The sequence below is a fragment of the Idiomarina aminovorans genome, from assembly GCF_023155095.1.
Taxonomy (GTDB): domain Bacteria; phylum Pseudomonadota; class Gammaproteobacteria; order Enterobacterales; family Alteromonadaceae; genus Idiomarina; species Idiomarina aminovorans.
Genome location: NZ_JAKNDA010000002.1, coordinates 1 through 54832, shown reverse-complemented (window position 1 = coordinate 54832; position 54832 = coordinate 1). Strand labels below are relative to the sequence as shown.

The window sequence follows — 54832 nt, the reverse complement described above, 5'->3', positions numbered from 1 at the left end:
TTCCTTACTCAGCACAAAGTGACCCTTATCTTACCACGCAGGCCTATAATGAATTGAACTGGTCAGTGGTACTAAAAGATTCTACAGGCGCGCCAATTGAGGGGGCTGTAGCGATTTTTCGCTTTATTAAGGACTTAGCGGATGTTGAAAATACACTAACGAACTATGAGGTTGTATCTGATGAAAATGGAGAGATATCAGAACAAATAAACCTAACTTTCTGTAACCCTAATATTCCTTCTGTTCAGCACACCGAATACAGTTTCGGATATAAAAACGTATGGGGGTCGGATGTAGAAGTTGGTGCTTGGCGCTTAGAAATACCGACTAATAAAGGATTCGATGAAAACGGCAATCCCGACATAATAGGCGTGGGAGGAGAAAATGTTACTACGGTAACCTTTGGTCATATTTGCGATCAGGATCTTATATCCAGTAATCCGTCATAATGTTGCTTCGGGCCTCTTATGAGAGGCCCTTATTTAATCAAAGTTAATTTTTAGGGGCATGACGTCGTAACTGAGAAGATATATTGTCATTGAGCTCTAGCCAGCTAAAATCTTTCCCCCAAGTCTTCTGAAAGACTTCGTCACCTTGCGAGTTTTCGACCATCTCTTTTAAGTCAAAGACCTCAGAAAAATTATCTGCATTCACGTCGTACCTCGCCCAGCCTTTATATTCCGCATCAATATACTTTAAATAATTGGACTTAAAATCATTAGCTGCTGCGACAAATTCCTCATTACCATTCAACTTGGCTTCCAGAAAAGTTTTCTCATCGCCAGTGAGTGTGCCTGAAACTTCCAGCTCGCCGGATTGGTTGATAGAAATACCCCAATTTTTGTCCAATAAGGATGGTTGTTCGCCTACCAATTCAGACGCAATTGTACTGTATTGATTAAACATTTTTTCTACTGATTTAGGCACATTTCCGCCAGGCAAATACAAATGAGCAGTTGCCAACGACAGCTCTTTCATGTATCCATTTAAAGTATCTTCTACTGATTTAGTCAATTTATGAGAATCTGAGACTATATTCATCGGTCGACTGTAAATGGGAGATGCATCTTGGGCATCTTCTTTCTGATAAAAGTCCTCAGCCAACTGCTTTACCGCATTTTGAAGTGTGTCTTTACTATTTTCTGATTGAGTAACTTTGGCTGCTGAACTCGATACAACTTGAGACATGGCAGCAGTTTCAGTGGCACCGACTTTCATATCATTTTCCTTTTCTCGTACCTGTACTCGATGTTTATCGGCAGCTCTTTAATTTAACTTAATAGTTTGTTAATAAAAAGATCCTTAATCTAGGGTAGAAGACATAAAAAAACCCAGCCGAAGCTGGGTCTTTTTGTAAGCTCTGAAACCAATTACTTGATTTTAGCTTCTTTGAAGATCACGTGCTTACGAACCACTGGATCGAATTTTTTGATCTCCATTTTTTCTGGCATGGTGCGTTTGTTTTTGTCTGTGGTATAGAAATAACCTGTACCAGCAGATGACACTAAACGAATCTTATCGCGCATAATTTAGTTCCTTAAACCTTAACACCACGGCCGCGGAGATCCGCTAATACCGTATCGATACCGTTTTTATCAATGATACGCATACCTTTAGTAGAAATGCGTAACTTAACCCAACGCTTTTCGCTTTCTACCCAAAAGCGGTGCGATTGAAGGTTCGGCAGGAAGCGACGTCTCGTCGCATTGCGTGCGTGCGAGCGGTTGTTACCGACTACCGGACGCTTACCTGTAACTTGGCATAATTGTGACATGTTTCTACTCCAAAATTGCTGCAAGCTCGCCTGTCGCCCAACGTGACCTTGCCTATAAATCCGAGGGCGCATTTTATACAGCAAACTGCCCTTCTAATCAAGCTAATACGACGGAAATTTGATCATCATCGATCGTTCGGTGCGGATTTTACGTGATTTTTAATCAAACCGCCAGTGCAAAACTACAACAATCCGCGCTCTGCAAAAGAAATTGGATCGCCGGCGCCTATAACGAAATGATCCAGCAACGCGACATCAATTAAAGTCAGTGCCTTTTTCACCCGCTCAGTAACTCGCTGGTCAGCCTGACTGGGCTCTGCAACGCCCGATGGATGATTATGTGCGAGGATAACCGCAGCGGCATTATACTGCATAACCAGTTTAATTACCTCACGCGGATACACCGGCGCCGCGTTAATGGTTCCCTGAAACAATTCCTCATAACGTAACAGTCGGTGCTGGCTGTCCAGCAGCAGAAGAGCAAAGACTTCCCGCCCCTGATGACGCAGCTGCGCGGTTAAATAATCTTTCACCATGGATGGTTCAGTAAAGCCATCAGAACGCTCCAGCTGCCATTTTAGGTAGCGTCGTGACAACTCCATCACTACCTGAAGCTGATTAACCCGCGCTGGGCCAATACCTTTGCACAACAGAAGTTTTTCCGGTGTTGCGGTTAACAGCGCGCCGATACCTCCAAATTCGCTTAACAGGTAACGGGCAAAACTCACCACGTCCTGTTTCTGACTGCCACTGCCCATTAAAATAGCTAATAGTTCGGCATCGCTCAGGTAGCCTGCACCCTGACTTTGCAGTTTTTCTCGTGGTCGCTCCGAAACAGGCCATTCCTTGACGCTCATCGTTTTCTCCCTAAATCTCTGGCTAATTGTCTGGCTAATTCTGACACGAGAAGTATAACGACCATCTACCCTGTTAAAGGGTCTCATGTTATCTTTACAAGAATTAACACAGAGGGGTTCGCATGGCACAGTTGCAGAACAAACACATACTTTTAGGTATTACCGGTGGTATCGCTGCCTATAAGGCACCTGACCTGGTGCGCCGTTTGCGCGAGCAGGGCGCAGAAGTTCGTGTGGTGATGACCGACAGTGCCAAGGCGTTTGTAACCCCACTTAGCTTACAAGCGGTGTCGGGCTTTACGGTCAATGACGACTTACTTGATCCGACAGCAGAAGCCGCCATGGGCCATATTGAACTGGCACGATGGGCCGATCTCATTCTTATTGCGCCTGCAACCGCCAACACCATTGCGCGTATCGCTCACGGTTTTGCCGATGACTTGCTAAGTACGCTGGTTTTAGCCAGTAAAGCGCCACTTGCCATTGCTCCTGCAATGAATCAGCAAATGTGGGCAGCAGCCTCAGTACTGGCAAACATTGAGACTCTGCTAAGCCGCGGTGTTCAAATGATAGGCCCGGAAAGCGGCAAACAGGCCTGTGGCGATGTTGGTTACGGCCGCATGAGTGACCCTACCGAAATTGTTCAGACGTTAATTAAACAGGCACCTGAAACCCAGCAAAAATGGCAGGGTAAAACCTTCGTAATAACGGCGGGCCCAACGCGCGAGGCCATTGATCCGGTTCGCTACATCAGTAATCACAGCTCCGGAAAAATGGGTTATGCCCTGGCAGAAGCCGCAGCGCATGCCGGTGCTAACGTCATTTTAGTATCCGGCCCGACACAGCTACCAGCACCGGCCGGAGTTCAGCGAATAGACGTAGAATCCGCTGAACAAATGCTGGCTGCGGTGCAGCAACAACTACTAACTTGTGATGTGTTTATTGGCTGCGCTGCTGTATCCGACTATCGCATTGCTGAAGTGGCGACGCAAAAAATTAAAAAAGAAAAAAACGATCAGCCACCGCAGCTCAAACTGGTGCAAAACCCGGATATTGTGCAGCACGTTGCCAACGCTAAAAAACCACCCTTTACCGTGGGTTTCGCCGCTGAAACTGAAAATTTGAAAGCCAATGCGCTGCGCAAACTGGAACGGAAGCAGCTACAAATGATTGTTGCCAACGACGTCAGCCAGGCTGGGCTGGGTTTTAACAGCGACAGCAATAACGCTCTAATTTTGAGCAAGGACAGTGAGCAGTCACTTCCGACAATGAGCAAACGTGATATGGCTTTTGCCATTATTGATGCCATAGCCAAACGCTATTTTTGATAATACAGCTCCTGAAGTCAGGGCTGTAAAAAGAAAGTGAGAACTCCATGACGCAAGTCGAAGTAAAAATTTTAGATGACCGTATTGGCCAGTCTATTCCGCTTCCTGAATATGCCACCCAGGGCTCAGCCGGAATGGATTTGCGCGCGTGCCTGGATCGGCCATTGACCATTGAGCCGGGGCAAACACAGCTAATCGGCACAGGAATCGCTATGTATATTGGCGACCCTAACTACGCAGCCACCATTTTACCGCGCTCAGGTTTAGGTCATAAACACGGCCTGGTGCTGGGTAATCTAGTGGGACTTATTGACTCTGATTATCAGGGAGAACTTAAAGTTTCTTGCTGGAATCGCAGCGACAAAGCCTACACTATTGAACCCGGTGACCGCGTAGCACAACTGGTCATTCTGCCTGTTGTTCAGGCAAAGATGTCAATTGTAGATGAGTTTCACGAGAGTGATCGTGGCGAAGGTGGTTTTGGTCATTCTGGTCGTTCGTAATTCTGAACCTCCACAATTACGGCCTCTCAAATAAGGAAAGTTACTAGCATGGCAGAACAAAAACGTAACCGTCGTGAGGAAATATTACAGGCTTTAGCGGCAATGCTGGAAACCAGCCCAGGTCAGCGTATTACGACGGCCAAACTGGCGGCTAACTTAGGTGTTTCTGAAGCCGCTTTATACCGTCACTTTGCTTCAAAAGCACGCATGTTCGAAGGGCTGATTGAGTTTGTTGAAGACACCTTACTCACCCGCATTAATATGATCATGGACGAAGAAAAAGATACGCTCTCCCGTTGCTATGCTATTTTACAGTTATTATTAACCTTTGCGGAGCGTAATCCCGGTATTACACGAGTTATGACCGGTGATGCGTTAATGGGAGAGCACGACCGTTTACGTGGTCGTATGGAAGACTTATTCAATCGTATAGAAAGTTCAATTAAACAAATATTGCGCGAGAAAGCGATGCGCGAACAACAACGCTTTATTGTCGACGAAGCGGTATTAGCAAACCTGCTGCTAAGCTACGTTGATGGTAAAATCAGTCAGTTCGTTCGTTCTAACTTTAAGCGTTTACCCACCGAGCATTTGTCGGCGCAATGGCAGGTGATGGAGCAACAATTAGTCAGTGCGTAAAACGGGTTACTGTGTAAAACAGATTACTCCGTTTTACGCTGACGACTTAATAAATCAATAGCTGCCTGCTGCGGTTTTTTACCTTCGTAAAGAACCGCGTAGATTTGTTCACAAATGGGCATTTCAACGTTGTTGCGTTTAGCCAGTGCAACCACTTCACGAGTATTACGGTAACCTTCAACCGATTGCCCGATGCTTTTCAGAGCTTCCTCAACCCCTTTACCCTGACCTAAAGCCAAACCAAAACGACGATTGCGCGACTGATTGTCAGTACAGGTAAGAATTAAGTCTCCGAGCCCAGCCATACCGGTGAAAGTCTCGCTTTTACCACCGAGAGTCAGACCCAGCCGGGTCAGTTCGGCCAGTCCGCGGGTAATAAGCGCCGTACGCGCGTTAGCCCCAAAACCAATACCATCTGCCATACCGGCACCAATAGCAATCACATTTTTTACCACTCCGCCCAGTTGCACACCAATGAAATCGTTATTGGTATAAACCCGGAAGGAACGGTCACAATGTAACAGCTCGGAAAGTTCATCGACAAAGGCCTGGTTCGTCGATGACATTGAAATTGCCGTTGGCAAACCTTTGGCCATTTCAATAGCAAAAGTGGGCCCGGATAACACCGCTAACAAATGTCCCTCACCCAGAATTTCTTCTGCTACCTCATACAAAAGACGACCGCTATCAGGTTCCAGCCCTTTAGTTGCCCAGGCAACACGAGCATATTCAGCCAATAACGGTTTTGCCTGCTTCAGCATAGATGAAAAGGAATGACTCGGAACCACCATTACGACATTCTTAACATCCCGCAATGCTTCACCAAGATCAGCGGTGACCGTTAACGATTCTGGAAAAGGACAGGCCGGCAAATACTCTTCATTCTCATGCGCAGTTTGCATTACCGCTACTTTGTCGGCATCGCGCGCCCACAGTGTGGTTGGAATGCCTTTGCGGGCAAAGCAAATAGCAAGGGCGGTCCCGTAAGAGCCCGCCCCTAATACTGTCACCTGAGGTGTTTGCATTATTGTATTCGCTTACGCGTCTGCCGTTTGTTGACCTTGAGCTTGTTCAGCTTGCTGCTGCATGTGACGCTGGAAAATCGCATCAAAGTTAACAGGAGCCAGGTTCAACTGTGGGAATGTTGCACGGTTAACCAGGTTAGACACACACTCGCGAGCGTATGGGAACAAAATGTTCGGGCAGAAAGAACCCAGCATGTGAGCCAGCTGACCTTCCTGAACTTCTTCACCAATGGTGAAAATACCGGCTTGGTGTACTTCACAAAGAAAAGCAACGTCGTCTTCAACTTTGTTGGTTGCAGTTAATGTTAGTACAACTTCGTAAACACCGTCTTCAATTTTTTCGTGTTTAACATTCAAATCCAATTTCAATTCTGGCTTCCATTCCTTACGGAAAATAGCCGGAGAACTTGGCGTTTCAAATGAAATATCTTTGGCGTAAATGCGCTGAATTGCGAATTGTACTTGCTGTTGTTCGTTCTCTGCGGCAGCGCCGTTTGCTTGCTGTTCATCAGCCATGATTTTACTTCCTATTTATTTTAAGTTTTAGACGAATTTTTTATTTTTTCTGCGAAACCGGCAATTTGGCACTGCGCCATGTGTTCATACCACCTTGCAGCACACCCACTTGACTAAAGCCTTCAGCTGCTAGCTGACTGACTGCCGATTTTGCCGTCATTCCTGTTGCACAGACTACCACAATGGGGGCTTCTTTAAACTTTTCAACAGCTGAAAGTTCTTTTTCTTTAATTTTTTCCATCGGTAATGATATTGAGCCATGGATGTGCCCTTTCTTAAATTCATCCTTACTGCGAATATCAACAAAGACCCCATTACCGCGATTGACCCAAACCGTAGCCTCTTGCGGTTCTAAGTCTTTACTCGGCGACATAGCCGAGCGAACAGAGGTCACAATCAATGCGACTAACAGAACGACCCAGATACCGCTCATCATGGGATTACTTCTGACAAATTCCAATATTTCTTGCATAAGACCTACCAGTAGTCGTGGCTAACAGAAAAGAATTGCGGGTCAAGAGTATACCTGTACAAATCGCAGTTTCCAGAAAAATCTTGAGTGGATGCGTAAGCCACGGAAATCGAGTAGAATGTTGGTTAATTTCGTCACTGAAAATATCGAGCAATGAGGCCCATTATGACTCCTACGATAAAACCTTTAGTACTGTTGATTCTGGACGGCTGGGGTTACCGCGAAGATGCGCCGGATAACGCGATTACAAAAGCTAACACACCGGTAATGGATCGCTTATGGGAACACTACCCACATTGCTTAGTTGATGGTTCTGGTGCTGCCGTTGGTTTACCGGATGGGCAAATGGGCAACTCCGAGGTGGGTCATGTTAATTTAGGCGCAGGCCGAATTGTCTATCAGGACTTTACCCGCATTAGCAAAGCCATTTCTGACCGCAGTTTTTACAGCAATCCGGTACTTTGTAAGGCTTTGAACAAAGCAAAAACGGCCGAAGGTGCCGTTCATATTATGGGCTTACTGTCTCCGGGCGGGGTTCACAGTCACGAAAACCATCTCATGGCAATGGTCGAGATGGCCGCAGAGCAAGGCGCAGAGGACATTTATCTGCACGCACTTCTGGATGGTCGTGATACACCGCCAAAATCAGCACTTGCTTCTATTGAACGTTTTGAAGCGTTATTTGCACGTTTGAGAAAAGGTCGCTTTGCGACACTAAGCGGTCGTTTCTTCGCTATGGACAGGGACAAGCGCTGGGAACGCATAGAACAATCTTACAAAGCCATTTATCACGGACTTTCTGGCATTGCTTCACCAAATGCAACAGACGCTCTGGAAGACGCGTACGAGCGCGGTGAAACCGACGAGTTTGTCACACCGGTCATTATCGGCTCACCTGCGCCGGTTGCTGACGGCGATTCAGTCTTCTTTATGAACTTCCGTGCTGACCGCGCCCGCGAAATGACTCAAGCTTTTACCGATGACGAGTTTGATGGCTTTGATCGCGGTTTACGCTCAAACATCAGCGAGTTTGTTATGCTGACCCAATACGCCGACACACTAAAGGCACCCAGCGCCTTTCCACCTGAGCCATTAAATAATGTGCTGGGTGACTGGCTGGCTAAACATGACAAAACTCAGTTGCGCATTTCTGAAACGGAAAAATACGCGCATGTCACTTTTTTCTTTAGCGGTGGCCGCGAACAGGAATTTGAAGGCGAGAAACGGATGCTGATTCCTTCGCCCAAAGTAAAAACCTACGATTTACAACCAGAAATGAGCTCAGAGCAACTCACCGATGAATTGGTTGAAGCTATTGAGTCTCAAGCTTTTGACGTTGTTGTTTGCAACTACCCTAATGGCGATATGGTTGGTCACACAGGGAACTTAGACGCTGCCATGAAAGCCTGTGAAGCCGTTGACCATAGTGTCGGACGTGTCGTTTCAGCTCTGGAAGCCGTTGGTGGTGAATGTTTAATAACAGCAGATCATGGCAATGCTGAGCAGATGAGTGATGCCACAACCGGCCAGGCACACACTGCGCATACCAACGAACTGGTGCCGTTTATTTATGTTGGTCGCCCCGCCAAAGCTCAAAATGGTCGCCTGTCAGATGTCGCACCGACCATACTGCACCTTATTGGTATGGAGCAGCCTGACGAAATGACCGGCACTTCGCTTATGACGCTAAAGCAGGATTAATCATGCCACGAAAGGCGTTCTTCTTAATTTTAGTCGGGCTGACTATTGCCAGCCCGACTTTAGCGCAAGATTATAGCGAGGACGATAAAGCCTCAACCGAAGCCGAAATTCAAGCGGTTAACGAAGAGCTTGCGGAGCGTATTAAAGCTATAGAAGAACGCAGTAGCACACTGAATTCAACCGAACGGCAACTGCGGGATCTGGAAATCAAAACAGCAGAAATCGCCGGCTCATTACGCCACACTCAAACCGAACTTAAGAAAATTAATCAACAAATTACGGATTCTCAGCAACGCCGTAAAGAGCTTCAGCAGAAACAAAAGCAACAAGTGGCTTTGCTGGAAGACCAACTGGTTTCCGCTTATATGAACGGAAACCACGATTTCCTTAAAATGCTGTTAAATCAGCAAGATCCGGCGCAATTTGAAAGAATGCTGAGTTATTACCAATATTTGAACACCGCAAGAGTCGAGGAAATTAAAGTCATACGGCACACGCAAGCAGAAATTACCGCCTTGGCTGAAAAGCTGAAACAACAGCAAAACCAATTAGCAAGCCTAAAGCAGCGACAGCAAAAGCAACGTGCTCAACTTGAACAGCAACAGCACCAACAAAAAGATAAGTTAGCAGAGCTACAGCAGCAACAACGCAAAGATCGTTCCCGGGTTAATGAATTGGAGCAAAGCCGCGAACAACTGGAGCAGGTGTTAAGTGCCATTGAAAACGCATTAGCCCAGCAAAAAGATGTTCGGCTGGTTGGCCTGCAAGCGGTAAAAAAACAACTTAACTGGCCCAGCAGCGGCGACGTCAAACGCTTATTTGGAAAACGCCGGGAAGGCCCGGTTAACTGGAAAGGCGTGTTAATAGAAGGCAGTAACGGGCAACCGGTTCGTTCTATCGCAAATGGCCGAGTGGTTTATGCTGACTGGTTACGAGGGTTTGGTTTAGTCATTGTTGTTGATCACGGCGAGAGCTATATGAGCCTCTATGGCCACAATCAAACCTTAACTAAGGCGGTTGGTGAAAAAGTCCGTAAGGATGAAGAAATTGCGCTAATGGGCCAATCCGGTTCTCGTAATAAACCCGCTCTGTATTTTGAAATACGCCATCAGGGGCGTCCACAAAATCCAAGCAACTGGATACATTAATGTTAAGGTTTCTTACGACTCTGGGGTTACTGGTTTTTCTGGCGAGCCCGGTTTACGCCAATAAAGTCGCTATTGTCATTGACGATATGGGTAATAGTAAAAGTGATTTAAGAGCGGCTCTTTTACCCGGTAATCTCAGTTTTGCAGTCCTTCCTTACACACCTTACGCCCGTGCTTTTGCTTTGCGCGCTCATCATCAGAAAAAACAAGTGCTGTTGCATATGCCAATGGAAGCTATTGAGAATAGCCGTCCGGGGCCCGGGGTAGTAACTGCCGATATGACCAGCACTCAAATTAAGTTGCGACTGGTTAACGCGCTCGATTCCATTCCCTATGTGGCTGGAGTGAACAATCATATGGGGAGTAAGTTGACTCAGCTGGCGGTTCCTATGCAGGCAATTATGGAAACTTTAGCCTCTCGTCAACTTTTCTTTATTGACAGCCGAACCTCAGAATTTAGTGTGGCTGAACAGATTGCCGGAGAGTTTGGCGTGAAAAGCTCGCGCCGCCACGTATTTCTGGATAACGAAGTTAATGAGCGCTACCTACAACAGCAGTTTAGTCAATTGCTGGGAATGGCCAGAAAAAACGGCCAGGCTATTGGTATTGCGCATCCCTACCCGGAAACCTTGAACTTTTTGCAACAACACCTGCCCCAATTAGAGAAGCAAGGAATTGAACTGGTGTTTGTATCCGAATTAACAAAATTCACTAACCAGAATGGGTATCTTCTTCCAGTGACGTCAGCAAAATAATTGCCTGGTCGCGAGTATCACCACAAACATCCTTATCTGCTGAAAATTCACCACACACTTGCGGGCGCTCTGGCTTACCGAACAGGCGACACAAATTATCATCGTCAAGTTGGACACAACGCACACCCGCCGGTTTGCCATTTGGCATACCGGGGATGGGAGAACTAATTGAGGGGGCTATGCAGCAAGCACCGCAACCAATGCGGCACTTCATTTAGGTCATTGCGTGACGAAGTTTTTTCATCGCGTTTTGTTCAAGTTGGCGAACACGCTCTGCCGACACTTCATATTTTGCGGCTAAGTCATGCAGCGTGGTTTTATCTTCCGCTAACCAACGAGCCTGGACGATATCCTGACTGCGTTCGTCCAGATGACCCATAGCACCCAGAAGCTTCTGCTGCGTATGGCTCTCGTAGTCTTCAGCTTCAATTTCTGCCGCCAGGTCTGAACGCTTGTCTTCTAAATACATTGCCGGCGAATAGGCACTGCCTTCTTTTGAATCATCATCGTCTGAACTCAACTCAAACGCCTGATCATGAGCACTCATGCGAGATTCCATTTCCTGCACTTCTTTGGTGCTGACACCCAGTTCGCTAGCGACGGTTTCAACTTCTTTCTGGCTGAACCAACCTAAACGTTTTTTCATTTTACGCAAATTAAAGAACAACTTACGTTGTGCTTTGGTGGTCGCCACTTTAACAACGCGCCAGTTACGCAGCACGTATTCATGAATTTCTGCTTTAATCCAGTGAACGGCAAATGATACCAGGCGCACACCAAATGATGGGTCAAAGCGTTTAACGGCCTTCATTAAGCCAATATTGCCTTCCTGAATTAAATCAGCTTGTGGCAAACCATAACCAGAGTAACTACGGGCTACGTGCACCACAAAGCGGAGATGCGACATGATGAGCTCTTTCGCAGCATCAAGGTCACTGTTCTCATAAAGCCTTGTTGTCAACACCTTTTCTTTTTCGGCGGTGAGCATGGGAATACGGTTGGCTGACTGAATATAGCCGTCCAGTCCTCCCCCTTGGGGAACCGATAATGCCATAGTGTTTAATTCAGTGCTCATTTAACAACCTCTACTTAAAATACCGACTTAAATTACTGCTTTTCAGCCAGCTTTTAAGACCCTTTTTGAGTCTAAAAGTTCTATTATGATCGTTGTTGATCAGGTAATTTAGTATAACTAAGCCTATAGCTTTCGCAACCCTATTTTATTCAGGTTCAATGCTCTGTATGTGACGTCTTACAGCCAAATAAGAACCGGCTAAACCTAACCCAACAGCAACCAACCATACAATCAATAATTCGCCTAAGGTCAGACCGTTTAGTTGAAACGGCGTTTCGTAGAGTTCCGTCAATTCTACTACGGCGCTTTCGACCCACCAGATCAACAACGCTGTTGCCAAAAAGGCTACCAATCCACCAATAATTCCGTACCATACCCCAGTGTATAGAAACGGCCGCTGAATAAAGGCGTTAGTAGCCCCAACCAGCTTCATCACCATAATTTCGTCACGCTTAGAAAGAATATTTAATCGAATTGTATTGCCAACAATAAGCACTACTGACAAGCAAAGCACCACAGCCAGAGCACCCAAAATGTCTTCAATTAAATTGAGAATACCCTGTAGGCGATTAAGCCAGTCTAAGTCCATTTTTGCGTAAGCTACTTCACGCTGCTTTTCCAGCCGGTTGAGTAATTCTTCGGCACGTTGAGGTGAGCGATGCGATTCCGCCGGAATTACGACCAAAACATCGGGCAATGGGTTTGACGACAAATAATCCAGCGTTTCGCCAAAACCAGACTGCGTTTTAAATTCTTTTAACCCCTGCTCTTTCGGAATTAACGTTACGGACTTAACGCCCTCTGAGAGTTCGGTCTGGGTTTTTAGTGTGTCAATTTCAGATTGCTGCAAGTCCTTTCTTAAAAACAAGGTCACTTCGGAGGCTTGCTGCCAGTTATCGGCAATAGTGCTGGTATTTTTTACCAGAACATAAAGCGATGACGGTAAAGTCAGGCTCAGTCCCAGCACCGCCATGGTCATAAACGAAGCAAACGGGTTACGCCACAACTCGCCTAAGCTGGCTATTGCCTGCTGAGCGTGATGCACCGGCACCATAATTAAACGGCGCCACCAGGGCAAGCGCCCGCGACTACTGGCACCTTTCTCGATGCTGCGATTACGGAACAATAAACTCATAGTTCACCGTCCTCCAGACCATCATTAATCATACGTCCGTCTTTTAAGGTTAAGGTGCGGTAACGCAGGCGTGCAATCAGCCCTAAATCATGAGTTGCTATTAATACCGCAACACCCACTTTATTAAATTCTTCAAATAAGCGAATAATTTCCATCGATAATTTAGGATCCAGATTACCGGTAGGCTCATCCGCCAGCAGCAAAGGCGGCTTTGTGACAATGGCGCGGGCAATACCGACACGTTGCTGTTCGCCGCCGGACAGCATATACGGATAATGTTTTGCTTTGTCCGCTATACCGACTTTTTCCAGTGCCGCAACCACCCGTTTGCGGGCTTCTTGCACGCTGTAACCTTCTATAATTAAAGGCAACGCCACGTTATCAAAAATGGTTTTATCCATCAGCAAACGGTGATCTTGAAAAATCATACCAATGTCACGGCGTACATAAGGCACTTGCGCAGGTTTAATTTTGCGCAGGTCGTGCCCGTTAATCAGTACCCGGCCTGCGGTTGGCCTTTCCATTAAGCTAATCAGTTTAAGCAAAGTACTTTTACCCGCACCGGAATGGCCGGTTAAAAATGCCATTTCGCCCGGCTGCACATGAAAGTCCACGTGGCTTAACGCCTGATGGCCTCCCCGGTAAGTTTTACTGACTTGCTCAAAGCGGATCATGATTAGCTCGCTGTGGTTTGTTCTGATTCCTCTACGTTACGGTCAAATAGCGCCGCTATAAAGTCTTTTGCTACAAATGGACGTAAATCTTCTAAACTTTCACCAACACCAATATAACGAATCGGAATAGCGAATTGATCCGCTACCGCAAATATCACACCGCCTTTTGCCGTACCATCCAGTTTGGTCATCACAATACCCGATACCCCTACCGCTTCGGTAAAGAGTTTTGCCTGACTCATCGCATTTTGACCGGTGCCGGCATCCAGGGTCAGCATCACTTCATGCGGTGCTTCCGGATCGAGTTTTTTCATTACGCGAACCAGCTTTTTCAACTCTTCCATTAAGTTCGCTTTATTTTGTAAGCGGCCGGCGGTATCGGCAATCAGTACGTCGACGTCTCGCGCCTTCGCTGCCTGCAAGGCGTCATACAATACAGAGGCGCTGTCAGCCCCGGTATGCTGAGCAATAACCGGAATATCATTACGTTCGCCCCACACCTGCAATTGCTCAACCGCCGCAGCACGGAAAGTATCCCCCGCCGCCAGCATCACCGATTTACCTTCGGCTTTAAACTGCTTGGCAAGCTTGCCAATGGTGGTGGTTTTGCCCACACCGTTCACACCGGTCATTAAAATGACATAGGGCGAGTCGGACTCGGGTATTTCCAGACGCTTGTCGACCGGTTTCAGAATCTCGGCTAACTGCTCCTGCAGCAATTCGTACAACGCTTCTGCGTCTTTTAACTGCTTACGGTCAGCCTGCTTTGTCAGGTTATCGATAATTTTGGTGGTGGTTGCCACCCCCAGGTCAGCCATTAACAACTGTGTTTCCAGTTCTTCGAACAGGTCGTCATCAATTTTCTTACCGCGAAATACGCCAATAAGACCGGAGCCAATAGAGCCGGAAGTTCTGCGTAAGCCCTGGGTTAGTCGTGCCCAGAAACCTTTCTTTTCGCCTTTCTCTTTTGGTGCGGCTTCTGGTTCTGGCTTAGATTCTGGCGTTTCTTCGACTATGGGCTCAGGCTCGGCAACCGGTTCAGGTTGAGCCGCTTCTTTCGCTTCGGGAGCGTATTTTGCCGCATGTGATTCTGCTGTCACTTGCGCACAGTCATCTGCGGCACTGGGTAATTCTTCGCGCCTCTCAGTTGGTTCAGGTGCCAGCTCAGTCTGATGTTCGGGTTCCGGCTTAACTTCCGACTCCGGCTTCGTTTCTGATTCAGACTCTGGCTGCTCCTGTTCTTCTACTACCGCATCTTCTTTCTTTTCTTTGGCTTCAGGTGCCTTCTCATTACGCTTCTTCTTAAACAGCGAAAACATCGACATATTGGTTTCCTTGGAACTGACACGCAGGAATCGTTAAACTATAGGCTTTAGTTTACCATGCCGTTAACAAACTGACGACGGTCTGAATAAAGGAAGCCACAGAGTGAGAAAAAAACGCCAGACAAGCGCCAGCGGCGACTATCGAATTATTGGCGGACAATGGCGGGGCCGACGTTTACCGGTTGCTGACAGCCCGGGCTTACGTCCTACCACCGACCGGGTTCGCGAAACCCTTTTCAACTGGCTGCAATGGGATATCAGCGACGCCCGGGTACTGGATTTATTTGCCGGCAGCGGCAGCTTAGGCTTTGAAGCGGCATCGCGCGGTGCGGCTCGGGTGACTCTGGTGGAAGCAGTAAACTCCGTTAGCCAACAACTGCAAAATAATGTGACGCTGTTAAAGACCGAGGTTGTTGAAGTTATCACGTACGAAGCTTTAGGCTGGCTCGAAACACAATCAGCAACACCCTATGACATGGTTTTTATCGACCCGCCATTTCGTCAAGGGCTGGCCGATAGAACGTTACAACTGCTGGATCAAGGAAATTGGCTGGCAGCAGACAACACCGTTTATCTGGAAACCGAAAAAGAATGGCCGTTAAAATTACCAGCAAACTGGCGTGTCACTAAAGAAAAGACACACGGACAAGTTTGCTTTCGCTTACTGACTAAGGACATAGCATGAAAGTTATTATTATTGCCGGCAAAGTTGTTTTTGCCCTTATATGGCTAGGCCTTTTTGCTCTGCTTGCCGGTGCAAACGGCGAGCTAAGCACTCAATCCATTGGTTTGCTCAGCCTGTTATTAGCCATTGTGATTATCACGCATTTGCTGTTACTCGGCATTTTTGTTGCCACCATGAAAGAGTTATACCCTTGGCGCAAAGGCGACAGTTGGCAAATTCTGGCGTTCGGTATTTTTGCCTGGCTGTCTATTCTTCAGCGTCCAAAGCCAGACCAAGATTCGACACCCCCTCGTCTTTAAGCATCATTTTAAGCTGACTGACTAATGCACGGTTAACCGCAGGCTGTTGCTCAAGGAAATTGATCATGGCCTGCTGAATGGCAATTTCGTACTCCATCAGCTCATGGTTCTGAACGTGCTCTTTTAACTCTTCAGTGCCCACTGCCTCGGCGTCATTAAGTTCAATAAACTTCGCCACACTGGCCTGGGATATTTTAGCCACGTCAAGGAAGTTGGCGGCATTATCGTCCAACAAGCCCTGCAATAGGGTACTCAGAGCGGTACAGGCATCCATTGCAGGATAAACACCTAACATGTCATGCCCATGCTCACTGGGCGTTTGCTCATCAACCTTCTCCTGCCAACGAGAAAAGTTTACCTTGGTTTTTTTAGGGTTCGCGATCCAGTCCCAGCAAGCGTTTAAGGTACCGTGCAAGGGCTTGCTGTCACCAAAGCCGGTTAACTGGTGAAAGAAGTCGTAGTTCGGAACCATGCGTTCACACAAGTATAACGCCATCACAATTTGTTGTTCTTGCGGCAGTTGGCGTATGCGCTGAAAGGTATCGAGTTGACTCACGTTCTGGCTCCAGACAGTGTATGCTTATCACTGTGTCGTTTTATTTATTGAGGGCCGTATTATGCCGAAGTTATCGCTTACCTGCTATGCCGATGTTGTACAGGCGCAACAGAGAATCAATAGCTATATCGTTAAAACACCAGTGTTAACCAACCCTCAGTTAAACCAACAGCTCGGCTGCAAATTATTTTTCAAGTGTGAAAATCTGCAACGCACCGGGGCCTTTAAGTTCCGGGGCGCCACTAACGCCTTATTGAAACTCTCCACGGAACAACGCCGCCACGGTGTTATTACCGTCTCGTCAGGTAACCATGGTGCAGCCTTAGCGCATGCCGGTAAAGCCCTCGGCGTTACCGTTAAGGTCGGCGTTCCTACTAACGCGCCAGCCGTAAAACGACAAAATATAGAAGCCGGCGGTGCCAATATTACCGATATAGAGCCCGGCATGGCAGCGCGCGAAGCCATTGTTAGCAAGTGGCAGTCAGAAGGCGAAAGCCATTTTATTCCTCCTTATGATCATGCCGATATTATTACCGGGCAGGGGACAGCAACACTTGAGCTGCTGGAACAGACTGACGGGCTGGATGCAGTGATCACCCCTTTAGGCGGCGGCGGTTTATTATCGGGCGCTTGCCTTGCCTGTGAGGAGACCGATATACAAGTTTTCGGCGCGGAGCCGGAACTGGCTAACGATACCTGGTTATCACTAAAAGCAGGGAAACGACAACCTGCTTTGCCCGCTAAAAGTCTTTGCGATGGCTTGCTCACACAAATTGGCGAACGGCCCTTTGCTATTATTCAAAAGCGTATTAGTGAAATTTTGATGCTAAGAGATGAGGATACTTTAAAAGCCATGCAGCTCATTTGGCATCATCTGAAAATTATCGTGGAGCCTTCATCGGCTATTGCCTTAGCCGCCGTAATACAAAATAAAACGTTGTTTGAAGGCAAACGAGTGGGTCTGGTTTTAAGTGGAGGTAATGTTGCAGCGCAGCCGCAAAGCGAGAAGCTGCGCAGGTCGTTCGCTTAGGTCGCGAAAATATGGCTGTCATCGTTAAAGGTTTTGAATTCTAACGCATTACCGCAATAATCGTAGAAAAACATGGTGCCCTGCTCACCCGGTTTACCTTTGAAGCGAATGTAAGGTTCTATCACAAACTCAATACCAGCCGCTTTTACGCGCTCAGCCAGCGCTTCCCAGTCATCACGTAGCAGTACAACTCCGAAATGCGGAACCGGAACTGAATGACCGTCGACACCACTGTGGTTTTTTAAGCCAGCGACATCGGGTGCTACATGCGTGACAAACTGGTGACCAAAAAAATTCCAGTCTATCCATTCATCACTGCTGCGCCCTTGAGTAAGCCCAAGTACCTTCCCATAAAACGCCCGGGCATTATCCAGTGAGCTGACCGGAATAGCTAAATGAAAAGGCCGTATTTTGGTGGTATCTGACATACTGCTAAATTGCCTTATTTACTAATGACAGCTGCTGGTGACAGCTTCAATGACTCAGTTTTGCCGTTATGTTTTGTGTTGCTTTGGTTTGCGACGAACGACGCCACATTCTGACACCAATAGCGAACACCAACAGTGCCCAGTTAAGCGGCGGAATAAAACCAGCGGTTAAAACCGCTAACAAATTCCACAGTGGTTGCTTCTGATGCCGACCCACTAAAGTATAAAACAATAGAGCGGCTACGAGTCCTTGGAGTACCATGAGGCTCAATAGCATAAGTCTTTCCTTCTCGTTTTTTATGCAACGCTTTTGCGTTTTTATTTTTGTTTTCGATCAGTTTTTACTGACTTGTCTAACTTTACTCAATTATGACGAAAGTGTAAAACTTTGTATAAGCTATTGAAATAGAGAGCAAAAAGCCGGCTCAATGGCCGGCTTTTTATATTAAGCGTCATGCTCTTAATCGTTAGTAACGATTAAAACGCGTTCAACGCCTTGTCTAAGTCAGCTTTCAGATCATTCAGATCTTCTATACCAACAGACACCCGTACAAAGTTATCCAGAATGCCTAACTTCTCACGATTTTCTTTTGGAACCGAGGCATGCGTCATAATAGCCGGATGTTCAATCAGTGATTCAACGCCACCTAAGCTTTCGGCCAGCGCAAACACTTCTACCGATTCCAGGAATTTGCGTGCTGCTTCCAAATCACCTTTCAGCAAAATAGAAATCATGCCACCGAAACCCTGCATCTGCTTTTTCGCCAAATCATGCTGAGGGTGGCTTTCAAGCCCGGGATAAATAACTTTTTCTACTTTCGGGTGTTGTTCAAGCCACTTGGCTAATTCCATTGCCGCTTCGTTGTGATGACGCATACGCAATGCCAGCGTCTTCACGCCGCGCAGCGCAAGATACGAGTCAAACGGACCGGCAATGGCACCAGCGGAGTTCTGTAAAAACAACATGCGCTCAACCAAGTCGTCGTTGTCGCCAACAACCGCAATACCACCAACCATATCGGAATGGCCGTTTAAGTATTTGGTCGCTGAATGCATGACCATATCCGCGCCCATTTCCAGCGGACGCTGGTTAAATGGCGTAGCAAAAGTGTTATCCACTACAACAATAATATCCGGGTTCTTTTTCTTCGCCAATTTTACAATGGCTTCAATGTCGACCAGCTTCAGCATTGGGTTGCTGGGTGTTTCTACCCAAATCATGCGGGTATTGTCTTTGATGTTGGCTTCAACTTCGTTTAAATCCGCCAAATCTACATAAGAAAACTGCAAACCCGCTGAACGCCCACGAACTTTATCGAACAAACGGAAGCTGCCGCCGTAAAGGTCGTCCATAGCAACGATGTGATCGCCGCTGTCTAACAATTCAAGAATGGTCGAGGTTGCCGCCATACCGGAAGCGAAAGCCAAACCTTGCTTACCGCCTTCCAGAGACGCAATAGAACGTTCCCAGGCGAAACGAGTCGGGTTGTGTGAACGCGAATATTCAAACCCTTTGTGCTGACCCGGACTTTCCTGAGCATAAGTAGAGCTGGTAAAAATGGGAGGCATTACCGCACCGGTAACTGGCTCCGGCGACTGCCCGCCATGAATAGCGCGCGTCGCGAATTTCATTGTTTTTTCATTTGCCATTATTAAGGTTCCTTAATTTACAACAAGCGTTACAGCAAGTTTTGAGAACGCATCCAGTCGTCGTTAAACAGCTTGGATAAATACCGGTTACCGGTGTCACACGCCAGAGTAACTACACGTTTTGGCTCGGTTTGTTGTTGGCAATAGCGCAACGCCGCGGCAATTAAGTAGCCACTGGATGAACCGACCATAAGGCCTTCTTTTTCCAGTACCTGACGTGCGGTTTGCATACCTTCTTTATCAGGAATGGCGAACGCGGTATTGGCCAGTTTGAGATCGCAAATCGTCGGGATAAAATCTTCACCAATGCCTTCAGCAAGCCAACTGCCGGCTTCTATTTCTTCGTTGCGGTTAACCAGCGGCTCTAAAATAGAACCCGCCGGATCGGCTAAAACCAAATCCATGTTACTATTTTGTTCACGTAAATAACGGCCAACACCGGTTAAGGTGCCACCTGAACCAACACCACAAACGAATGCATCCATTTTGCCATCCATTTGTTCCCACATTTCAGGGCCCGTAGTTTTGTAGTGGGCGTCTACGTTTGCCGGGTTTTCAAATTGATTTACGTAGTAGTAGCCATTTTCTTCTGCCATACGTGCCGCCATATCCTGATAATACTCAGGGTGACCTTTTTGCACATCAGAGCGAGTTTGTACGACTTCTGCACCCATCGCGCGCAGGTTGTTAACTTTTTCCTGACTCATTTTGTCCGGCATAACAATTTTGAGCGGATAGCCTTTACCCGCTGCCACAAGCGCCAGACCTAATCCTGTATTACCGGCAGTAGCCTCAATAATGGTATCGCCCGGCTTTAATTTACCCTGCTTCTCGGCTTGCTCAACCATTTCCACCGCAATACGATCTTTGATAGAACCACCCGGGTTCTGCAATTCGAGCTTAAAATACAACTCGCACGGGCCGGTATCCATATTAGTAACTTTCAACATGGGAGTATTACCGACCATTTCTATTACATTATTAAAAACTTTCATATTGGCTCGCTTTGTTGTCGAGTGTCTGGTTCAATATCGGAGCATTATCCCTTGACTGAGCCCGTTAAACAACCTTGGGCTAAGGAACCGGATAATAGTGATTATAACTCACCCCCAGAAGAGGCTGTTATGCTGGATTTACGCAGTGATACCGTAACCCTTCCCAGCGCTGCTATGCGCACCGCTATAGCCAATGCCAACGTTGGTGATGATGTCTATGGTGAAGACCCTTCCATTAACGCGCTGGAGAAGCGAGTCGCTGAATTACTCGGCAAAGAAGACGCCTTACTATGCAGCTCCGGTACCCAAAGTAATTTGCTGGGACTAATGAGCCACTGTCGTAACAGCGAAGAGTACATTGTCGGTCAGGAATATCACACTTATCGCTACGAGGCTGGCGGCGCAGCGGTTTTGGGTAGCATTGTACCACAAACCATTGAAGTAGAAGCTGACGGTAGTTTGTCCCTGGACACCATTAAAAAACGGATAAAACCGAACGACCCGCACTTTCCCATTACACGTTTGTTGGCCTTTGAAAATACTCATGCCGGGCAATTAATTGATCAAGCCTATTTCGATAAAGCGCGTACTCTGGCCGATCAGAATGGTTTATCAATGCACTTAGACGGCGCCCGTTTACCGAATGCCGCGGTTGCCAGCGGTCGCAGCATGGCAGAACTTGCAGCACCTTTTGACAGTGTGTCTTTGTGTTGTTCAAAAGGCCTCGGCGCACCTATTGGTTCGTTATTAGCCGGCTCAAAAGAGCTCATTGCGCGAGCCCGGCGTTGGCGCAAAATGGTTGGCGGCGGTATGCGTCAGGCTGGGTTTGTAGCCGTTGCTATTGATTACGCCTTAACGCATCAGTTTGAGCGCATTCAGGAAGACCATGAGAACGCGGCGTGGTTGGCTGAGCAACTTTCAGAATTGCTTGCTGGTACTGACGCTGGTGTTCGCTATTCGGGCACCAATATGACCTTTATTGAGTTGCCCGATTCGTTATCCGCCGATAACTTACGAGAACTTATGGCAGAACATGACATTAAACTGCCCGGCGGACAAAAGCTGCGGCTGGTGTGCCATTTGGATGTTACCCGCGAGCAATTGAAGCGTTTTATTACGCTGTTTAAACAATGGCTCAATGCCTTTGCCTGATGCAATAGCATCAGGCTTTTTTGGCGACTTTATCTTTTCGCCCTTTGATTTCCATGGCCTGAGCCCGTTGTTTCAGAATCTTCTTTTCCGATGTGACAAAACGCTTTAGGAGTTGCCTGATTAGGGGCTGGTATCCCAGATTATAATGCTCTGCAATAGTCTTCAAATCATCAATGAGCTCTTCTTCCATACGAATAGATATAGGACGCAGACGTGCGGATTGATTTATTGCATCTTCAATTGCCCGATCAAATTCCACACGCTCTACATGAGCTTCTTCTTGGCCGAGTTCACCGCTATCCCAATTTTCATCTTGCTCAATTGCAGTTTTGATCGCTTCTTTGTTCATACGACTCTCCAGCACAATTTCTCCGTTGAACTGTAACGTAATACATCTGTATATACAAAATAATCACAAGCTTTGCACTTGATCAATCAGTCGGTCCAGAGCTCGGTAATTGAGAGCTTCAGCCAAATGCTGCTGTTTTATCGTGTCGCTGTCGGCTAAGTCCGCTATGGTTCGGGCTAAACGAAGGGTTCGATGGTAGGCCCGGTGCGACAGCTTCATTTTTTCGGCGGCTTTGGCTAAAAAAGCTTCCGTTTTTTCTGAAAGCTCACATATTTGTTTTAACGCTTTGGGTTTTATTTCGCTGTTCAGGCAACCCTGCCGCTTAATTTGGCACTGCCGGGCTTTTTCAACTAAACTTTTTGCTTGTGCGGAGTTCATTGTCTGAGTTTTATGTTTAGTGGCACCTTTTAAACTCATGGATTCGCTTTCTCTTGGCACCATTACCTGAATATCAATGCGATCAAGCAATGGTCCCGACAGCTTGTTTAAGTATTTGAGGATTTGGTCAGGCGTGGAGCGGCAATTGGCTAAGGAACCGTCAAACTGGCCACAGGGGGAAGGATTTAGCGCGCAAACCAGTTGAAAATTAGCCGGGAATTTCACCTGGTAAGCGGCTCGACTTATCGTTATTTCACCGCTCTCCAGAGGCTCCCTTAAACAATCTAAAGTATGACGAGAAAATTCGCTCACCTCATCAAGGAATAAAATGCTTCGGGTTGCTAAGCTCACTTCTCCCGGCTTAGGTGGAGAACCTCCCCCGACCAAAGCCGCAGAAGAACAGGTGTGGTGCGGAGCTCTTATAGCTCTTTGGGTCAGTATGTCAGTACCATGATAGTTAAAAGACACCGACTTAACCGCTGCAATTTCCATAGCTTCCTGCTCGGTCAATGGCGGTAGTATGCCGTTCAGACGCTGGGCTAACATCGTTTTGCCGGTTCCCGGTGGCCCAACGAACAACAGATGGTGCTTCCCAGCAGCCGATAAAAGCAGAGCCCGTTTCGCCTGCTCCTGCCCTACCACGTCGGCTAAATCACCATCGTCATTGGGAATTTGCTGCGCCCAATCTATCGGCTTTGATTCCCGCAGTGGCTGGTGATCATGCAAATGTTCATAAACACTCACTAAGTCTGCCGCCAGCCAGCTTTTTTGTTCACGAACTAACCCCGCTTCCTGCTGGTTAGCTATAGGCACAAACGCCTGACGCCTTTTGTTACGACAAGCAAGCAACGCCGGAATCAAACCACTTACAGCACGCAATTCACCGGTTAGTGCCAGTTCCCCATAAAACTCTGCCTGCTCCAAAATAGTATCGGATATTTGCCCCGACGCAGCCAGTATCCCCACTGCTATGGCTAAATCATAACGGGCTCCGGTTTTGGGGATGTCTGCCGGTGCCAAGTTCACCGTAATACGCGTGGCCGGCGGGTATTCAAACCCTGCATTCATTAACGCTGTTTTAACCCTGTCACGCGCCTCCTTAACGGTTGTAGCTGGCATACCCACCATAGTAAAGCCTGGCATTCCCCTTGCCAGATCCACTTCAACACGAATTTCCGGCGCATGAATGCCTATCAATGCCCGTGTGTATACTCGCGCTAACGCCATCTGTCTCTCCATGACTGAACAACAGCATAACTATAATGAGAAAACCGACTTACGTATGTAGGACAGTGTTTAAAACGCCTTAAGAGATCCTCCCGCTAGAACTGTTAGCCAAAGTTTGTTGAGTCGTCCTTGGTTTCATCAATTTAATCTTGGGTTCTCCCCCGTTAGAAAAACCCGCTACGACTCCAGGCTATAGTTAAGCGCAAACTTCTCAGTAATTGAATTTTCTATTGATAGGCTAGCTCGTGCATATTGAGTTCTGCGTGAACAAGAGTCGTAAAACAAATGAGCTAAAACAGAGTAAAGCTCAGTTGGTACGCCTTTTTAGGGAATAGCTCTAATATTCTACCCTTTTACCAAGACATCAGGTTAAACATCCGCAAATTTTTAATTGAGATGGGTTCACACATAAACAGGGAATCCCCCCAAAATGGGGCAAAGCAAAAACAAACTAAAAAATATTAAAAATCAGAACTTTACAGTCATTCAGAAAAAATAATCACCCAGATGATAGCGAATTCTGGGCAAGTTTTAAAAAGAACTTGAAACCGCAGATAACCAATTGAAGATCGCAACAAGTGGTAGGTTACTTGGTCCCATTTTACTTAGGTTTGCTTTTTCGTTGATTGAAAAATAAACTGCAAGAGAATTTAACTCTTCTGATAGAGTGTCATGCTGCCTACAGACTCCTTTAAACTTTTAATGGAAATGGAAACGCAAAAGTAATAATAGAAAAGGACTTTTTATGAGCATTATTGTGGCGCTTGAGGCAGATAAGCGAAAGGTAACGTCTATTGAGGACGTATCTAGTGGACTTGCTTGTAATTGCATCTGCCCAGCCTGTCATACGGTTCTGGTTGCCAGAAAAGGTCCCGAAAAACGGCACCATTTTGCCCATTATAAAGCCGATGAAGATATCCACTGTCGGGAAACTGCGCTTCATTTGGCTGCCAAACAATTTTTCCTCAACAATGATTGTACATATCTGCCTGGTGTTGAGTGTGAATCCAGTACCTTGAAAACGATATTAAATGAACCCCGTACGTTTGAATATGCGTTTTTCAGCCATATGAGAAGTATCCAGACCGTTGAAGAAGAAGTCTGGCTAAATGAGCATGTTTACCGGCCAGACATACGATGTGAAGTTGATGTTGCCGGTGTATGGGAGCCACTGCTCATCGAAATAGCCGTGACGCATAAAGTTGATGATGACAAAGCAATAAAAATCAAGGCAAGTGGCTATTCTGCTATCGAAATTGATTTAGCCAGCTTGTTAAAGCAACCGAAGGTAAGTGTTGATGAACTTAAACAAGCTTTATGTCACCCCGAACGTATCAAATGGCTAAATAAGAGTTCACGCCTATTGAGCCACCTGCAGTCGATTGTCCAGAGTGAAAACACCGCGTTAGTCGCTGAGCGCAACGAGACAATACGAGAATGGCATCTGCAGATCTCGAGTCAACTATTATCGAGCGAGAAAATTCATTTACCACGGTACCAGTTTCCCACGCATATATTGGCTAAAACCATCAAATTAAAAGATGGTAAGGACTATCCAGTAGATAAACCAGGAGCGCCGACCATTGGCGGAGCTTTCGAGTTGCAAGGAATCAGTGAGATAACGGATAGTCGATTTGATCTGATACTTAGCTACAAAGGGGCGACTTATAAACTTCCTATTGCGTTGCAGGTTGGCGGGAGTCCAGTAGGAGATTTAGGTAAGTCATACCTCACTCTTAATGAAGTATCGTTGCCCGATCCGCGTGTATTTGTGGCGAGGTTGCGCTGGGGTCGTTCTGACCGAGCTGAAAAATACATTAAGAAAGTACTGAGCGCGCAAGAAGCTATGCGAGCGACGAAGGGCGCACAAATAAAACGCGATATAACGAATAAACTGAAACAATTTGGGCAATTACGGATGAACCCGCACATGGCAAAATGTCCGAACTTGGCTGCTATTGAGAAACACTATGAACAATTCATTGAGGAGTTAGGTTGGTTGAATATTGATGCGCTTCGGTACACCTGCGACATAAATGATGGCTGGATCTTTGGTTGTCCACAACGGTACTGGCAAGTTATCTCCTTACGAAGCATTTGTTACTTGAATAGTAATGGTATTGGCGTACCATTTTTGAGTAAACAGTTAAAGCGCAACTTCGGTATTGATGTAATAGAGCCAGTACGAAGCCTTCAATTTATGGATACGGGTAAAGCGGTGCCAAACGGGTGGGGGATTCTCAATTCTTATTTACAATTCCTGGACAGCTGCAACATACTGAAGCGCGGATATAAAGAATTTGAAAAGACCATTATTCATGGCTCCAATTACCAAGATAAAGTATTTGAGCTGAAGCACGAAAAGCGACGTCACTCCGCAAGGTGGTAATCCCTTTTAATTCGGATAGCAATGATACGGCCCACTCTTTTCTGGCTGCAAAAGTTCAAGACCTTCTATCAGTTTTTAGCCTATTATTGCAGAATTTATCAGCAAGCCATTCAAATTCTTGGAATATCGTATCGCGTTTAACTTGTCGTCTAAGATCGTAAATGAATGGCTTGAGGGCGTTCCAATCGCTAATCACAGTTGAGTAGCTCATTCGCTTATACGGCTTTTAAATCGAATGCGTTTTCCCTCATGCCTGTCGCTATAAACTCATAGTTATTTAAAACTGCAAGAATAGCATTTCTCTCACCAGTACCCTTATGTTGGGAGTGAGCGTATGTGGTTAGTTCATTGTCAGAATTTAATCGGGTGACTGTAGACCGAGATTCTGATAAATGCCCATCATTCTTTTGATGGATAACTAAGTCGATGGTAGCTTGTCTGCGGCTGGTTCTTGCGTGGTTTATTACGGCTATCAAGGCTATGATAACCGATATAGTTAAAACTATCGTTTTGGCATCCATTACCAAATCCTTTTCTTAAATGTCTTCCCATCCGTCTCGTAGGATCATAATGCGCTCCAGTTTTTCTCTGTATAACTAATTATTAGTCTGCAATAGTAAAAGCTGTTTTACAACAAAAAAGTCCAACTTTGCTAATGGATAATCATCATTAGCAAGCCCCCCGACTCATCAGTCGCACCGCCCTACTCTCATGCCGACCATAGTAAAGCCTGGCATTCCCCTTGCCAGATCCACTTCAACCCGAATTTCCGGCGCATGAATGCCTATCAATGCCTGGGTGTAAACTCGCGCTAACGCCATCTGTCTCTCCATGACTGAACAACGGCGTAACTATAATTCGTTGACGGAACTCTGTCTGTAAGCAAATAACACGAAGCTCTGACCGAAATCATTACTCCCGTAACTTGATTTTACCCCCGCTTCTGTCATCATCTTCACCTTATTAAGAAAAAGCCGAAGAACCAAAGGTCACCCAAGTCATGTTCCACCAGCTGAATAAACAGTGTCAGAAAAGTCGGTATATAGCACCCTTGCTATTGCTGGTTTTTGCGCTGTGTTGGGGACAAAATTTTGGTTGGTTAGAGGGCTGTCCTAAGCATCAGCAAGCTTCAGCGGCGGAGCAGAGCACTGACAGTCACGTTGGCACAAATACAAAACACGAAAGTGCCAAGGCAGACTGCGACAAAACCACGCATTTGTTGCAGCAGTTCCAGCCGGATATCACCTACGCAGCACTGTCTTTCTTCGTTCTTCTGGTTTTGGCTCTGCCAGCAGTTGTTCACAAACATCTGCCACCGCTACCGCTTTTCTTTTCCTGTAAAAGGCGACCCCACGCCCTATTTTGTTGCTTTCTGGAGTAGCGCTTCCAACAGATTTTCATCGTTGGAATACTAACTTCAGGAGTCATCTATGAATAAAATTTTTCCGTTATGGCTAATGTCACTCATAGCTGCGTTATTACTCTATAGCGCGCAGGCATTAGCAGAAACACCGTCTACCGGTTGGCTGAGTCATAAAGACCATCCGCCGGTGGAAGTGAAACTGGAACTCACCGGTCACTATAAAGCAGAGCGAAACCTCGTACCCGCTTTGCTGCATGTTGAGCTGGAGGAGGGCTGGAAGACTTACTGGCGCTCGCCCGGCGAGGGTGGCATACCGCCGACCTTTGACTGGTCTGATTCGTCCAATATCAGGGAGATAGAATGGCACTGGCCAGTGCCTTCGCGCTACAGTATTCAGGGCATTGATACGGTCGGGTATCAGGGGTCTTTGACCTTTCCGTTAATGATAAAGCTGAGCCCTGATACCCGGCAGGGGCATATCAGCGGTTCGCTGACCATGTCGTCCTGTACCACTATTTGCGTGCTGACGGATTACCCCATTGATTTACGCATTAATCTGGACACTTTGACCGTCGACAGTGACCGCGCCTTCGCTTTTAATCAGGCGATGGGTAAAGTGCCTCGAGAACATGACCGCAATGATGTGAAGCAGGCGATTTGGTCAGACGCAAACCAACGTATTCAACTCATCATAGAACGCGACAGCGGCTGGCAGGACCCGCAGTTGTTTGTCCACAGTAGCGATGAAACTCTGGCAGATGCCACCTTTTCGTCGCCCGGCATTCAAGTAGAAGGAAACACGCTGACTGCGTATATCGAAGTGAGCCATTGGCTGAAATTGCCAGACTTAAAGGGTTCTGAACTCACCGCGACTGTCGGTGACGACAACTTCGCTGCAGAATATAAGGTTAAATTAGTCTCAGGCACCGTCTCCACTCTTACTGAAAGCGCACCACCGCTGTGGATCATTCTGTTGATGGCTTTAATTGGCGGGTTAATCCTGAACATTATGCCCTGTGTGTTACCAGTATTAGGCTTAAAAGTGCAAAGCTTAATGCTCTCGGGAGCACAACAACCCAGCGTGGTGCGTAAGCAGTTTTTTGCCTCGTCACTGGGTATTATCAGCTCGTTTCTGGTGATTGCGCTGGGGCTAATAGTGCTTCGCTGGTCGGGCGGCTCAGTCGGTTGGGGGATTCAATTCCAAAATCCCTACTTCATTGCTGCGCTGGTGGCTCTTACCTGGCTGTTCGCACTGAACTTAATGGGTGCCTTTGAATTTAAGCTGCCGTCTTCCCTGAATACCAGCGCCGCGACTACCGGCGATAACAGCTATAAAGGCCATTTTCTACAAGGCATGCTGGCAACAGTACTGGCAACACCCTGTACAGCGCCTTTCTTAGGCACCGCTGTCGCCTTTGCATTGGCCGCAGAGTCATCGGTTATTTTGCTGATTTTTGCGGCGTTAGGTGTTGGCATGGCGCTACCATGGCTGCTTATAGCGGTATTCCCAAAAAGCTCAAAATTACTGCCCAAACCCGGTCGCTGGATGCAGTGGGTAAAACCGATATTTGCCATTATGATGCTGGCCACCTCGGTTTGGCTAACCACTCTACTGAAAAACTTTATCAGCAACGAGGCATTCCTTGTGCTGACGGTCGGATTATCGGTTCTCACCTTAGCGATTATTGGCAAAGTGCATGGCCGCAAGGCTCTGTTCTTATCCATAGGCGGCTTTTTGATTTTGGCTGCGGTGGTGGGTGCTGCGCTGCTCCTCACGGCTGACCGTTGGGTTAATAAACTCCCTCAGGATCATCAGTGGCAGCCGCTCACACAAGAGCGTATTGATGCAGCCGTAGCCAATGGTGAAACCGTGTTTGTGGATGTCACAGCGGACTGGTGTGTTACCTGTCAGGCTAATAAAATTGGCGTATTGCTGCAGGATCCGGTATTTACTGCCCTGGGTCAGGAAAATGTAACACGCCTGCGCGGCGACTGGACCAAGGCCAACGAAAACATCACTCTATACCTGAAAGCCAACAACACCTTTGGTGTGCCATTTAACAAAGTTTATGGACCCGGCGCTCCCGATGGCATCGTCCTGCCCGTGGTGCTCAGCAAAGAAAAGGTCATAAACGCGCTGGAGGATGCTCGTGAGCAATAGCAAACCAAAAACCTCATGGGCAAAGCGTCTACGAACAGCGGCGCTTTATATTGTGTTGTTCTCAGCAGTTGCGTTCGTGGTTGATGCCTTCCGTAATAGTGATGTGCCGGAGTCTGTTCCGGCCGGGCTTGCTTCTCTAACCGACATTAACGGCGAACAATACAACTTGCGCGAGATGAGCAAGAACGGCCCCGTCGTACTCTATTTCTGGGCCACCTGGTGCCCCATCTGTCCGGCAGTATCGCCCACCGTGGATTATATCGGTAACTACTATCCCACCGTTAGTGTCGCGCTGCGTTCCGGTGATAACGAGAAACTCGCTAGCTACGCGCAGGCAAAAGGGTATGAGTTCCCCATTGTTAACGACAGCCTTAACCGCGTCTCTAATGCCTGGCAGGTGTCTGCTACGCCAACCATCATCATTATTGAAAACGGTGACATTGTATCGGCGACCACCGGCGTAACGACCCCCCCCGGTTTATTTATCCGCCTTTGGTTTCACCAGTTTTTTGAAATAACCAATTTTTAAGTAGGAAAGTCGTATGAATTTTATCTATAAAACATTTTTCATCGTTGCTGTTATGTTTAGCAGCAACGCTTCAGCACAAAATTTAAACCAGCAACAAGAACAAGAATTGGAAAAAGTCGAGCAGTTATTACGTGAAAATCCACAGCTTATTTCTAATATTCACCAAGGCTTGCATCGCTTTTTAGAGCAGCAGGGTCAACAAAAAAATGCCTTCGCTAATAATAAGGAATGGCTTTATGAGTCGGCGGTAAACCCTGTTATAGGTGATATCGATGCCCCTCATAAAATCATTGTGTTTACCGACTATAACTGCCCGTATTGCAAAAGGTTAGAGCCGGGTCTGCACAAATTGATTGAGGAGTACCCGTCTATTCAGGTGGTGAATATTTTTGTGCCGTTACGGCAGCAACAGGTCGACGGTCTAAAAACCAACTCAGCGCTTTATGCACTGAACCTGTGGCGCAATGACTCTAACACCTTCTTTGAAACGCATAATCTGATGATGAAAAAATCCGGAATGCACACAGCTAAATCGCTGCAAAGCGTTGCACAAGTTACTGGCACAGAGGCTTTTTTATCACCATCCAGCGAAAGCGAAGCAATTATTCGCAAAAATATGTCAGCATTTCGCGACTTAGGCTTTCGCGGCACACCGACCATTATCATTGGTCAGCAGGTAACGCCTGGTTACATCCCTTATGACAAGCTGGAGGCTATTGCTACCAAGCAATTTGAACTGGATTAATCGATGTTCGTTCAGACTCAAGCTGACACAACCTCTCAAAAGTAAAGAGTGACCTCCCCAGGTTTTGCTCTGCTATGATTCATGTGCATATTTAATGCGCATGGATTATGCGCTTGTTTTTTATTAACAGGTGATAAAATGGCAATCTATAACACCACTTCTGCTTCAAAAAAGCCGACAAACGTCAGCATTAACGCTGAGCTTTTAGCTAAAGCAAAGTCACTTAATATCAATTTATCGGCGACACTTGAGTCAGCCTTAAAAGAACAAATTCGTTTGCAGGCGCAAGCGCAGTGGTTGAAAGAGAATTCTGACGCAATGGAAGCTTACAACCAGTTTGTTGAGCGTAACGGGACATTCAGCGACAGCGTGTCGTAAATTCTAATGACAGGGATAGAATTACAGCGGCTATCGACCTGCTATTTTTTGAAATATAACGATAGTTACAAGTTGCCACGTTAAATAGCGACTTCAACACTATAATTTGATAAGGTCTTCAACGTGTACTAACATTTGTGAGTACACCAGTAAAAGAGAACCGTCATGGAAACCAGAATTCAGTTTCGTATCGATGAACAAACAAAGCACTTAGCGCAGCAGCAGGCGCAGAGTGAAGGCCGAACCTTGAGTGATGCGTGTCGGCAGCTGGCAGAGCAGCTGGCAGCGGAGCGTCGGAAACAGCTATTGCACGACAACTGGCTTACGGAGCAAGTGAATCATGCTTTCCAGAAATTGGAGTCAGGCCAGTCTGAGTTCATGGGTAACGACCAGGCAAAAAGCCGTATGGAAAAATTTAAAGCTCAATTTCGAAAATAAGGCGCACAAATGATTTATTGGGAAGAGGATGCCCTGAAAGACAGAGAAAGGATTTTCGAGTTTCTTCACAATTTTAACCCGGTAGTAGCTGAACAAACCGACGCGTTCATACAAAGCAACGCCGAAACACTACTTGGGCAACCTTATATTGGTGTTAAACGTGAAAATATGAAGGGAAGGCTTTTAATCCTCCCCGATGTTTCAATGCTTGTCCCTTACTCCATTGATGGAGTTAACATACGAGTTTTGCGCGTAATGCATGAGAAGCAGCAATTTCCCTTTGCATAGGTTTTGCGTTAGTCTCTTTTATTCACGCTTTTTCATCAACAAGCTGTTCGTCGTTTTCTTTAAGATATTCCATCACCTCGCTTTGTAGCGAAGTTAAATATTCTGAATTTAATATTTCCGTCGCCACTTTTTGGTGACTTTCAGCGGATCTTAAGCCCCCTAAAGCATAACTGTCATATTGCGCATCTTTAGTCGCTTGCTCAAATAGCTCGTTAAATACTGAACTCGGTTTTTTCTCACTGTAAGAGCTATCAAAATCTATTTTCAATTGAAGTTGGCTTAAAGATCTATGCAGTGCAATATCATTACGATAGCGATCATAATTCTCTTGTGTTTCTTCTTTGAATGTTATTAAACTCTCAGCAAGATTCATATACTCTTCAACGGTTATATCTTGGGCATTTTCAGGGTCAACCGACAGTAACCCTTTGAACTTCTCAGCCTGTTCATCGGTAAGTTTGTCGGTATCAACAGGCGCTTCTGAAGGCTTAACGTCTTTTGCTTCCGGCCGTTTTACAGGCTCTGCGGGCACTTTCTGCGTAGGCTGTTTGATGGTAAAAGAAAAGTCGCTGATGGTTAAAGGTTTCATAAACACCTCCTGTGTTAATTCCTTATATCGGCGAATTATTGGTCAACTTTAACAACCTAACGGAGGGACCTTAGGGGCAACACAACCAACCAGTGTAAAATCAGACGCTTATTGTGGCTCTTTCGCAAATTTCCACCGCTGCACCGGCGGTGAAACCATAACCGGCTTTATGTATTTCTACACTTTCACTAATAGCCAGGGTGGATATTTCACTTCCTCATCGAGTTCAGTAGCAGCTCCGTATGGAACGTCCTCTGATTCAATTTACATTAAATAAAGCCCATAGGCCTCGCGTATTATTAAGCGAGGCCTTTTAATATATTCACAATGGTTTGGGTAGTTTCTATACTGTCTGTCATATTATGATTCCTTGCGAACTCAAGATGCCCCGTCCATCGCTCCAATTGATCAATCGGTTTATCCCGGTCAAGTTTTTTCCCTTCAGGAGACATTTGTGAAGGATCCAAATGAAAAGCCATAACAGCGGCCTCAGATGAGCTAATTATGCCCTTAGACTCAAGGTGATGCGCCAGGTCGGCCATTTCATTAGGAGACATAGCACGGGCATTAAATTTCCCCTTAAGTTCGTCATACACTTCGCTCAATTTGGAGCCTTCAGCGCTTAATTCCACCTCACTGTTAGCGTCAGTAGCGGTATTCCCCTGCTGGTTATCTTTAGCAAGCAATTTATCCGAAGTTAATGACGATAGAAAATGTTCAGTCCTTGATACAATCATAAATCCCCCAACGCTTTTGTTGTCAAAGTTACTATGCTTTATAAATTAACAAGCAAGTTACGCACCAAGTTTTATTCGAGCTTAAGAGTGCGGAATACAAAGCACATTCATTTTTTCTAAACTTCGAAGGGGGAAGTTATTGATGCTGGCAATAAAAAAAGCGGTGGTTTGCCGTTTTTAAGGCAAATGTTTGCCGCCCTGAAAGCACATGGAAATGACTTTAAATAGAGTCATTACCAATAGTTCTCCGAAGTCACATTACCGGGTTTGCGCCGGGTGTTCTTAGCCAACCCTAACTCTGCTAATGCAGCGCGTGACTCTTTTATCATGTCGGGGTTACCACAGAGCATGACTTGTGCGTTGGTATCTAGCGGGGTATCAAGTGCATCGCTCAGTTGACCTGAGTTAATCAATTCAGGTATGCGTGCAGAGAATGCGCCGGGAATAGCTTCTCGGGTAATCACCGGCTGATAACCGAGTTGTCCGGGGTACTCTTGTTGCCACTGCTCAATTTGCCCCTGATAAACCAAATCTTCTGCCCGTCGAACGCCGTGCACGAGGTTTATGCGTTTAAACCGCTGCCAGGGCTTTTCCGTTCTCAGCATGGAAATAAAGGGGCCAATGCCGGTTCCGGTGGAAAGCATCCACAGGCTGTCGCCGTCCGGCACTTCATCCAGTGTAAAAAAGCCACCGGCAGGTTGGGTTATGTCGACATTGTCGCCGGGCTTTAACTGAGCTAACCGCGTACTGACTTCGCCGTCTTCTACTTCGGCGATCACAAAGTCCAGTACGGCTTCGCCCGGCGCGCTTGCCAGTGAGTAGGCACGCAGCAGTTGTTCGCCGCCAATGTTCAAGCCTAAACGCACAAACTGCCCGGCTTTAAAATCAAACGGCTCTGCTACTACCCTCAAACTGAAAACGCCAGAACTCCAACGGTAATTCTCGACCACTTTTCCACTAATCCATTGGATCATACGGCTGACTCAGTCCTTGTTTTCGTTTTTAGTCGCTTCCAGTTCTTGTTCTAACAGTTCAACGCGTTCGCGCAGGCGTAACAGCATTTGCTGCTGAACATCCAGTTCTTCGCGGGTGACTAAATCCAGTTTAGACAGTTGCGACTGCAGGGTTTGTTTAACACGCTGCTCCATATTGCCGGCCAGTTCTTTGACGCCGGCGGGCATGTTGTCGTTAATTTGGCGAGCGATGTTTTCAATCGTTTTGTTGTCCATAAGTCTCTCTTTGTGTAAATCGTTGCTAATTCATTTAGCTTAGCAGGAGATTCAGGTAAAATCCGAGCTTCTTATCGGCTTTTTCACGAATCAGGAACTCTGCGGCGCCCATGCTGAACGATCGCCAGAACCAGGCTGTACATTACATCCAAGGTCCGTTATTGGTGCTGGCCGGTGCCGGTAGTGGTAAAACCCGTGTAATAACCGAAAAAATTGCTTACCTGATCCGCCAGCAAATTTACACCGCCCGGCAAATTGGCGCGGTAACTTTTACCAATAAAGCCGCCAAAGAGATGAAAGAGCGTATCGCGCAAACCTTGCCTAAAGCTCAGTTGCGCGGTTTAACCGTCTGTACCTTTCATACTCTGGGGCTGAATATTATCCGGCGCGAACTCAGCACGCTGGGCTTTAAACCCGGCTTTTCGCTGTTTGATGACCAGGATACTTATGCCCTACTAAACGCCCTCACTGAAGATGTATTTGAGGGCGACAAAGCATTGATTCAAGCCTGCCAGCGCCAAATTGGCCACTGGAAAAATGCCATGCTGTCACCAGACCAGGCGTTGCAAAAAGCCGGTAACGAGCAGGAGAATGCCTTCGCGCAAGTGTATCAGCAATACCAGAATAATTTGAGTGCTTGTAATGCGGTCGATTTTGATGACCTGATCCGCCTGCCGACCTTATTGCTGGCGACCAATGACAACGCTCGCGCCCGCTGGCAGAAAAAGTTTCAGTACTTACTCGTGGATGAGTATCAGGATACCAACACCAGTCAGTACCAACTGGTTAAATTGCTGGTGGGTGAGCGTGCCCGCTTTACCGTGGTTGGTGACGACGACCAGTCCATTTACTCCTGGCGCGGCGCGCAGCCAAAGAATCTGGCGCTGTTGAAGCAGGACTTCCCGCAGCTTGAAGTGGTGAAACTGGAGCAAAACTATCGTTCACACGGGCGTATTCTGAAAGCGGCGAACATTCTTATTGAAAACAATCCGCACATATTTGAGAAAAAGCTGTTCTCTGAAATGCAGTACGGCCAGCCAATAAGCGTTATTTTTGGTCGTAACGAAGAGCATGAAGCGGAGCGTGTGATTGCCGAAATTGTCAAACAGCGGTTCCTGCGCAAAACGCCCTACCACCACTTTGCTATTTTATACCGGGGCAACCATCAGTCACGGCTGTTTGAAAAAGCGCTGATGAACAACCGCATTCCGTATAAAATTACCGGTGGTCAGTCGTTTTTTGCCCGCGCCGAAGTGAAAGACATTATGGCGTACCTGCGCTTACTGGTAAACCCGACTGACGACACAGCCTTTTTGCGCATTATTAATACCCCACGGCGCGGTATTGGCCCGCAAACCGTTGAACGCATTGGCCGTTTGTCTCAAGAACTGGGTTGTAGCTTATTTGAAGCTTGTCAGTCACCCCATTTAAAAACCCAGCTAAGCACCGGCGTGTTCCAGCATGTAGATGTTTTTAGAGACATGATAGACACTCTGGCTCGCCGCGCCGACCATCAGGAAGATGCCAGCGACGCAGTAAGGCAACTGTTGAGCGACATTGGCTACGAAGACTGGCTATTTGAGCAAAGCCCCAGCGCCAAAGCTGCCGAAATGCGGATTAAAAACGTGTACGAACTGCACCGCTGGGTATCGGATATGCTTAAAGGCGATGCCGAGCATGAGCCTATGGTACTGGATCAGGTGGTCAGCCGCTTGTCGTTGCGCGATATGATGTCGCGCAATGAGGACGATGAACAATTTGAACAGGTACAATTAATGACTCTGCACGCCTCCAAAGGTCTGGAGTTTCCGCAGGTATTTTTAGTGGGTATGGAAGAAGGCCTGCTGCCGCACCAAAGCAGTATTGATGAAAACAATATTGAGGAAGAGCGCCGCCTGGCTTACGTTGGCATTACACGCGCACAGCATAAGTTAGTGTTCACTATGGCGAAAGAACGCCGCCAGTTTGGTGAAAAGCTGGAGCCGCAACCCAGTCGTTTTTTGCTGGAGCTGCCGCAGGACGATTTAGAGTGGGAACATCGCAAGCAGAAGTCTGATGAAGAGCAGGAAGAACAGAGAAGTCAGGGGCTGGAAATGCTTAAAAATGCTCTCAAGTAGAGGTTGTCATTAAGCGCACACGAAGCTGCTGTCGTCGTCTTTAGCTATACGGTTTTCATAATTCTGGTCAATAAAGCTGCCCTGACCAATAGCAACGCCTTGTTTTTCTACTTCATTTTTTTGTGTTTCGGTTTCAAGACCATCGGCGTAAACTTCAATCTTAAGCTCATGACACAAGGTGACAATATGCTTTAACATAGCCTGAGCGCGGTTATTACTGCTGAGCCGGGCAATATAATGGTGATCGAGCTTTAATACGGTAAACGGAAAGTTATAAAGGAACTGCAACGGCCCGGAACCACGACCAAAGTTATCAATTACCAACGTAAAACCAAACTCCGACAAGCGCCTTAAGCTGGCCAGTACCCGTCTGCCGTCTTTGACCAAATCGGTTTCATCAAATTCCAGTGCGATATTCTCAGGCTTAGCACCATTTTCCATAACGATATTTACCAACTCGTTTAAGTGGCTGGCCTTTAATAAATGACGCACCGATAAGTTAAGGTGTAACTGCGTATCGGCATTAACGTTATTATCGATTAGCCAGCGGCTGGCGGTGCGTAAAACAAATCTATCCAGCTTAACGATAAGGCCGGTACGCTCTGCCAGGGGCAAAAGCTCCTTACTATCAAAATTGTAACGAGAAATTTCCCACACAAGCTTTGCTTCTACCGCTTTTACGTCGCCGGTCGTTAAGTTTACTATCGGCTGGTAGCTGACGGCAAAGTCTCTATCCACCTTAGCATGACGCAAAACAGTTTCTTTACGAACGCTATCAACCAGGCTTTCGTGCATGCTGTCATCAAATAATACATAGCGACCACGACCCATGCCTTTCGCCTGATACATGGCCGCATCTGCGTCACGTAGCAAGCGATCAGCCGAATCGGTCTCTTCCAGACACTCTGCTATACCAATACTGGCGCCGGAGTAGTGTTCCTGACCGTTAAGTTGAAAAGGCTCACTCATTTGCTCAATCATTCTCTTGGCAACGTCTTTGGCGTCATCAATACTGGTTATGGTATCCAACAAAATAACGAATTCATCACCCCCCAAACGTGCCACCATGTCGTTGTCACGAACGCAGTTGCCAATGCGCTTACTGACTTCCAGCAAGAACTCGTCGCCGGCTGAATGGCCCAGGGTGTCGTTAATATTCTTAAAGCGGTCAAGGTCGACAAACAGCACCGCGAAATGATGCTCAGTATGTCGCCGCTTGTGTACTACCGCCTGCTGTAATCGCTCATTGAATAAAATGCGATTGGGCAGTCCGGTTAAATTATCGTGGTGCGCAGCGTGAAATAAATTCGATTCGGTTTTCTTCCGCCGCTCTATTTCTGAAACCAGCTCTTCGGTGCGTTCTGCAACCTTTTTCTCAAGGAACTGGTTCACGCGCTGAATTTCTTCGGCTGAGCGTTTTCTGTCAATAGCCACAGCGACATGTTGTGAAACAAAGTTAAGCAACTCTAAATCGTCACTATGATACAGAAAATCATCGTCATAGGTTTGGACAGCAATAACACCAAACACCTGACCATTCATCATTAACGGGCTGCCCAGCCATTGTTTAGCCAGTTTCATACCACCGTAACCCAGCTCAATTTGGTTTTTCTTGAGCAATTTCTGTCGTACCGGAGCATCTATAAAAACAGGTTCACGCATTTTAATGACATATTCAGTTAAGCCTTTACCTACTCTTCTGCGCTCGGCTTTGGCACCCGTTTCATCCACATGATACGGGAAGTGTATAAATTTTTTGTCATCGGATAATAATGCAACGAAAAAATTATCTGCGTGAATCAGTTTACCGATTTGCCGGTGCAACTGTCGGTAAAACGTATTCATATTATCGGAGGTATTGGTTAATTCGGAAATAGAAAACAGCACCGAGGTTTGCTGCTCGGCTCTTTCCCGTACCGTAATTTCGCTCATCAAGCTTTCATTAGCATGGCGCAATTCTGAGGTCTGATGCTCTATTTCACTTTGCATCAGGTCACGTTGGTTTAAGCGCTCCAGCGCGTTCACCACGTGTTGCGATACGAAAGTTAGCAAGTCTTCATCGGAGCTGTCATAACGAACCTCAGCGCTGTAGCTCTGAACAACCATAACGCCGATAGTGACATCTCCGCGTATTAGCGGTACCCCCAGCCAGTCCTGATGCTCAGCTCCTAAACCTTCTATTTCATTATTGTTAATGAGCCGTTGGTACACATCAGGCGGGCATAAAAGCGACTGACCTTTTTTTAAAACATAGCCCGTTAAACCTTTTTTAAGTTGCTCGATGGGAATGCTTTCGAATAAGGTGTCCTGATCTATTTCATCGACAAAATAGACAAAATCGACAAGTTCTGCTTGTGGTTCGTAAAGGCAAATATAGAAATTGCGGGCGTACATCAGCTCACCGATGATAGCGTGCAGTGACTGATAAAAAACATTCATTTCGCGCGCAGAAGCCGCCAGTTCCGATATCCGGAACAGCGCTTTTTGTACAACCTCAGCCGACCGGTATTTTTGGGTCAACCCCTTTAAACGGGTAATGACCTTTTGCAAGCGTTCATTTTCAGTTTCTAATTCCTGAAGCCGCTGCTTGCTTACCTTACGGTCTGTCATTCAGCTTTGCCTTTAAACACCGACACCTCTTGCCGCCAAATACATTTATTAACACTTGTTGATTTTGGTAACAGCTGTAAAGTATAGGCTGGTGTCAAAAAATAGAAAAGATCTGGTTAAAAAATAATTAGCGAAGAAGGCTTTAACAGTGAATTAACGTCAATTGACACGAAAAAGGCTACCGATTCGGTAGCCTTTTGTGATGATTCTTAAAACAAAACCGGTTTTAGATATCGGCAGTCATATAATCAATAGCAGCTTGAATTTCTTCTTCTGAACAGTCACTACAGGTTCCCATAGGAGGCATTGCATTGTAGCCTTCAACCGCGTGTTTTAATACGGTTTCCATGCCCTGATCTAAACGCGGTTGCCAGTCAGATGCATTATTGATTTTAGGCGCGCCCATAACACCGCTGGTATGGCAGGCAGTGCAATATTTATCATAAACTTGCTGGCCTGAACGCGGTCCGCTGCTTTGTTCAGTTGCACTACTTTCACCAGCGACATAGTGTTTACCGGCAGGCTTAATACGCTCGGCTATCGCTTCGCGTGACATATCATCCTGCACGGATGCGGCACTAATACTTAGCGCAAACAGCATTGAAACTGTACCTAAAACGCTCTTAACGAAAAATGAACTCATAGCTTTCACTGGTCTCTCCTACAAATGGCTGGTGTTCTTGCACGCCCAGTTCGTGAATGAGATTATACCCACAAATGCGCAAAGGATAAACACTTGGCTGAAATTGCTCGCAAAATAGCTTTGCTGGATCTGGATGCCTTCTTTGCTTCGGCTGAAGAATTGCGCGATCCCAGCCTTAAAACGCGCCCATTTGCCGTTGGTGGCGGTGGCGAACGAGGCGTTGTCGCAACCGCAAATTATCTGGCTCGCCAATACGGTGTCAAAAGTGCGATGCCGGGCAGCCATGCGCGGCGTTTATGCCCCCAGTTAACTTTTGTCCGACCTGACGGTAACTACTACCGGGAACTGTCAAACAAGGTTCTGGATATTCTGCATCAACTGACCGCACGCATTGAGCCCGCCTCTATCGATGAGTTTTATCTTGATCTCACCCATTTGCAAACATTTAAAGGCAGTGCCACTTTGGCAATGAACTTTGTCAGGGAACAGATTAAAACCCTTGGAATAACCGGGTCTGCCGGCATTTCTAATCAAAAAATGGTAGCCAAAATTGCCAGTGAAGAGCGAAAGCCTAATGGGCAATTCGTCGTTCACCCAGACGAAGTTCTTGCCTATATTGCGGCTTTAAACCTAAAACAAATTCCGGGCGTTGGTCCTAAAAGCCAGCAAGTGCTGACTAACCACGGGCTTACTACCGGTAAAGACATTCAACATATTGAACTGCAGCCGTTGCAGGCCATTCTTGGTGATAAAGCCGGATACGTTTTATTTGAGCGCTGTCATGGCCGGGATCGCCGCGAGGTTGTCACTGAACGGATTAGAAAAAGTGTTGGGGTTGAACAGACGTTAAACACTGATATGAGGCTTGAATCAACCGCGCAAGCTTATGTTCAGGACAACTTACTACCCAAACTACGTCAGCGCATGAAGATTTCCCATTGGCGGGAGCAACCCATTCGCAGTCAAACACTGAAACTGAAGTTTTCAGACTTTACCCAAACAACGGTATCGCGCAGTGCGCAATTTATTTCGCCCAGCCTGTTTTATCAGCTATTAGGTGAAGCCTGGCAGCGTGGCAAAGGAAAAGGGGTTAGGCTGTTGGGGATCAGTGCAACTTTACCTGACCCCAACGAGCAATTACAGCTGGAACTTGAGCTGGATTAGTCTGCTTTCACCCTAATAGTAATTTTTTTAGAAATCACTGCCGGATCATGTGGTATGTGACTTTTATCACCTAAAATCAGTTGCAGGGTATGTTCACCCGGCTCTAATGTCACCGTTGTTTCTGTCTGACCGCCACCAAAATGGATGATATCGCCGCCCATGGGCTTATCCATAGCAGGTAGTTCGTCCATATCAACCATCAAATGATGGTGTCCTGTATGTTTTACATCGACCCCAGCTGGTGCTACACCCATACCGCTCAGTCCAAACTTCACTTTGAAAGTTGTATCAACCACCTCACCATTTTGCGGAGAGATAATATAAGCCTGAGCTTCCTGTGATGCTTCGGTACGTTCTGCTGCCTGCGCCGTGGCCAGAACAGGGCCACCTAACATTGCTAAGGCGCCAATCATCCATGCTTTATTCATAGGTTTCTCCAATATTGATAGGTATCAGTTGAGTTTAAACTGTATCACTAATTGTTCCAAGCGCTCAAACGCCGTATTCAACTCGCGGCACGCCTGCTTGGTATTATTTAGATTGCTGACACTTTGATCGTTCATATTGCTAATATCCATAATGTCACGATCCAGCGTTTGGATCACTGACGTTTGTTGTTCCGTTGCTGAAGCCACCGAATGATTGACATCGTCAATCGTCACAATAATAGCGTTAATCTCCGACATATGCTCAGCCGATTCCTCTGCACTTAATACGCACGTGTTACTAATTTCCTGGCTTTCTTGCATGACCTCAACAACACTTTGGGTGCCTGCCCGAACCCGCTCTATCATCGATTCAACTTCAGCCGCCGAAGAGGAAGTTCGTTGTGCCAGATTGCGTACTTCATCAGCAACCACCGCAAAACCACGCCCAGCTTCACCTGCCCGTGCGGCTTCAATGGCGGCATTAAGTGCCAGCAAATTAGTCTGTTCGGTAATGCCTTTAATCACCTCTATAATTTTACCGATATTTTGCGTGTCGTCATCCAGCGTGTGAATGGCTTCGCCGGAAGCATTCATGCGCTCCGACAAATGCTGAATTTGTTTTCTGTTGTGTTGTAAAGAATCGCGTGCAGATGACGCCTTAGCCGTTCCCGAACTTGCCTGTTCCGAAGCTTTAGCGGCACTTTCGGCAATTTCACCGGCACTGGCGCCCAACTGATTAACAGCAGTTGCTACTGAACTGGCTTTACCCGCCTGTTCGTTACCAATATCCATAGAGTTATCGTTTGCCTTGACCATACTACGAATATTACTTTCCACTTGTTGCGCTGCCGCATTCACTTCAAGCAACGCTTGTTGGATTTTCTCAATGAACTCGTTCATACGGCGTGAAACCAGACCAAATTCATCGTCCGACTCGACCGGAAGCCGTTGAGTTAAGTCGCCTTCACCACGGGCCATATCGGTAACCGCTTCATTCAGGCGCCGCAATGGCTTGAGCAACAACCGCAACAACCAGGTCAGCGATACAACAACGGCAATAATGCCAATGATCAGATAAATAACGGCGGTCCAGGCAAAAGTGGAGACATTACTGTAGGCCTGCTCGCGATCAATAACCACCCCTAAATACCAGTCAACCCCCTGAATCCCCTTTATTTTATGAAAGGAGACTAAGCGCTCTGTTTCATCAATACGGTATTCAGAAAAGTCAGAGCTTAACGACACTGGCTGACCCGCATAGTCATTAACGGATTTTTCAATCCAGCTGTCATTGGGATGCGCCAGAATATTGCGGTCGCCACTGACCAGAAAGGCAAAGCCCAAACCCATAAAATCGATGTCGTTAACAATATTTGAAATTTCATCGAGCATCATATCGCCGCCCGCAACCCCAACCAGATTACCGTTTCTGCGCATTGGCACCACCGCCGTAATCGTCAGCTCGTTGGTGGTCACGTCAATATACGGCACGGTATAAGTGGGTTGTCCTTCCTCAACCGCCAGTTGGTACCAGGGACGACTGCGGGCATCGTAATCATCAGGCAAATCAATGGTCGGGTCATCCAGCAAAAAGGTTCCGTCAATTAAACCATAGTAGACATTTTTAAACTCACCGGCAGCCTTAGCCTGCTGCACGCGTTCCAGCGCCCGACGGGTCGAATCCTCAACGCTGTAGGCATCGGCGGTTGCCTGCACTATGCTCATGCGGTCATTGAACCACTGCGAAATATTGCTAGACACAGAGTCCGATAACGCCTGCATCTGATGCTGCAAGTTGCTTCGGGTCTGAGTCGACATTTGCAGAAAGTTGGTCAGCGTAAAAATACCCAGTACCAGCACCAGTATTAATGACGCAACCATAATGACTTTTTGCGTAAACTTTAATTTTTTCAACATGTTAGAAAATTCTCTTATTATCGTTCTTTTATGAGCGTTCTTTTGTAATCATTACCTTTATCAAATTATCCCACTTGAATATCCGTTTCCGGAAAACGTACGTGCCGTTTTCGCGGTGTTGCCAAAAAGTAGGCTAAGGTTAAAGGCCCAACACGGCCGGCAAACATCAGAAAAATCAACACAAAGTGACTAGCCGGTGTCATGTCTGCCGTAATTCCCCGCGATAATCCAACCGTTGCCGACGCCGACAAAACTTCAAAGGTTATATCTATAAACGGCAGAGGATTCAAAATCATTAGGACAAATATCCCCAGAAACATCAAAGTCAGTGTCACTAAGGTTACCGCCAACGCTTTCATAACCAACTCTTGCGGTACCGTACGGCTTAACAAGGTGACATGTTCGCGACGGCGAAGAAAGGCGTAAGTTGCCACCAACAAGACAATAAAGGTGCCCAACTTTATACCTCCGGCGGTGCTCATTGAACCACCACCAATTAACATTAACAGCATGGTATAAACGGCACTGGCGTCAGTCATTGCTCCAATATCTACGGTATTAAAGCCTGCGGAGCGAGGGGTAACCGCCTGAAACCAGGCCGCCAGAGCTTGATCACCAAAACTTAAGCTGGCGAATGTTGCCGGGTTATTCATTTCCAGCAGCCAGATAATAGCGACGGATACAACATTAATGATTAAGGTTGCCCATAAAATGGACCGGGTATAAACCGAGAATTTATACCAACGGCGTTGTTCGTACATGTTGGTAATAACCGAAAAACCCAGCCCGCCAATAACGAACAAAATACTGACAATAAGATTTACTGGTATACTGTCCGCGTAATCCACAATACCATTAGGCGATAACACAAAGCCGGCACTGTTAAACGCAGAAATAGCATAGAAAATGCTTTCGGCAAAGGCATCGACAAAACCTTTTTCCTGCCACCAGGTTAATGTCAAACCTACTACAGCAATAGCTTCGACAACCAAAGCCAGATATACCACCGCCTTTGCAGTACGCCCAATGCTGGCTAAACTGGTTTGCTGCATTGCCTCTTTGGCGAGAACCTGATGCTGAACGCCTACATGCCCACCTAAAGAAATCGCAACCAACACGGCAAAGGTCATAAAACCCAGCCCCCCGGCCTGAATAAGTAAAGCCAGAACTCCCATTCCAAATGGCGTGTAAGTGGCGCCGGTTTCAACCACAACCAGTCCGGTCACAGTCACAGCCGAGGTCGCCGTAAACAGACTTTCCAGCCAGGTTATCGATTGTTCGGTTGCAAACGGCAGTTTTAACAACAGGGTTCCCAATAAAATCAGGCAGGCAAAGCCACCTGATAAGATAATTGGAGGGCTGGCACGAAACGCTTTACGTCTTTTTCGTTCCGGACGACGGTATAACCAGGCTAATGAGGCAAGCCACTGTTTCATGGGGACTCTTTTAGCTTAGGTGCAACCGATTTAAGTGCTTTCAAACTGCCCGCCATGACCAATGTTTCGTTACCTTGCAAAGTCACCGACAAAGCCGGCTTCACCGTCACGTCATCGCGGCGCTTAAGTAATAAAACATGAAAGAACTCGCTGTCATCCGGCATAATATAGTCTAAGGTTTTGCCCTTAAGATATTGACCAATACTAATTTCAACGCAGAACCAGTTATGCCCCAGCGACATGTATTCATTAACCACCGGGTAGTTCAGTGATTGTGCTACTCGGATGCCCATTTCTTCCTCGGGGTGAACAATACGGTTAACCCCAAGTTTGGACAAAATTTGATGATGGGATTTCGAGATAGCCTTTGCCCATATCTCTTTTACACCAATAGTTTTCAGGTGCAAAACACACAGTAAACTGGCCTGCAGGTCTTCGCCAATAGCCACCAAAACCACTTCGCAGTTGCTTAAATCCAGTTCCTCCAGCGCTTTCTCATCGGTCACATCGGCAATAGCAGAATGGGTCAACTCATCAGCCATTGCCTCCACAGCTTTCTCATTTGAGTCAATACCAATAACCCGGTGACCCATGTCGAGCAGTTCTTTTGAGGTTCGGGCGCCAAAGCGCCCCAGACCTATGACACCAAATTCCGCCATATCAGCCCCCTATTGTGCTTTTGCCGGTGCCAGGAACAAGGCATTCATCAGCAAGGTATTTAAACCGTCCATATACGCCCGGTAAGTTGGCTCCTGGGTAAAACTAATGAGCATCCCTTTGCCGCTTGGCTGCCACATTAACAGCGGCTTGTACGGTAATTGCTGAGCAATATCGTCCCATAAAAAGCCGCTGGCTAACACTGTGTCCGCGTCAGCAAACCAGGCAATGTTGCGACCATGATCAATATCAATCGGCGTAAATACATCATTGCCGTTATAAATACTGACAACCTGCGGTTTAACGCCGGCACTTAACCAATGGTTCGTGTCAACTTCGGCATTCAACAGCGCACCCGGCACCCAGTCTGGATCAGCGCCGTGTGGTTTAATTTCCGTTAAGAACTGTTCCCTGCTATCAATGACTTTACCGTCAATTTTGAGCTCTTCCGCTGGCTCAGTAACCCCTTTCTCCGGCACTTTTCGCTCCAGTTTAGTATTCAATAAGCCCGCATCAACAGCCCAGGCAGACGCACTGCCTAACGTCAGTAAAACACCACCATCGGCTACCCATTGTTCTAACTTAGCAACCACTTTCTCAGTAAATACATCGGCATATCGGCCCTCAGGCAAAATCAGTACATCAAGACCGTCCAAATCAGAACGAAGCAACTGCATGGTGCGAATAGCCGTCACCGGATAGCCCATTTGACGCTCAATAACAAAGCGCGTATGCCCGGCATTATAAGCACTGACCGGCTGGTCCCAGGCTATCGCTATGTTCGGCGCTTCCAGTTTGCTGACGTTGTGCGAACCAAAGTTCGGGCCTTCGGTCATCCAACTTGTATCCACCCCTTCAACCGTGGCACCTGATTCCTGTGCCAGCTGTTGCAGCTTCGCTTGCAAACCGCCCGGGTTGTCAGCACGAGTCAGAATAAGCGAACCACTGGGGAACTTACCCGCACTTTCGTGGGTAAAGGCTAATTCGCTTTGACGAACCTCCAGTCCTTCACGCAAGGCTGCGGTTAAAAAACGCCCCGCATTCATATCGCCCCAGCGCACCAAAAAGGCGACTTTCGCATCAGGATTAACCAGCTTACCCGGATCAATGCGGCCTTCAGCGACAAACGCAGTGTTTACATCGGGCAGATCGTCACACGCATGGCTATCAACATTAAACATCAGAGGTAATGACCAGCCCGTGACATCATAAATTTGATCGGGCAGGTTGTTTTTACGGCGCTGCTCTTGGTCAGCCAGAAAGTCATCCGCCATGTCCACTTGCTTGTCCATTAAGGTACGGAGCATGCGCTGAGCCGGTTGCGCCATATCAATAATATAGGCGCCGGCTTCATAATCGGTTCCGCAAACATCGAAAGCTTGTTCAGCCTGTTGTACTTCTGCACCCTGTTCAACCAACAAAGACGCCAGTTTACGTGCAGCAGCCGGGTCATCTTTTGCCGGCAGAATTAACGCGCGGACATCACCGTTCTCGCCTGCTTCTATTGCTGATTTTCGATACTTCCAAAACTTTTGCAATAACGCTTCGCGGCGTTCCGAAACTGTCTGAATGGTTGAAAGTGACGCAATGAAATGCTGTTGAACACCATCGGCGTAGGTCAATACATCGCCGTCTTTGCGATCAAATAAATGCCCGCGCGCCGAGGCCATTTCGTAGGTCATCGCAACCGAACCCTGATACAGCGGCCAGCTGGCACCATACCCCGGGTAAAAGGCATCGAAAATTTCACGGGTGAAGTAATCAAAACCTTTTTCATCAAACCACTGACCGTTATTTTTACCTATCCAGCTCAAGCTTTCTCGCTGTGCTTCTGTGATCAAGGGGTTGTAAGGACGCGCTTCCGGCGTGAAGTAATAGGTAGAGTCACCACCCATTTCATGCAAATCAACAAATACCAGTGGGTAGTATTTTAACAGAGCCTCAATTTGACCACTTATTTCAGGTTGGGTCAGCGCAATCCAGTCACGGTTCATGTCGAACAGATAATGGTTCGTGCGTCCGCTGGGCCAGGGTTCATTATGTTCAGCACTGCGGCGATCGCCCGAATGCTCCAGCCCGACACTCATGTAATAACGATCGACAAAACGCGCGCGGCCATCAGGGTTTTGCAGGGGGTCAATAAAGACCATGGTGTTATCCAACCAACGCTGCGTCTGCTCGCGCTGGTCATGCAGTAAATGATAAGCGGTCATCATCGCCGCTTCGGGCGACGAAATTTCATTTCCGTGAACCCCATAGGACAACCAAATACTTCCGGGCAATTCGTCGATTAACGGCTCGGCGTCATCGCTGTCAGTTTTTCGTGGGTCAGCTAAGGCCTGCATTCCCTGCACAAAACCATCAAAGTCAGCGATGTTTTCTTGACTGGAAATAACGGCATAGTAAAGCGTACGCCCCTCCCAGCTTTCGCCGTACTCTAAAAGCTTCACCTGCTTAGGGTACGCCGCTTCCAGAGCTTCAAAATAGCGACTCATATCCGCCGGGCTGGTTATTTTGGTGCCGAGTGGGTACCCAAGCACCTGCTCTACCGTCACTTCGGAGTCACTGTAACGGGCTTCGGGGAGTAAGGAGCTTTCCCCAGAAAGCTGCTGTGCGTGAGTGGGCATTGCTAACCACGAGGCGGCTATCAGCGTCGCTAATTTGAGACTGCGCATCTTCATTCCTGTTGTTTTATGCACTGCAAAACAATGCTTAAGGTTTCTTTTTCTGTCTGCCTAATGTAAAAGCTTGCACAAGGGAAGTGAAGCTCAATTTAGGCACTATGAATAAAAAGACCCAATTAATCTCGCTAGCGGTGGCTATAGCCACGACACTCATACTCGCTGGCTGCGAAATTACGCCCCATAAAGTTCAGCGGGTGGTGACATCGGGTGTCCTCAGTGGCAATGACCCGGCAGCGGCCATTGAGTCGCTGGCGAAGGAACGATTACGCAGCTACCGTAATAATCCGCACCAGCTTATTACCGACATTGAGGATTTGCGCAAAGCCTTGCGGGACCTTCGCACGGTTGCTGAGGCTATTTGGGGAGAAGAAGAGAATACCGTTCCCAGCGAGAAAAAGTATGTTAAGTACAGTGACGATTTTCACGCTAAAGCGGTTATCGACTTTGAACAGGGTTTGCTGACCGTTGCCACTTTGCATGACAGCGACGACCCGGCCCAAACCCGACAACAGTTACAGGCTGCTATTGTGCGCACACTGTTAACCCCCGCCGACCTCACCGCGGTTGATATATTTACCGCGAATGAGCCCAAAGGCTCAGGAAAACCCTTTTTACGCGGGCAAGTTGTTGACCACGACAAGGTTGTGGTTGAATACGAATGGCGGGCAAACCGCTTTGCTGAGTACTTAGTTGAGACTAAGCTGCGCAAACGCCGCGCCAAAGAAAACGACGTTTATGAAGTGCAAATTGCACTGGTGGACGACCATAAAGAACTGCGCAAGCACCAGTATTCAGACTATGTCATTGCAGCAGCAAAGCGCTACGACCTGGAGCCGGAACTGATTTACGCCATTATCGAAACAGAAAGCAGCTTTAACCCCTACGCCGTCAGCCATGCTAATGCTTACGGCTTGATGCAGGTGGTGGCAGCCACTGCCGGTCGCGATGTCTTCGAGCGTATTCGTAAAATTCCCGGGCAGCCAACTTCTCAACAGTTGTTTAACCCGGCACAGAACATTGATATTGGCAGTGCCTACTTATATATTCTCAACACCCAGTATCTGAAAGGTGTACGGAATGCAAATAGCCGTGAGTACGCTATTGTTTCGGCCTACAACGGTGGTGCCGGTAATGTACTCAAAACCTTTTCCTCTAACCGCAACAGGGCTGTAGAGATAATAAACCGGCGCCAGCCCGGTACAGTCTACCGGGACTTAACGTCATCAAAGCATCCTCTGCCTGAAAGTCGCCGATATTTGGAAAAGGTAATGTACTTTAAGCAGGATTACTGACAAGACTCACATTAACATGCCGATGGCGCTAAACCCTGCGCCCAGAAAACGCTATACCACCAAAAGTCTATTGATACCTCTTTAGGGATTCTGCCTGAGTCAAAAAAGTTTTCACTAACTCTCTTGCAGTTATCATTAACCAGCTACTCGGTCTGTCAGTCGCAAAAATAGAGACTACCTAATTATAGGTAACCTTAAAAAATAATAGGTACGACTCAGGAAAATCAAAGGCTAAAAGAGCGCTATATTTAATAACCGACCAATTCTGTAAATTTATTTATAAAGAGAAAGGTGAAAGAATACGGACTACTTAATTGAATCATTTTGACTGGCGTCAAAGAGGTAGTTATGAGTACAGTTACCTGGGATAAAGAGTTAATAGAAAAATACAACATTAATGGTCCTCGTTATACGTCTTATCCCACAGCGTTGATGCTTTCCGACCAGTTTTCTGAGAGTCGCATAGAAGCCGCACTAAAAAGTGCGGACGACGGACTGTGTTTATACTTGCACTTACCCTTCTGCCACAAGCTTTGCTACTACTGCGGTTGTAATAAAGTCGTTACCCGACATCAGCATAAAGCCGACAAGTATCTGGATTATCTTGCTGCAGAAATGGCGATGTACCAGCTTATGGTCAAGGACAAAAAAATCCGCCAGATTCATTTAGGCGGTGGTACCCCAACTTTTTTGACCGAGCAGCAGTTAACCCGCTTAATGGAACTCGTTCATCAGCACTTCACCTTCGCCGATGACCCGGAAGTCAGTATCGAAATTGACCCACGCAGCTGCAGCGATGAAAAGCTAAAGCATTTGCGCGATTTAGGTTTCAACCGTGTCAGTTATGGCGTGCAGGACTTTGATCAAAAAGTACAAATTACCATTAACCGCGTACAGGATATCGAGCTCATCGCGCACCAGCTGAAACTGAGTAAAGAGCTGGGTTTTGACTCAATCAACTTAGACTTAATTTACGGCCTGCCGTATCAACGCCCGGAAACCTTCAGAAAGTCGATTGAGCAAGTCATTGAAATGGACCCGGACCGCATTTCTGTATTCAGCTATGCACATTTACCCCAGCGCTTTGCCGGACAAAAAAAGATACCGGAAGAATCCATCCCCCAGCCTTCGGTTAAACTGAGCTTACTTGAACAAGCCATTACTCAGCTTAGCGAAGCCGGTTATCAGTTTATTGGCATGGATCACTTTGCGAAAAAAGACGATGGCTTAGCTGTAGCCCAACGCGAAGGTCGCCTGCAGCGTAATTTCCAGGGCTACACCACCGACGGTCAGGATGCGCTACTGGGCCTTGGCGTTTCCTCTATTAGCCAGGTAAACGGCGTGCTTTGGCAACACGAAAAAGACCTGCCCGACTACTACAAAATGATTGATAGCGGCCAAAAACCCATTATCAAAGGCATGGCATTAACCGACGAAGATAAACTGCGCGCCGCTTTAATATCTCAAGTCATTTGCCACTTCGAACTCGATATAGAAGACTTTAAAGCCCAATGGCATATCAACGATTTCTGGTCTCATTTCGCCGAAGCCATACCGCTACTGAAGCCATTCATTGAAGACGGCTTAGTCGACGTTTCCGACAAAAAGCTGCGCGTCACCGATTTAGGTCGCCTCTGGGTTCGCAGCATCTGCGCCTGCTTCGACGAATACCTCGATCACGGCCAAAACCGCTACTCCAAAGTCGTTTAGCTGGGATTGGGCGGTAACCCGATCTTCATACGCTTGTCAGATTAATTAGGAGGTTGTATGAAAGATTGCCGCCGAGAGAGGTTTATCTATAAGGTTAAGCTGACAGGAAGCCAATTTTAACCAAACTACTCAAGCCCATTTGGAGGGCTTGAGTATCAGAAGTGATCTTATAATTTAGTAGTACTTTTAACTTTTTCTGCAGGGAGACTTTTTAAGTGTGCTAGCAAATCATCGATTTCCTCAGTGGAAAACCCTAACTTTACTGACATACCTAAACGGCCATCCTGAGTTGGCAATAAATTAAATTCATTTACGCCCATCAACCGTTCAAACACTACAAACTGTTTGTCATTAGTTAAATCTATTACTTCGACTGTGGTGCCAGTATTAATAACTCCTATTGGACCTTCATCGGTGCTTAGCCAGTCTATTGACCAAAAGTAATGCTGCGTGTTCTTCGTTCCGAGCTTCGTGTAAAGAGACTCGTACTTGACCATTCCGCTGCATTTATTCACATAGTCATTTTGGCGTTTGCAGTTGTACATGTGCTGCTCGTTTTTGCCTTCACGACTCACATTTAAAACCGTTGATTTGCCTGTTTCAAGATCAAAAAACAAGTAGTCATCATCTTCCGTTAAACCAATTGAGCTAGTTATCTCACTGAAATCAAAAAGACCACCTTCATTATCAGCTTCTTTTAGTTTCTCCAATAAAATAATATTAGTGGTACCAATATCTCCGCGTTGCATTGCAGCAGCAACATACCCTTTAGGAAGACCAATCGGTCTAGCTTTATCATTAATAGGTATCTCAATAAGGCCATTACTTCTCGGCATTATGAAGCCGGTAGACGTTGGGATAACACGCTCCCCAGTAATCGTTTCTCCAGTCACCGTTTTCATCACCATACGATCACCACTTTTAGTGATTTTTGCAAACGTCAACGGCTCTTCCGTTGAGCCTACCCGCATAGTTTTTGCGACATACTCTTCATTACCCACTTCAATAATATATGAGAATTTCCCCGATTTATTATCAAAGCCAGCAATTACAAGAGTACCTTCCATGTCTAGGTATGATTGTCCATCAATGAACAATTCTTTGTTTTCAATACTAAAATTAGCCGTTCTACCATTAGCAATAAGCTTTTCATAGCTTGCGCTTAACTCCGCTGGACTAATAGTTTCTATCGTTACTGTCGGCTCAGCTTGCTTTACCTGCTGCTGTTTTTTAACGCCCGCAATACGTTCAATAAATGCATTTCTGGCTTTCATAACCGCCGAACGCTGCTCAGCAGTAGGTTCATACTTTGGCGCAGCAGATTTAGGTGTACTCAAACAGCCACTAAGAACTACGGGAATTACAAGAGGTAAAAGGTATTTCGATACGTTCACTGTTAAACTCTCAACATCATTGAAACAAAAAACCCGGATCATACACATACCGCGTTTTATTTCAATATGGTTTAATAGCACTCAAGTTGATTTAATTACTTGAGGAAAAAGCACCATGAAAAAACTATTAATCACGACAGCTGCATTATCTTTCGCTTTAGTCGGCTGCCAGACAACTTACACAGAACCTCCTAAGCTTGAACATAACAAAAGCGATGTTTACGTGTGGGACGATTCTAAGTCTACAGCTTTAAACTGGGCGAATATTGGAGTTCAGCCACATGGGATTATGGATGCAGAAAAAGCAGAGGATGCACAGGATATAATTTCTGAAGCCGAACAAAATGCCTGGACTTTGTTATCTTTCGCTTCCGGTGGTATCGCCCAAGGCTTTGGTATGAGTGCTTTTTTTGGTGTTATTGATGAAGCCCAGCACTGGAACCCTACTTTTATATTCTTAGTTGAGCCAAAAGAGCTTAATGCTGAATCGGCACTTACAGAAATTAGTAAGCAGCTAGCCCCTGCGCTTGAGAAGTCCGGTTATTATAAGTATGAAGGGATTTCATACTCGACTCACAGTAGAGGATCTTCAAACGCATACATTTTGGCCTCCGGAGATTCTTGTCAATACAGTTTGGATTCAAAAAAAGCTGAAGAGTGGGTGTTAGATGCCCCTGAAGACTTTAACGGCTGTATCATGGCGTCTAAGGTTCAAATATTAAATCGTATCCAGCTCCCGTCAGGTAAATTGTATGATGTAGTGATTTTAGAGCTTTATCAATACTCCAGATGGGCTTTAACTTTTGCGAATCACTTTGATGGCCCTGTTGTGTTCCCTGTTAATTACAGAATAAATCTTGACGGGAAAGACTGTAAGCGTAACTGCAATCACACCTACTCAGCCATAGTTTAAAGCCATAAGCTACCACGAAGTTTAATCAACAAGGTGATAGCATCATGAGCCGGGCATACCGAACTCGTGAGCAATGGCGAGAGCTCATTGCTGAATTTGAACAAAGCAAGCTGAGTCAGAAAGACTTTTGTGAGCCACGCGGCATAAGTTCTGACTACTTCAGTCAACGTCGAGCAGAGCTTAGACGCGAAGCTGAAGATTGTGATACAAGCTTTGCTCAAGCGGTGCCTCAGTCGGCGACCGCGCAGCAAACCCTGCAGCTTCGTCTTGGCCAAACCGAATTGGTGTTGCCGTTGTCGGTATCACCGCACTGGGTCGCGCAATTGGTCAAAGAGCTCAGCGCATGAAGATGTTCGTTGAGCCACCGGCAATCTACTTACACAAAGCGCCGGTCGACTTTCGGAAAAGCATTAATGGCTTAAGTGCCATTGTAGAGAGTGAAATGGCGCTATCACCGTTCAGCGGTGCGCTGTTTATCTTTTGCAATCGGCAACGCGATAAGCTCAAGGTTCTGTATTGGGATAAAACAGGCTTTTGCCTGTGGTATAAGCGTCTTGAAAAGGCCAGGTTCAAGTGGCCGAAAAAAATGCCGGGTAGCACCATTACCCTTACTGAGCAGCAATGGGCATGGCTTTTGGATGGCCTGGATATTACCCTCATGAAAGGCCATCAACCGCTGCATTTTAGCTCGATAATGTGATCGTTTTTATCCATATAGGGATCAAGTATAAACCACGAGTTATCGATCACCAATTGGTCTAATAAACCCTTTATCTACTGCGGCTTAGCGCGGATTTATGCGGTATAATGTCCGCATGAAAAAGATTGATGAAAACACACTTCCGGACGATGTTGAATCCCTCAAAGCTATGTTGCTTGAGCAACAGGCTGAAGCTACTCGCCTGCAACAAGAAAGTGAGCGCTGGAAGCGTGACTTCTATCAGTTATTCGAAAAATGGCAGCTTGAGCTGAAGAAGCGTTTTGCGGCCAGCGCTGAAGGTCTGCCGGGTCAAGGCGACCTGTTCAACGAAGTTGAAGACATCCTCAATCCTGATGAGGAAGAGGTCGCTGCCGGGCAACACATTGCCTATACCCGTAAACTACCGCGCCGTGCCCGACTCGATGCATCACTGCCGCGTAAAGAAGTCATTCACGATATCAGCGATGAAGATAAAACCTGCGAATGCTGTGGCACGGACATGCATCGCATGGGCGAGGATGTCAGCGAGAAGCTCGACTTCATCCCGGCTAAGATACAGGTGATCCGCGACGTACGCCCGAAGTACAGTTGCCGTACTTGCGAGCAGCGAGGTACCGAAACCAGGATAAAGCAGGCACCGGTGCC

61 protein-coding genes and 1 pseudogene (1 of these 62 cut by a window edge) are annotated in these 54832 nt (G+C 46.7%); 27 read left to right on the top strand and 35 right to left on the bottom strand.

Features of this window, described 5'->3' with window-relative positions:
• Positions 1-449 carry the 3' portion of a hypothetical protein gene (locus tag L8G48_RS04345; RefSeq protein WP_248263394.1) on the top strand. Its footprint begins 673 nt before the window's first position, so only the last 449 of its 1122 coding nucleotides appear in the window; its start codon lies beyond the left edge, outside the window; it ends in the stop codon at positions 447-449.
• A 43-nt stretch (positions 450-492) separates the two neighbouring features.
• Here L8G48_RS04345 and L8G48_RS04340 read toward each other — a convergent pair whose 3' ends face one another.
• The 4 genes from L8G48_RS04340 to radC all read right to left on the bottom strand — a co-directional run bounded on the left by L8G48_RS04340 (position 493) and on the right by radC (position 2631).
• Entirely contained in the window at positions 493-1218 is a 726-nt protein-coding gene (locus tag L8G48_RS04340) for a hypothetical protein (protein WP_248263393.1), read from the bottom strand.
• A gap of 152 nt (positions 1219-1370) precedes the next feature.
• Positions 1371-1526, bottom strand: a complete 156-nt coding sequence (gene rpmG, locus L8G48_RS04335) for a 50S ribosomal protein L33 (RefSeq protein ID WP_006953863.1) — start codon at positions 1524-1526, stop codon at positions 1371-1373.
• 11 nt (positions 1527-1537) lie between these two features.
• Complete coding sequence (rpmB, locus tag L8G48_RS04330; RefSeq protein ID WP_248263392.1) at positions 1538-1774, bottom strand: 50S ribosomal protein L28; 237 nt, start codon at positions 1772-1774, stop codon at positions 1538-1540.
• Between the two features lie 182 nt (positions 1775-1956).
• Positions 1957-2631 carry a RadC family protein gene (gene radC / locus L8G48_RS04325; RefSeq protein WP_248263391.1) on the bottom strand — a complete coding sequence of 225 codons (675 nt, stop codon included), beginning with the start codon at positions 2629-2631 and terminating at the stop codon, positions 1957-1959.
• A gap of 122 nt (positions 2632-2753) precedes the next feature.
• Here radC and coaBC point away from each other — a divergent pair, with 122 nt between their 5' ends.
• Genes coaBC through slmA form a run of 3 tightly spaced genes read left to right on the top strand, consistent with a single transcriptional unit; the run spans position 2754 to position 5101 of the window.
• A complete protein-coding gene (gene coaBC, locus L8G48_RS04320; RefSeq protein WP_248263390.1) occupies positions 2754-3959 on the top strand; it encodes a bifunctional phosphopantothenoylcysteine decarboxylase/phosphopantothenate--cysteine ligase CoaBC in 1206 nt (401 codons plus the stop codon).
• 47 nt (positions 3960-4006) lie between these two features.
• Positions 4007-4462: a dUTP diphosphatase gene (gene dut, locus L8G48_RS04315; protein WP_248263389.1), complete on the top strand. Its 456-nt coding sequence runs from the start codon at positions 4007-4009 to the stop codon at positions 4460-4462.
• 48 nt (positions 4463-4510) lie between these two features.
• Complete coding sequence (slmA, locus tag L8G48_RS04310; protein WP_248263388.1) at positions 4511-5101, top strand: nucleoid occlusion factor SlmA; 591 nt, start codon at positions 4511-4513, stop codon at positions 5099-5101.
• A gap of 23 nt (positions 5102-5124) precedes the next feature.
• Here slmA and gpsA read toward each other — a convergent pair whose 3' ends face one another.
• From gpsA to L8G48_RS04295, 3 genes are read right to left on the bottom strand one after another with little or no spacing between them, the layout of a single operon-like run.
• Positions 5125-6126 (bottom strand): NAD(P)H-dependent glycerol-3-phosphate dehydrogenase, encoded by a 1002-nt coding sequence (gpsA, locus tag L8G48_RS04305; RefSeq protein ID WP_248263387.1) that lies wholly within the window; start codon positions 6124-6126, stop codon positions 5125-5127.
• A gap of 12 nt (positions 6127-6138) precedes the next feature.
• The gene (gene secB / locus L8G48_RS04300) at positions 6139-6642 is read right to left on the bottom strand and encodes a protein-export chaperone SecB (RefSeq protein ID WP_248263386.1); all 504 of its coding nucleotides are present in this window, start codon (positions 6640-6642) and stop codon (positions 6139-6141) included.
• Between the two features lie 40 nt (positions 6643-6682).
• Positions 6683-7114, bottom strand: coding sequence for a rhodanese-like domain-containing protein (locus L8G48_RS04295; protein ID WP_248263385.1), 432 nt, complete (start codon positions 7112-7114; stop codon positions 6683-6685).
• 165 nt (positions 7115-7279) lie between these two features.
• Here L8G48_RS04295 and gpmI point away from each other — a divergent pair, with 165 nt between their 5' ends.
• The 3 genes from gpmI to L8G48_RS04280 are packed head-to-tail and all read left to right on the top strand — an operon-like array spanning position 7280 to position 10718.
• The gene (gpmI, locus tag L8G48_RS04290) at positions 7280-8815 is read left to right on the top strand and encodes a 2,3-bisphosphoglycerate-independent phosphoglycerate mutase (RefSeq protein WP_248263384.1); all 1536 of its coding nucleotides are present in this window, start codon (positions 7280-7282) and stop codon (positions 8813-8815) included.
• Positions 8816-8817: 2 nt separating this feature from the next.
• On the top strand, positions 8818-9963 hold the full coding sequence (locus L8G48_RS04285; RefSeq protein ID WP_248263383.1) for a murein hydrolase activator EnvC family protein: 1146 nt from the start codon (positions 8818-8820) through the stop codon (positions 9961-9963).
• The gene (locus L8G48_RS04280; RefSeq protein WP_248263382.1) at positions 9963-10718 is read left to right on the top strand and encodes a divergent polysaccharide deacetylase family protein; all 756 of its coding nucleotides are present in this window, start codon (positions 9963-9965) and stop codon (positions 10716-10718) included. Before L8G48_RS04285 ends, L8G48_RS04280 begins: the two co-directional genes overlap by 1 nt.
• Here L8G48_RS04280 and L8G48_RS04275 read toward each other — a convergent pair.
• The 5 genes from L8G48_RS04275 to ftsY all read right to left on the bottom strand — a co-directional run bounded on the left by L8G48_RS04275 (position 10675) and on the right by ftsY (position 14927).
• Positions 10675-10932: a YkgJ family cysteine cluster protein gene (locus L8G48_RS04275; RefSeq protein WP_248263381.1), complete on the bottom strand. Its 258-nt coding sequence runs from the start codon at positions 10930-10932 to the stop codon at positions 10675-10677. The two genes, L8G48_RS04280 and L8G48_RS04275, sit on opposite strands and share 44 nt — an antisense overlap.
• On the bottom strand, positions 10933-11793 hold the full coding sequence (rpoH, locus tag L8G48_RS04270) for an RNA polymerase sigma factor RpoH (protein ID WP_248263380.1): 861 nt from the start codon (positions 11791-11793) through the stop codon (positions 10933-10935). It abuts the gene before it with no gap.
• A 145-nt stretch (positions 11794-11938) separates the two neighbouring features.
• On the bottom strand, positions 11939-12928 hold the full coding sequence (gene ftsX / locus L8G48_RS04265; protein WP_248263379.1) for a permease-like cell division protein FtsX: 990 nt from the start codon (positions 12926-12928) through the stop codon (positions 11939-11941).
• Positions 12925-13602 carry a cell division ATP-binding protein FtsE gene (gene ftsE, locus L8G48_RS04260; RefSeq protein WP_248263378.1) on the bottom strand — a complete coding sequence of 226 codons (678 nt, stop codon included), beginning with the start codon at positions 13600-13602 and terminating at the stop codon, positions 12925-12927. The genes ftsX and ftsE overlap by 4 nt, the downstream gene beginning before the upstream one ends.
• Positions 13603-13604: 2 nt before the next feature.
• Positions 13605-14927 (bottom strand): signal recognition particle-docking protein FtsY, encoded by a 1323-nt coding sequence (ftsY, locus tag L8G48_RS04255; protein ID WP_248263377.1) that lies wholly within the window; start codon positions 14925-14927, stop codon positions 13605-13607.
• 103 nt (positions 14928-15030) lie between these two features.
• Between ftsY and rsmD the strand changes: the two genes are divergently transcribed.
• Both rsmD and L8G48_RS04245 read left to right on the top strand, forming a co-directional pair.
• Positions 15031-15612, top strand: a complete 582-nt coding sequence (gene rsmD / locus L8G48_RS04250) for a 16S rRNA (guanine(966)-N(2))-methyltransferase RsmD (protein WP_248263376.1) — start codon at positions 15031-15033, stop codon at positions 15610-15612.
• On the top strand, positions 15609-15911 hold the full coding sequence (locus L8G48_RS04245) for a DUF1145 domain-containing protein (RefSeq protein ID WP_248263375.1): 303 nt from the start codon (positions 15609-15611) through the stop codon (positions 15909-15911). The genes rsmD and L8G48_RS04245 overlap by 4 nt, the downstream gene beginning before the upstream one ends.
• Here L8G48_RS04245 and L8G48_RS04240 read toward each other — a convergent pair.
• On the bottom strand, positions 15859-16467 hold the full coding sequence (locus L8G48_RS04240) for a YjaG family protein (RefSeq protein ID WP_248263374.1): 609 nt from the start codon (positions 16465-16467) through the stop codon (positions 15859-15861). The genes L8G48_RS04245 and L8G48_RS04240 overlap by 53 nt on opposite strands.
• A gap of 61 nt (positions 16468-16528) precedes the next feature.
• On the opposite strand from L8G48_RS04240, the gene L8G48_RS04235 reads away from it, so the two are divergent.
• Positions 16529-17497 (top strand): threonine ammonia-lyase, encoded by a 969-nt coding sequence (locus L8G48_RS04235; protein WP_248263373.1) that lies wholly within the window; start codon positions 16529-16531, stop codon positions 17495-17497.
• On the opposite strand, the gene L8G48_RS04230 is transcribed toward L8G48_RS04235, so the two are convergent.
• The 4 genes from L8G48_RS04230 to L8G48_RS04215 all read right to left on the bottom strand — a co-directional run bounded on the left by L8G48_RS04230 (position 17494) and on the right by L8G48_RS04215 (position 20570).
• Positions 17494-17925, bottom strand: coding sequence for a VOC family protein (locus L8G48_RS04230; RefSeq protein ID WP_248263372.1), 432 nt, complete (start codon positions 17923-17925; stop codon positions 17494-17496). The two genes, L8G48_RS04235 and L8G48_RS04230, sit on opposite strands and share 4 nt — an antisense overlap.
• 46 nt (positions 17926-17971) lie before the next feature.
• Positions 17972-18202, bottom strand: a complete 231-nt coding sequence (locus L8G48_RS04225; protein ID WP_248263371.1) for a hypothetical protein — start codon at positions 18200-18202, stop codon at positions 17972-17974.
• Positions 18203-18402: 200 nt separating this feature from the next.
• The gene (locus L8G48_RS04220; protein WP_248263370.1) at positions 18403-19575 is read right to left on the bottom strand and encodes a cystathionine gamma-synthase; all 1173 of its coding nucleotides are present in this window, start codon (positions 19573-19575) and stop codon (positions 18403-18405) included.
• Positions 19576-19604: 29 nt separating this feature from the next.
• The gene (locus L8G48_RS04215; RefSeq protein ID WP_248263369.1) at positions 19605-20570 is read right to left on the bottom strand and encodes a PLP-dependent cysteine synthase family protein; all 966 of its coding nucleotides are present in this window, start codon (positions 20568-20570) and stop codon (positions 19605-19607) included.
• Positions 20571-20699: 129 nt separating this feature from the next.
• On the opposite strand from L8G48_RS04215, the gene ltaE reads away from it, so the two are divergent.
• Positions 20700-21722 carry a low-specificity L-threonine aldolase gene (gene ltaE, locus L8G48_RS04210; RefSeq protein ID WP_248263794.1) on the top strand — a complete coding sequence of 341 codons (1023 nt, stop codon included), beginning with the start codon at positions 20700-20702 and terminating at the stop codon, positions 21720-21722.
• Positions 21723-21732: 10 nt separating this feature from the next.
• Here the strand turns inward: ltaE and L8G48_RS04205 are convergent, their stop codons facing one another.
• Positions 21733-22071 carry a hypothetical protein gene (locus tag L8G48_RS04205; protein ID WP_248263368.1) on the bottom strand — a complete coding sequence of 113 codons (339 nt, stop codon included), beginning with the start codon at positions 22069-22071 and terminating at the stop codon, positions 21733-21735.
• A 63-nt stretch (positions 22072-22134) separates the two neighbouring features.
• The gene (locus tag L8G48_RS04200; protein ID WP_248263367.1) at positions 22135-23676 is read right to left on the bottom strand and encodes a YifB family Mg chelatase-like AAA ATPase; all 1542 of its coding nucleotides are present in this window, start codon (positions 23674-23676) and stop codon (positions 22135-22137) included.
• Positions 23677-24421: 745 nt separating this feature from the next.
• On the opposite strand from L8G48_RS04200, the gene L8G48_RS04195 reads away from it, so the two are divergent.
• The gene (locus L8G48_RS04195) at positions 24422-26065 is read left to right on the top strand and encodes a competence protein CoiA family protein (RefSeq protein ID WP_248263366.1); all 1644 of its coding nucleotides are present in this window, start codon (positions 24422-24424) and stop codon (positions 26063-26065) included.
• A 55-nt stretch (positions 26066-26120) separates the two neighbouring features.
• On the opposite strand, the gene L8G48_RS13595 is transcribed toward L8G48_RS04195, so the two are convergent.
• From L8G48_RS13595 to L8G48_RS04185, 4 genes are all read right to left on the bottom strand, one after another.
• Positions 26121-26276: a DUF4760 domain-containing protein gene (locus L8G48_RS13595; protein ID WP_443986709.1), complete on the bottom strand. Its 156-nt coding sequence runs from the start codon at positions 26274-26276 to the stop codon at positions 26121-26123.
• Positions 26277-26280: 4 nt separating this feature from the next.
• A complete protein-coding gene (locus tag L8G48_RS04190; protein WP_248263365.1) occupies positions 26281-26586 on the bottom strand; it encodes a DUF4760 domain-containing protein in 306 nt (101 codons plus the stop codon).
• 168 nt (positions 26587-26754) lie between these two features.
• On the bottom strand, positions 26755-26886 hold the full coding sequence (locus tag L8G48_RS13470; protein WP_282444606.1) for a hypothetical protein: 132 nt from the start codon (positions 26884-26886) through the stop codon (positions 26755-26757).
• 308 nt (positions 26887-27194) lie between these two features.
• Complete coding sequence (locus L8G48_RS04185) at positions 27195-27374, bottom strand: hypothetical protein (protein ID WP_248263364.1); 180 nt, start codon at positions 27372-27374, stop codon at positions 27195-27197.
• A 121-nt stretch (positions 27375-27495) separates the two neighbouring features.
• On the opposite strand from L8G48_RS04185, the gene L8G48_RS04180 reads away from it, so the two are divergent.
• The 6 genes from L8G48_RS04180 (at position 27496) to L8G48_RS04155 (ending at position 31967) form a co-directional block, all read left to right on the top strand.
• The gene (locus L8G48_RS04180; RefSeq protein WP_248263363.1) at positions 27496-29589 is read left to right on the top strand and encodes a protein-disulfide reductase DsbD family protein; all 2094 of its coding nucleotides are present in this window, start codon (positions 27496-27498) and stop codon (positions 29587-29589) included.
• Complete coding sequence (locus L8G48_RS04175) at positions 29579-30118, top strand: protein disulfide oxidoreductase (RefSeq protein ID WP_248263362.1); 540 nt, start codon at positions 29579-29581, stop codon at positions 30116-30118. The genes L8G48_RS04180 and L8G48_RS04175 overlap by 11 nt, the downstream gene beginning before the upstream one ends.
• Positions 30119-30131: 13 nt before the next feature.
• Positions 30132-30863, top strand: a complete 732-nt coding sequence (locus tag L8G48_RS04170; protein ID WP_248263361.1) for a DsbA family protein — start codon at positions 30132-30134, stop codon at positions 30861-30863.
• A 138-nt stretch (positions 30864-31001) separates the two neighbouring features.
• On the top strand, positions 31002-31241 hold the full coding sequence (locus tag L8G48_RS04165; protein ID WP_248263360.1) for a type II toxin-antitoxin system CcdA family antitoxin: 240 nt from the start codon (positions 31002-31004) through the stop codon (positions 31239-31241).
• Positions 31242-31406: 165 nt separating this feature from the next.
• On the top strand, positions 31407-31679 hold the full coding sequence (locus L8G48_RS04160; RefSeq protein ID WP_248263359.1) for a type II toxin-antitoxin system RelB/DinJ family antitoxin: 273 nt from the start codon (positions 31407-31409) through the stop codon (positions 31677-31679).
• 9 nt (positions 31680-31688) lie between these two features.
• Positions 31689-31967, top strand: coding sequence for a type II toxin-antitoxin system RelE/ParE family toxin (locus L8G48_RS04155; RefSeq protein ID WP_248263358.1), 279 nt, complete (start codon positions 31689-31691; stop codon positions 31965-31967).
• Between the two features lie 22 nt (positions 31968-31989).
• Here L8G48_RS04155 and L8G48_RS04150 read toward each other — a convergent pair whose 3' ends face one another.
• On the bottom strand, positions 31990-32556 hold the full coding sequence (locus L8G48_RS04150) for a hypothetical protein (RefSeq protein WP_248263357.1): 567 nt from the start codon (positions 32554-32556) through the stop codon (positions 31990-31992).
• A gap of 79 nt (positions 32557-32635) precedes the next feature.
• Between L8G48_RS04150 and L8G48_RS13590 the strand changes: the two are divergent.
• A pseudogene (locus L8G48_RS13590) lies at positions 32636-32833 on the top strand (DUF4879 domain-containing protein); the annotation flags it as partial.
• Between the two features lie 22 nt (positions 32834-32855).
• Here L8G48_RS13590 and L8G48_RS04145 read toward each other — a convergent pair.
• The 3 genes from L8G48_RS04145 to L8G48_RS04135 form a co-directional block, all read right to left on the bottom strand.
• A complete protein-coding gene (locus L8G48_RS04145; RefSeq protein WP_248263356.1) occupies positions 32856-33293 on the bottom strand; it encodes a hypothetical protein in 438 nt (145 codons plus the stop codon).
• A gap of 233 nt (positions 33294-33526) precedes the next feature.
• Positions 33527-34267, bottom strand: a complete 741-nt coding sequence (locus L8G48_RS04140; RefSeq protein ID WP_248263355.1) for a ferredoxin--NADP reductase — start codon at positions 34265-34267, stop codon at positions 33527-33529.
• Positions 34268-34276: 9 nt separating this feature from the next.
• Positions 34277-34522, bottom strand: a complete 246-nt coding sequence (locus tag L8G48_RS04135) for an accessory factor UbiK family protein (RefSeq protein WP_248263354.1) — start codon at positions 34520-34522, stop codon at positions 34277-34279.
• 110 nt (positions 34523-34632) lie between these two features.
• Here L8G48_RS04135 and rep point away from each other — a divergent pair, with 110 nt between their 5' ends.
• On the top strand, positions 34633-36639 hold the full coding sequence (gene rep, locus L8G48_RS04130) for a DNA helicase Rep (protein ID WP_248263353.1): 2007 nt from the start codon (positions 34633-34635) through the stop codon (positions 36637-36639).
• Positions 36640-36648: 9 nt separating this feature from the next.
• On the opposite strand, the gene L8G48_RS04125 is transcribed toward rep, so the two are convergent.
• Positions 36649-39249 (bottom strand): sensor domain-containing phosphodiesterase, encoded by a 2601-nt coding sequence (locus L8G48_RS04125; protein ID WP_248263352.1) that lies wholly within the window; start codon positions 39247-39249, stop codon positions 36649-36651.
• Between the two features lie 226 nt (positions 39250-39475).
• Entirely contained in the window at positions 39476-39901 is a 426-nt protein-coding gene (locus L8G48_RS04120; RefSeq protein ID WP_248263351.1) for a c-type cytochrome, read from the bottom strand.
• Between the two features lie 84 nt (positions 39902-39985).
• On the opposite strand from L8G48_RS04120, the gene dinB reads away from it, so the two are divergent.
• Entirely contained in the window at positions 39986-41056 is a 1071-nt protein-coding gene (gene dinB, locus L8G48_RS04115) for a DNA polymerase IV (RefSeq protein ID WP_248263350.1), read from the top strand.
• Here the strand turns inward: dinB and L8G48_RS04110 are convergent.
• The 5 genes from L8G48_RS04110 to L8G48_RS04090 all read right to left on the bottom strand — a co-directional run bounded on the left by L8G48_RS04110 (position 41053) and on the right by L8G48_RS04090 (position 48169).
• On the bottom strand, positions 41053-41484 hold the full coding sequence (locus tag L8G48_RS04110) for a DUF4399 domain-containing protein (protein WP_248263349.1): 432 nt from the start codon (positions 41482-41484) through the stop codon (positions 41053-41055). The genes dinB and L8G48_RS04110 overlap by 4 nt on opposite strands.
• A 24-nt stretch (positions 41485-41508) precedes the next feature.
• Positions 41509-43401 (bottom strand): methyl-accepting chemotaxis protein, encoded by a 1893-nt coding sequence (locus L8G48_RS04105; RefSeq protein WP_248263348.1) that lies wholly within the window; start codon positions 43399-43401, stop codon positions 41509-41511.
• 65 nt (positions 43402-43466) lie between these two features.
• Positions 43467-44837, bottom strand: coding sequence for a TrkH family potassium uptake protein (locus tag L8G48_RS04100; protein WP_248263347.1), 1371 nt, complete (start codon positions 44835-44837; stop codon positions 43467-43469).
• A complete protein-coding gene (locus tag L8G48_RS04095; RefSeq protein ID WP_248263346.1) occupies positions 44834-45496 on the bottom strand; it encodes a potassium channel family protein in 663 nt (220 codons plus the stop codon). The genes L8G48_RS04100 and L8G48_RS04095 overlap by 4 nt, the downstream gene beginning before the upstream one ends.
• A 9-nt stretch (positions 45497-45505) precedes the next feature.
• The gene (locus L8G48_RS04090) at positions 45506-48169 is read right to left on the bottom strand and encodes a M14 family zinc carboxypeptidase (RefSeq protein WP_248263345.1); all 2664 of its coding nucleotides are present in this window, start codon (positions 48167-48169) and stop codon (positions 45506-45508) included.
• Positions 48170-48276: 107 nt separating this feature from the next.
• On the opposite strand from L8G48_RS04090, the gene L8G48_RS04085 reads away from it, so the two are divergent.
• Both L8G48_RS04085 and hemN read left to right on the top strand, forming a co-directional pair.
• Positions 48277-49470 carry a murein transglycosylase domain-containing protein gene (locus tag L8G48_RS04085; protein ID WP_248263344.1) on the top strand — a complete coding sequence of 398 codons (1194 nt, stop codon included), beginning with the start codon at positions 48277-48279 and terminating at the stop codon, positions 49468-49470.
• Positions 49471-49818: 348 nt separating this feature from the next.
• Positions 49819-51180, top strand: coding sequence for an oxygen-independent coproporphyrinogen III oxidase (hemN, locus tag L8G48_RS04080; protein ID WP_248263343.1), 1362 nt, complete (start codon positions 49819-49821; stop codon positions 51178-51180).
• Between the two features lie 167 nt (positions 51181-51347).
• Here the strand turns inward: hemN and L8G48_RS04075 are convergent, their stop codons facing one another.
• The gene (locus tag L8G48_RS04075) at positions 51348-52616 is read right to left on the bottom strand and encodes a hypothetical protein (protein ID WP_248263342.1); all 1269 of its coding nucleotides are present in this window, start codon (positions 52614-52616) and stop codon (positions 51348-51350) included.
• Positions 52617-52689: 73 nt separating this feature from the next.
• Here L8G48_RS04075 and L8G48_RS04070 point away from each other — a divergent pair, with 73 nt between their 5' ends.
• The 4 genes from L8G48_RS04070 to L8G48_RS04055 form a co-directional block, all read left to right on the top strand.
• Entirely contained in the window at positions 52690-53487 is a 798-nt protein-coding gene (locus tag L8G48_RS04070; RefSeq protein ID WP_248263341.1) for a hypothetical protein, read from the top strand.
• Between the two features lie 44 nt (positions 53488-53531).
• Positions 53532-53834, top strand: coding sequence for an IS66 family insertion sequence element accessory protein TnpA (tnpA, locus tag L8G48_RS04065; protein ID WP_248263340.1), 303 nt, complete (start codon positions 53532-53534; stop codon positions 53832-53834).
• Positions 53831-54187: an IS66 family insertion sequence element accessory protein TnpB gene (gene tnpB, locus L8G48_RS04060; RefSeq protein ID WP_248263339.1), complete on the top strand. Its 357-nt coding sequence runs from the start codon at positions 53831-53833 to the stop codon at positions 54185-54187. The genes tnpA and tnpB overlap by 4 nt, the downstream gene beginning before the upstream one ends.
• 115 nt (positions 54188-54302) lie before the next feature.
• Positions 54303-54832, top strand: a 530-nt coding sequence (locus L8G48_RS04055; protein WP_248263338.1) for an IS66 family transposase zinc-finger binding domain-containing protein, incomplete at its 3' end; no start/stop codon positions are given.

What these genes read in the sequence shown, in the direction of transcription:
- L8G48_RS04245 (WP_248263375.1), top strand. Translation starts at nt 15,609, where the DNA reads ATGAAAGTTATTATTATTGCCGGCAAAGTTGTTTTTGCCCTTATATGG.
- hemN (WP_248263343.1), top strand. Translation starts at nt 49,819, where the DNA reads ATGAGTACAGTTACCTGGGATAAAGAGTTAATAGAAAAATACAACATT.
- L8G48_RS04075 (WP_248263342.1), bottom strand. Translation starts at nt 52,616, where the DNA reads ATGATCCGGGTTTTTTGTTTCAATGATGTTGAGAGTTTAACAGTGAAC.
- L8G48_RS04070 (WP_248263341.1), top strand. Translation starts at nt 52,690, where the DNA reads ATGAAAAAACTATTAATCACGACAGCTGCATTATCTTTCGCTTTAGTC.
- coaBC (WP_248263390.1), top strand. Translation starts at nt 2,754, where the DNA reads ATGGCACAGTTGCAGAACAAACACATACTTTTAGGTATTACCGGTGGT.
- L8G48_RS04275 (WP_248263381.1), bottom strand. Translation starts at nt 10,932, where the DNA reads ATGAAGTGCCGCATTGGTTGCGGTGCTTGCTGCATAGCCCCCTCAATT.
- L8G48_RS04180 (WP_248263363.1), top strand. Translation starts at nt 27,496, where the DNA reads ATGAATAAAATTTTTCCGTTATGGCTAATGTCACTCATAGCTGCGTTA.
- L8G48_RS04185 (WP_248263364.1), bottom strand. Translation starts at nt 27,374, where the DNA reads ATGTTTGTGAACAACTGCTGGCAGAGCCAAAACCAGAAGAACGAAGAA.
- L8G48_RS04215 (WP_248263369.1), bottom strand. Translation starts at nt 20,570, where the DNA reads ATGAAAGTTTTTAATAATGTAATAGAAATGGTCGGTAATACTCCCATG.
- L8G48_RS04140 (WP_248263355.1), bottom strand. Translation starts at nt 34,267, where the DNA reads ATGATCCAATGGATTAGTGGAAAAGTGGTCGAGAATTACCGTTGGAGT.
- L8G48_RS04110 (WP_248263349.1), bottom strand. Translation starts at nt 41,484, where the DNA reads ATGAATAAAGCATGGATGATTGGCGCCTTAGCAATGTTAGGTGGCCCT.
- L8G48_RS04165 (WP_248263360.1), top strand. Translation starts at nt 31,002, where the DNA reads ATGGCAATCTATAACACCACTTCTGCTTCAAAAAAGCCGACAAACGTC.
- slmA (WP_248263388.1), top strand. Translation starts at nt 4,511, where the DNA reads ATGGCAGAACAAAAACGTAACCGTCGTGAGGAAATATTACAGGCTTTA.
- L8G48_RS04190 (WP_248263365.1), bottom strand. Translation starts at nt 26,586, where the DNA reads ATGGATGCCAAAACGATAGTTTTAACTATATCGGTTATCATAGCCTTG.
- L8G48_RS04230 (WP_248263372.1), bottom strand. Translation starts at nt 17,925, where the DNA reads ATGTCAGATACCACCAAAATACGGCCTTTTCATTTAGCTATTCCGGTC.
- L8G48_RS04100 (WP_248263347.1), bottom strand. Translation starts at nt 44,837, where the DNA reads ATGAAACAGTGGCTTGCCTCATTAGCCTGGTTATACCGTCGTCCGGAA.
- rep (WP_248263353.1), top strand. Translation starts at nt 34,633, where the DNA reads ATGCTGAACGATCGCCAGAACCAGGCTGTACATTACATCCAAGGTCCG.
- L8G48_RS04160 (WP_248263359.1), top strand. Translation starts at nt 31,407, where the DNA reads ATGGAAACCAGAATTCAGTTTCGTATCGATGAACAAACAAAGCACTTA.
- L8G48_RS04285 (WP_248263383.1), top strand. Translation starts at nt 8,818, where the DNA reads ATGCCACGAAAGGCGTTCTTCTTAATTTTAGTCGGGCTGACTATTGCC.
- L8G48_RS04205 (WP_248263368.1), bottom strand. Translation starts at nt 22,071, where the DNA reads ATGAACAAAGAAGCGATCAAAACTGCAATTGAGCAAGATGAAAATTGG.
- tnpB (WP_248263339.1), top strand. Translation starts at nt 53,831, where the DNA reads ATGAAGATGTTCGTTGAGCCACCGGCAATCTACTTACACAAAGCGCCG.
- rpoH (WP_248263380.1), bottom strand. Translation starts at nt 11,793, where the DNA reads ATGAGCACTGAATTAAACACTATGGCATTATCGGTTCCCCAAGGGGGA.
- L8G48_RS04220 (WP_248263370.1), bottom strand. Translation starts at nt 19,575, where the DNA reads ATGGCAAATGAAAAAACAATGAAATTCGCGACGCGCGCTATTCATGGC.
- L8G48_RS04280 (WP_248263382.1), top strand. Translation starts at nt 9,963, where the DNA reads ATGTTAAGGTTTCTTACGACTCTGGGGTTACTGGTTTTTCTGGCGAGC.
- L8G48_RS13595 (WP_443986709.1), bottom strand. Translation starts at nt 26,276, where the DNA reads ATGAGCTACTCAACTGTGATTAGCGATTGGAACGCCCTCAAGCCATTC.
- L8G48_RS13470 (WP_282444606.1), bottom strand. Translation starts at nt 26,886, where the DNA reads ATGGCGTTAGCGCGAGTTTACACCCAGGCATTGATAGGCATTCATGCG.
- ftsX (WP_248263379.1), bottom strand. Translation starts at nt 12,928, where the DNA reads ATGAGTTTATTGTTCCGTAATCGCAGCATCGAGAAAGGTGCCAGTAGT.
- ltaE (WP_248263794.1), top strand. Translation starts at nt 20,700, where the DNA reads ATGCTGGATTTACGCAGTGATACCGTAACCCTTCCCAGCGCTGCTATG.
- radC (WP_248263391.1), bottom strand. Translation starts at nt 2,631, where the DNA reads ATGAGCGTCAAGGAATGGCCTGTTTCGGAGCGACCACGAGAAAAACTG.
- rpmB (WP_248263392.1), bottom strand. Translation starts at nt 1,774, where the DNA reads ATGTCACAATTATGCCAAGTTACAGGTAAGCGTCCGGTAGTCGGTAAC.
- L8G48_RS04145 (WP_248263356.1), bottom strand. Translation starts at nt 33,293, where the DNA reads ATGATTGTATCAAGGACTGAACATTTTCTATCGTCATTAACTTCGGAT.
- L8G48_RS04105 (WP_248263348.1), bottom strand. Translation starts at nt 43,401, where the DNA reads ATGTTGAAAAAATTAAAGTTTACGCAAAAAGTCATTATGGTTGCGTCA.
- ftsE (WP_248263378.1), bottom strand. Translation starts at nt 13,602, where the DNA reads ATGATCCGCTTTGAGCAAGTCAGTAAAACTTACCGGGGAGGCCATCAG.
- rpmG (WP_006953863.1), bottom strand. Translation starts at nt 1,526, where the DNA reads ATGCGCGATAAGATTCGTTTAGTGTCATCTGCTGGTACAGGTTATTTC.
- L8G48_RS04090 (WP_248263345.1), bottom strand. Translation starts at nt 48,169, where the DNA reads ATGCGCAGTCTCAAATTAGCGACGCTGATAGCCGCCTCGTGGTTAGCA.
- gpsA (WP_248263387.1), bottom strand. Translation starts at nt 6,126, where the DNA reads ATGCAAACACCTCAGGTGACAGTATTAGGGGCGGGCTCTTACGGGACC.
- L8G48_RS04095 (WP_248263346.1), bottom strand. Translation starts at nt 45,496, where the DNA reads ATGGCGGAATTTGGTGTCATAGGTCTGGGGCGCTTTGGCGCCCGAACC.
- dut (WP_248263389.1), top strand. Translation starts at nt 4,007, where the DNA reads ATGACGCAAGTCGAAGTAAAAATTTTAGATGACCGTATTGGCCAGTCT.
- tnpA (WP_248263340.1), top strand. Translation starts at nt 53,532, where the DNA reads ATGAGCCGGGCATACCGAACTCGTGAGCAATGGCGAGAGCTCATTGCT.
- L8G48_RS04155 (WP_248263358.1), top strand. Translation starts at nt 31,689, where the DNA reads ATGATTTATTGGGAAGAGGATGCCCTGAAAGACAGAGAAAGGATTTTC.
- gpmI (WP_248263384.1), top strand. Translation starts at nt 7,280, where the DNA reads ATGACTCCTACGATAAAACCTTTAGTACTGTTGATTCTGGACGGCTGG.
- L8G48_RS04085 (WP_248263344.1), top strand. Translation starts at nt 48,277, where the DNA reads ATGAATAAAAAGACCCAATTAATCTCGCTAGCGGTGGCTATAGCCACG.
- L8G48_RS04200 (WP_248263367.1), bottom strand. Translation starts at nt 23,676, where the DNA reads ATGGCGTTAGCGCGAGTATACACACGGGCATTGATAGGCATTCATGCG.
- L8G48_RS04170 (WP_248263361.1), top strand. Translation starts at nt 30,132, where the DNA reads ATGAATTTTATCTATAAAACATTTTTCATCGTTGCTGTTATGTTTAGC.
- L8G48_RS04225 (WP_248263371.1), bottom strand. Translation starts at nt 18,202, where the DNA reads ATGCTATTGAGCCTCATGGTACTCCAAGGACTCGTAGCCGCTCTATTG.
- ftsY (WP_248263377.1), bottom strand. Translation starts at nt 14,927, where the DNA reads ATGTCGATGTTTTCGCTGTTTAAGAAGAAGCGTAATGAGAAGGCACCT.
- L8G48_RS04195 (WP_248263366.1), top strand. Translation starts at nt 24,422, where the DNA reads ATGAGCATTATTGTGGCGCTTGAGGCAGATAAGCGAAAGGTAACGTCT.
- L8G48_RS04295 (WP_248263385.1), bottom strand. Translation starts at nt 7,114, where the DNA reads ATGCAAGAAATATTGGAATTTGTCAGAAGTAATCCCATGATGAGCGGT.
- L8G48_RS04125 (WP_248263352.1), bottom strand. Translation starts at nt 39,249, where the DNA reads ATGACAGACCGTAAGGTAAGCAAGCAGCGGCTTCAGGAATTAGAAACT.
- L8G48_RS04150 (WP_248263357.1), bottom strand. Translation starts at nt 32,556, where the DNA reads ATGAAACCTTTAACCATCAGCGACTTTTCTTTTACCATCAAACAGCCT.
- L8G48_RS04235 (WP_248263373.1), top strand. Translation starts at nt 16,529, where the DNA reads ATGCCGAAGTTATCGCTTACCTGCTATGCCGATGTTGTACAGGCGCAA.
- L8G48_RS04340 (WP_248263393.1), bottom strand. Translation starts at nt 1,218, where the DNA reads ATGAAAGTCGGTGCCACTGAAACTGCTGCCATGTCTCAAGTTGTATCG.
- secB (WP_248263386.1), bottom strand. Translation starts at nt 6,642, where the DNA reads ATGGCTGATGAACAGCAAGCAAACGGCGCTGCCGCAGAGAACGAACAA.
- L8G48_RS04135 (WP_248263354.1), bottom strand. Translation starts at nt 34,522, where the DNA reads ATGGACAACAAAACGATTGAAAACATCGCTCGCCAAATTAACGACAAC.